Source organism: Gracilibacillus sp. D59 (genome assembly GCF_052246695.1).
Lineage (GTDB): Bacteria > Bacillota > Bacilli > Bacillales > Amphibacillaceae > Gracilibacillus.
Map to the genome: position 1 here is coordinate 1 of NZ_JBQQCK010000004.1, position 57,671 is coordinate 57,671.

56 protein-coding genes, 11 tRNA genes, 1 rRNA gene and 2 riboswitches (1 of these 70 running past the window's edge) are annotated in these 57,671 nt (G+C 37.4%); of the genes, 14 read left to right on the forward strand and 54 right to left on the reverse strand.

What is annotated here, in order from left to right; all coding sequences use genetic code 11:
* The 13 genes from ACTWP4_RS08295 to ACTWP4_RS08355 all read right to left on the reverse strand — a co-directional run.
* Positions 1 to 225: ribosomal RNA gene (locus tag ACTWP4_RS08295) — 16S ribosomal RNA — on the reverse strand; the annotation flags it as partial.
* A gap of 94 nt (positions 226 to 319) precedes the next feature.
* Positions 320 to 396: transfer RNA gene (locus ACTWP4_RS08300), tRNA-Ile, on the reverse strand.
* An 8-nt stretch (positions 397 to 404) separates the two neighbouring features.
* A tRNA-Gly gene (locus ACTWP4_RS08305) sits at positions 405 to 478 on the reverse strand.
* Between the two features lie 34 nt (positions 479 to 512).
* Positions 513 to 589 (reverse strand) — tRNA-Pro (locus ACTWP4_RS08310).
* A 4-nt stretch (positions 590 to 593) separates the two neighbouring features.
* Positions 594 to 670, reverse strand: a tRNA-Arg gene (locus tag ACTWP4_RS08315).
* 72 nt (positions 671 to 742) lie between these two features.
* Positions 743 to 826: transfer RNA gene (locus ACTWP4_RS08320), tRNA-Leu, on the reverse strand.
* 29 nt (positions 827 to 855) lie between these two features.
* Positions 856 to 931, reverse strand: a tRNA-Lys gene (locus ACTWP4_RS08325).
* Between the two features lie 203 nt (positions 932 to 1,134).
* A tRNA-Gln gene (locus tag ACTWP4_RS08330) sits at positions 1,135 to 1,209 on the reverse strand.
* A gap of 4 nt (positions 1,210 to 1,213) precedes the next feature.
* Positions 1,214 to 1,290 (reverse strand) — tRNA-Asp (locus tag ACTWP4_RS08335).
* A gap of 25 nt (positions 1,291 to 1,315) precedes the next feature.
* Positions 1,316 to 1,387: transfer RNA gene (locus tag ACTWP4_RS08340), tRNA-Glu, on the reverse strand.
* A gap of 17 nt (positions 1,388 to 1,404) precedes the next feature.
* A tRNA-Ser gene (locus ACTWP4_RS08345) sits at positions 1,405 to 1,495 on the reverse strand.
* Position 1,496: 1 nt separating this feature from the next.
* Positions 1,497 to 1,571, reverse strand: a tRNA-Asn gene (locus ACTWP4_RS08350).
* Between the two features lie 178 nt (positions 1,572 to 1,749).
* Positions 1,750 to 2,211, reverse strand: a complete 462-nt coding sequence (locus ACTWP4_RS08355; protein WP_443128305.1) for a SprT family protein — start codon at positions 2,209 to 2,211, stop codon at positions 1,750 to 1,752.
* Between the two features lie 64 nt (positions 2,212 to 2,275).
* On the opposite strand from ACTWP4_RS08355, the gene cmpA reads away from it, so the two are divergent.
* Positions 2,276 to 2,398 carry a cortex morphogenetic protein CmpA gene (gene cmpA, locus ACTWP4_RS08360; protein ID WP_443128306.1) on the forward strand — a complete coding sequence of 41 codons (123 nt, stop codon included), beginning with the start codon at positions 2,276 to 2,278 and terminating at the stop codon, positions 2,396 to 2,398.
* 34 nt (positions 2,399 to 2,432) lie between these two features.
* Here cmpA and ACTWP4_RS08365 read toward each other — a convergent pair whose 3' ends face one another.
* From ACTWP4_RS08365 to acpS, 15 genes are all read right to left on the reverse strand, one after another.
* The gene (locus tag ACTWP4_RS08365; protein ID WP_443128307.1) at positions 2,433 to 4,601 is read right to left on the reverse strand and encodes a Tex family protein; all 2,169 of its coding nucleotides are present in this window, start codon (positions 4,599 to 4,601) and stop codon (positions 2,433 to 2,435) included.
* Between the two features lie 653 nt (positions 4,602 to 5,254).
* Entirely contained in the window at positions 5,255 to 5,860 is a 606-nt protein-coding gene (locus tag ACTWP4_RS08370) for a SpoIIE family protein phosphatase (protein ID WP_443128308.1), read from the reverse strand.
* Positions 5,860 to 6,651 (reverse strand): RNA polymerase sigma factor SigB, encoded by a 792-nt coding sequence (sigB, locus tag ACTWP4_RS08375; protein ID WP_443128309.1) that lies wholly within the window; start codon positions 6,649 to 6,651, stop codon positions 5,860 to 5,862. Before sigB ends, ACTWP4_RS08370 begins: the two co-directional genes overlap by 1 nt.
* Entirely contained in the window at positions 6,623 to 7,099 is a 477-nt protein-coding gene (gene rsbW / locus ACTWP4_RS08380; RefSeq protein WP_443128310.1) for an anti-sigma B factor RsbW, read from the reverse strand. Before rsbW ends, sigB begins: the two co-directional genes overlap by 29 nt.
* A 1-nt stretch (position 7,100) precedes the next feature.
* The gene (locus tag ACTWP4_RS08385; protein WP_443128311.1) at positions 7,101 to 7,430 is read right to left on the reverse strand and encodes an STAS domain-containing protein; all 330 of its coding nucleotides are present in this window, start codon (positions 7,428 to 7,430) and stop codon (positions 7,101 to 7,103) included.
* 126 nt (positions 7,431 to 7,556) lie between these two features.
* Positions 7,557 to 8,567, reverse strand: a complete 1,011-nt coding sequence (locus ACTWP4_RS08390) for a PP2C family protein-serine/threonine phosphatase (RefSeq protein WP_443128312.1) — start codon at positions 8,565 to 8,567, stop codon at positions 7,557 to 7,559.
* Between the two features lie 99 nt (positions 8,568 to 8,666).
* Complete coding sequence (locus tag ACTWP4_RS08395) at positions 8,667 to 9,068, reverse strand: anti-sigma regulatory factor (RefSeq protein WP_443128313.1); 402 nt, start codon at positions 9,066 to 9,068, stop codon at positions 8,667 to 8,669.
* 2 nt (positions 9,069 to 9,070) lie between these two features.
* Positions 9,071 to 9,427 (reverse strand): STAS domain-containing protein, encoded by a 357-nt coding sequence (locus ACTWP4_RS08400; protein WP_443128314.1) that lies wholly within the window; start codon positions 9,425 to 9,427, stop codon positions 9,071 to 9,073.
* A gap of 12 nt (positions 9,428 to 9,439) precedes the next feature.
* Positions 9,440 to 10,306, reverse strand: coding sequence for an RsbT co-antagonist protein RsbRA (locus ACTWP4_RS08405; protein WP_443128315.1), 867 nt, complete (start codon positions 10,304 to 10,306; stop codon positions 9,440 to 9,442).
* A gap of 161 nt (positions 10,307 to 10,467) precedes the next feature.
* Positions 10,468 to 10,818: a type II toxin-antitoxin system PemK/MazF family toxin gene (locus tag ACTWP4_RS08410; RefSeq protein ID WP_443128316.1), complete on the reverse strand. Its 351-nt coding sequence runs from the start codon at positions 10,816 to 10,818 to the stop codon at positions 10,468 to 10,470.
* 3 nt (positions 10,819 to 10,821) lie between these two features.
* Positions 10,822 to 11,103, reverse strand: coding sequence for a CopG family ribbon-helix-helix protein (locus ACTWP4_RS08415; RefSeq protein WP_018932004.1), 282 nt, complete (start codon positions 11,101 to 11,103; stop codon positions 10,822 to 10,824).
* Between the two features lie 174 nt (positions 11,104 to 11,277).
* Positions 11,278 to 12,396: an alanine racemase gene (gene alr, locus ACTWP4_RS08420; protein WP_443128317.1), complete on the reverse strand. Its 1,119-nt coding sequence runs from the start codon at positions 12,394 to 12,396 to the stop codon at positions 11,278 to 11,280.
* A gap of 366 nt (positions 12,397 to 12,762) precedes the next feature.
* Positions 12,763 to 13,782 (reverse strand): LolA family protein, encoded by a 1,020-nt coding sequence (locus ACTWP4_RS08425; RefSeq protein ID WP_443128318.1) that lies wholly within the window; start codon positions 13,780 to 13,782, stop codon positions 12,763 to 12,765.
* A gap of 55 nt (positions 13,783 to 13,837) precedes the next feature.
* On the reverse strand, positions 13,838 to 15,349 hold the full coding sequence (locus ACTWP4_RS08430; protein ID WP_443128319.1) for an NAD(P)H-hydrate dehydratase: 1,512 nt from the start codon (positions 15,347 to 15,349) through the stop codon (positions 13,838 to 13,840).
* 45 nt (positions 15,350 to 15,394) lie between these two features.
* On the reverse strand, positions 15,395 to 15,763 hold the full coding sequence (gene acpS, locus ACTWP4_RS08435) for a holo-ACP synthase (RefSeq protein ID WP_443128320.1): 369 nt from the start codon (positions 15,761 to 15,763) through the stop codon (positions 15,395 to 15,397).
* 130 nt (positions 15,764 to 15,893) lie between these two features.
* Here acpS and ACTWP4_RS08440 point away from each other — a divergent pair, with 130 nt between their 5' ends.
* Both ACTWP4_RS08440 and ACTWP4_RS08445 read left to right on the forward strand, forming a co-directional pair.
* Positions 15,894 to 16,652 (forward strand): rhomboid family intramembrane serine protease, encoded by a 759-nt coding sequence (locus ACTWP4_RS08440; protein ID WP_443128321.1) that lies wholly within the window; start codon positions 15,894 to 15,896, stop codon positions 16,650 to 16,652.
* An 18-nt stretch (positions 16,653 to 16,670) separates the two neighbouring features.
* Positions 16,671 to 17,114 carry a hypothetical protein gene (locus tag ACTWP4_RS08445; protein WP_443128322.1) on the forward strand — a complete coding sequence of 148 codons (444 nt, stop codon included), beginning with the start codon at positions 16,671 to 16,673 and terminating at the stop codon, positions 17,112 to 17,114.
* Positions 17,115 to 17,452: 338 nt separating this feature from the next.
* On the opposite strand, the gene ACTWP4_RS08450 is transcribed toward ACTWP4_RS08445, so the two are convergent.
* Positions 17,453 to 18,904: a DEAD/DEAH box helicase gene (locus ACTWP4_RS08450; RefSeq protein WP_443128323.1), complete on the reverse strand. Its 1,452-nt coding sequence runs from the start codon at positions 18,902 to 18,904 to the stop codon at positions 17,453 to 17,455.
* A 401-nt stretch (positions 18,905 to 19,305) separates the two neighbouring features.
* On the opposite strand from ACTWP4_RS08450, the gene ACTWP4_RS08455 reads away from it, so the two are divergent.
* A complete protein-coding gene (locus ACTWP4_RS08455; protein ID WP_443128324.1) occupies positions 19,306 to 20,211 on the forward strand; it encodes a DMT family transporter in 906 nt (301 codons plus the stop codon).
* Positions 20,212 to 20,714: 503 nt separating this feature from the next.
* On the opposite strand, the gene ACTWP4_RS08460 is transcribed toward ACTWP4_RS08455, so the two are convergent.
* The 9 genes from ACTWP4_RS08460 to ACTWP4_RS08500 form a co-directional block, all read right to left on the reverse strand.
* Positions 20,715 to 21,437: an alpha/beta hydrolase gene (locus ACTWP4_RS08460; protein WP_443128325.1), complete on the reverse strand. Its 723-nt coding sequence runs from the start codon at positions 21,435 to 21,437 to the stop codon at positions 20,715 to 20,717.
* A 71-nt stretch (positions 21,438 to 21,508) separates the two neighbouring features.
* Positions 21,509 to 21,847: a YppG family protein gene (locus tag ACTWP4_RS08465; protein ID WP_443128326.1), complete on the reverse strand. Its 339-nt coding sequence runs from the start codon at positions 21,845 to 21,847 to the stop codon at positions 21,509 to 21,511.
* 194 nt (positions 21,848 to 22,041) lie between these two features.
* Positions 22,042 to 22,281 carry a thioredoxin family protein gene (locus ACTWP4_RS08470; RefSeq protein ID WP_443128327.1) on the reverse strand — a complete coding sequence of 80 codons (240 nt, stop codon included), beginning with the start codon at positions 22,279 to 22,281 and terminating at the stop codon, positions 22,042 to 22,044.
* Between the two features lie 78 nt (positions 22,282 to 22,359).
* Positions 22,360 to 22,830 (reverse strand): MarR family winged helix-turn-helix transcriptional regulator, encoded by a 471-nt coding sequence (locus tag ACTWP4_RS08475; protein WP_443128328.1) that lies wholly within the window; start codon positions 22,828 to 22,830, stop codon positions 22,360 to 22,362.
* 58 nt (positions 22,831 to 22,888) lie between these two features.
* Positions 22,889 to 24,310, reverse strand: a complete 1,422-nt coding sequence (locus ACTWP4_RS08480) for a hypothetical protein (RefSeq protein ID WP_443128329.1) — start codon at positions 24,308 to 24,310, stop codon at positions 22,889 to 22,891.
* Positions 24,307 to 24,993, reverse strand: a complete 687-nt coding sequence (locus tag ACTWP4_RS08485; RefSeq protein ID WP_443128330.1) for an ABC transporter ATP-binding protein — start codon at positions 24,991 to 24,993, stop codon at positions 24,307 to 24,309. The genes ACTWP4_RS08480 and ACTWP4_RS08485 overlap by 4 nt, the downstream gene beginning before the upstream one ends.
* Before the next feature lie 548 nt (positions 24,994 to 25,541).
* On the reverse strand, positions 25,542 to 25,862 hold the full coding sequence (locus ACTWP4_RS08490) for a thioredoxin family protein (RefSeq protein WP_443128331.1): 321 nt from the start codon (positions 25,860 to 25,862) through the stop codon (positions 25,542 to 25,544).
* Positions 25,863 to 25,943: 81 nt separating this feature from the next.
* The gene (locus ACTWP4_RS08495) at positions 25,944 to 26,756 is read right to left on the reverse strand and encodes a DUF368 domain-containing protein (protein WP_443128332.1); all 813 of its coding nucleotides are present in this window, start codon (positions 26,754 to 26,756) and stop codon (positions 25,944 to 25,946) included.
* 12 nt (positions 26,757 to 26,768) lie between these two features.
* Positions 26,769 to 27,917: a CapA family protein gene (locus ACTWP4_RS08500; RefSeq protein ID WP_443128333.1), complete on the reverse strand. Its 1,149-nt coding sequence runs from the start codon at positions 27,915 to 27,917 to the stop codon at positions 26,769 to 26,771.
* Between the two features lie 128 nt (positions 27,918 to 28,045).
* Between ACTWP4_RS08500 and ACTWP4_RS08505 the strand changes: the two genes are divergently transcribed.
* Together ACTWP4_RS08505 and ACTWP4_RS08510 are read left to right on the forward strand one after the other, a co-directional pair.
* Positions 28,046 to 28,738 (forward strand): ABC transporter ATP-binding protein, encoded by a 693-nt coding sequence (locus ACTWP4_RS08505; protein ID WP_443128334.1) that lies wholly within the window; start codon positions 28,046 to 28,048, stop codon positions 28,736 to 28,738.
* Positions 28,735 to 30,075, forward strand: a complete 1,341-nt coding sequence (locus ACTWP4_RS08510) for an ABC transporter permease (protein ID WP_443128335.1) — start codon at positions 28,735 to 28,737, stop codon at positions 30,073 to 30,075. The genes ACTWP4_RS08505 and ACTWP4_RS08510 overlap by 4 nt, the downstream gene beginning before the upstream one ends.
* A 7-nt stretch (positions 30,076 to 30,082) precedes the next feature.
* On the opposite strand, the gene ACTWP4_RS08515 is transcribed toward ACTWP4_RS08510, so the two are convergent.
* The 4 genes from ACTWP4_RS08515 to ACTWP4_RS08530 all read right to left on the reverse strand — a co-directional run bounded on the left by ACTWP4_RS08515 (position 30,083) and on the right by ACTWP4_RS08530 (position 34,514).
* Positions 30,083 to 30,361, reverse strand: a complete 279-nt coding sequence (locus ACTWP4_RS08515; RefSeq protein WP_443128336.1) for a YkvA family protein — start codon at positions 30,359 to 30,361, stop codon at positions 30,083 to 30,085.
* Positions 30,362 to 30,567: 206 nt separating this feature from the next.
* Positions 30,568 to 32,391: a translational GTPase TypA gene (typA, locus tag ACTWP4_RS08520; RefSeq protein ID WP_443128337.1), complete on the reverse strand. Its 1,824-nt coding sequence runs from the start codon at positions 32,389 to 32,391 to the stop codon at positions 30,568 to 30,570.
* A gap of 78 nt (positions 32,392 to 32,469) precedes the next feature.
* Entirely contained in the window at positions 32,470 to 33,825 is a 1,356-nt protein-coding gene (locus ACTWP4_RS08525) for a sensor histidine kinase (protein ID WP_443128338.1), read from the reverse strand.
* On the reverse strand, positions 33,822 to 34,514 hold the full coding sequence (locus ACTWP4_RS08530; protein ID WP_443128339.1) for a response regulator transcription factor: 693 nt from the start codon (positions 34,512 to 34,514) through the stop codon (positions 33,822 to 33,824). Before ACTWP4_RS08530 ends, ACTWP4_RS08525 begins: the two co-directional genes overlap by 4 nt.
* A gap of 196 nt (positions 34,515 to 34,710) precedes the next feature.
* On the opposite strand from ACTWP4_RS08530, the gene ACTWP4_RS08535 reads away from it, so the two are divergent.
* The 6 genes from ACTWP4_RS08535 to ACTWP4_RS08560 all read left to right on the forward strand — a co-directional run bounded on the left by ACTWP4_RS08535 (position 34,711) and on the right by ACTWP4_RS08560 (position 40,619).
* Positions 34,711 to 35,952 (forward strand): S1C family serine protease, encoded by a 1,242-nt coding sequence (locus ACTWP4_RS08535; RefSeq protein WP_443128340.1) that lies wholly within the window; start codon positions 34,711 to 34,713, stop codon positions 35,950 to 35,952.
* Between the two features lie 176 nt (positions 35,953 to 36,128).
* Positions 36,129 to 37,004, forward strand: a complete 876-nt coding sequence (locus ACTWP4_RS08540) for an NAD(P)-dependent oxidoreductase (RefSeq protein WP_443128341.1) — start codon at positions 36,129 to 36,131, stop codon at positions 37,002 to 37,004.
* Positions 37,005 to 37,208: 204 nt separating this feature from the next.
* Positions 37,209 to 37,362, forward strand: a riboswitch (cyclic di-AMP (ydaO/yuaA leader).
* A 74-nt stretch (positions 37,363 to 37,436) separates the two neighbouring features.
* On the forward strand, positions 37,437 to 38,093 hold the full coding sequence (locus ACTWP4_RS08545) for a potassium channel family protein (RefSeq protein WP_443128342.1): 657 nt from the start codon (positions 37,437 to 37,439) through the stop codon (positions 38,091 to 38,093).
* Between the two features lie 186 nt (positions 38,094 to 38,279).
* A complete protein-coding gene (gene trhO / locus ACTWP4_RS08550) occupies positions 38,280 to 39,260 on the forward strand; it encodes an oxygen-dependent tRNA uridine(34) hydroxylase TrhO (protein WP_443128343.1) in 981 nt (326 codons plus the stop codon).
* 321 nt (positions 39,261 to 39,581) lie between these two features.
* A complete protein-coding gene (locus tag ACTWP4_RS08555) occupies positions 39,582 to 40,061 on the forward strand; it encodes a glutathione peroxidase (protein WP_443128344.1) in 480 nt (159 codons plus the stop codon).
* A 120-nt stretch (positions 40,062 to 40,181) separates the two neighbouring features.
* On the forward strand, positions 40,182 to 40,619 hold the full coding sequence (locus ACTWP4_RS08560; protein ID WP_443128345.1) for a methyl-accepting chemotaxis protein: 438 nt from the start codon (positions 40,182 to 40,184) through the stop codon (positions 40,617 to 40,619).
* Positions 40,620 to 40,725: 106 nt separating this feature from the next.
* Here the strand turns inward: ACTWP4_RS08560 and ribH are convergent, their stop codons facing one another.
* The 4 genes from ribH to ribD are packed head-to-tail and all read right to left on the reverse strand — an operon-like array spanning position 40,726 to position 44,148.
* A complete protein-coding gene (gene ribH / locus ACTWP4_RS08565) occupies positions 40,726 to 41,193 on the reverse strand; it encodes a 6,7-dimethyl-8-ribityllumazine synthase (protein WP_443128346.1) in 468 nt (155 codons plus the stop codon).
* Between the two features lies 1 nt (position 41,194).
* Complete coding sequence (locus ACTWP4_RS08570) at positions 41,195 to 42,415, reverse strand: bifunctional 3,4-dihydroxy-2-butanone-4-phosphate synthase/GTP cyclohydrolase II (RefSeq protein WP_443128347.1); 1,221 nt, start codon at positions 42,413 to 42,415, stop codon at positions 41,195 to 41,197.
* Positions 42,416 to 42,427: 12 nt separating this feature from the next.
* On the reverse strand, positions 42,428 to 43,060 hold the full coding sequence (gene ribE, locus ACTWP4_RS08575) for a riboflavin synthase (protein WP_443128348.1): 633 nt from the start codon (positions 43,058 to 43,060) through the stop codon (positions 42,428 to 42,430).
* The gene (gene ribD / locus ACTWP4_RS08580) at positions 43,060 to 44,148 is read right to left on the reverse strand and encodes a bifunctional diaminohydroxyphosphoribosylaminopyrimidine deaminase/5-amino-6-(5-phosphoribosylamino)uracil reductase RibD (RefSeq protein WP_443128349.1); all 1,089 of its coding nucleotides are present in this window, start codon (positions 44,146 to 44,148) and stop codon (positions 43,060 to 43,062) included. Before ribD ends, ribE begins: the two co-directional genes overlap by 1 nt.
* A 159-nt stretch (positions 44,149 to 44,307) precedes the next feature.
* Positions 44,308 to 44,460, reverse strand: a riboswitch (FMN riboswitch).
* Between the two features lie 321 nt (positions 44,461 to 44,781).
* Here ribD and ACTWP4_RS08585 point away from each other — a divergent pair.
* A complete protein-coding gene (locus ACTWP4_RS08585; protein ID WP_443128350.1) occupies positions 44,782 to 45,687 on the forward strand; it encodes a nuclease-related domain-containing protein in 906 nt (301 codons plus the stop codon).
* Positions 45,688 to 45,975: 288 nt separating this feature from the next.
* Here the strand turns inward: ACTWP4_RS08585 and murB are convergent, their stop codons facing one another.
* From murB to ACTWP4_RS08615, 6 genes are all read right to left on the reverse strand, one after another.
* A complete protein-coding gene (murB, locus tag ACTWP4_RS08590) occupies positions 45,976 to 46,878 on the reverse strand; it encodes a UDP-N-acetylmuramate dehydrogenase (protein ID WP_443128351.1) in 903 nt (300 codons plus the stop codon).
* Between the two features lie 115 nt (positions 46,879 to 46,993).
* Positions 46,994 to 47,923 (reverse strand): ornithine carbamoyltransferase, encoded by a 930-nt coding sequence (argF, locus tag ACTWP4_RS08595; RefSeq protein WP_443128608.1) that lies wholly within the window; start codon positions 47,921 to 47,923, stop codon positions 46,994 to 46,996.
* Positions 47,924 to 47,925: 2 nt separating this feature from the next.
* Complete coding sequence (gene carB / locus ACTWP4_RS08600) at positions 47,926 to 51,162, reverse strand: carbamoyl-phosphate synthase (glutamine-hydrolyzing) large subunit (protein WP_443128352.1); 3,237 nt, start codon at positions 51,160 to 51,162, stop codon at positions 47,926 to 47,928.
* On the reverse strand, positions 51,155 to 52,249 hold the full coding sequence (locus ACTWP4_RS08605; RefSeq protein ID WP_443128353.1) for a carbamoyl phosphate synthase small subunit: 1,095 nt from the start codon (positions 52,247 to 52,249) through the stop codon (positions 51,155 to 51,157). Before ACTWP4_RS08605 ends, carB begins: the two co-directional genes overlap by 8 nt.
* Before the next feature lie 300 nt (positions 52,250 to 52,549).
* A complete protein-coding gene (gene argH, locus ACTWP4_RS08610; RefSeq protein WP_443128354.1) occupies positions 52,550 to 53,974 on the reverse strand; it encodes an argininosuccinate lyase in 1,425 nt (474 codons plus the stop codon).
* Positions 53,971 to 55,230 carry an argininosuccinate synthase gene (locus ACTWP4_RS08615; RefSeq protein WP_443128355.1) on the reverse strand — a complete coding sequence of 420 codons (1,260 nt, stop codon included), beginning with the start codon at positions 55,228 to 55,230 and terminating at the stop codon, positions 53,971 to 53,973. The genes argH and ACTWP4_RS08615 overlap by 4 nt, the downstream gene beginning before the upstream one ends.
* Positions 55,231 to 55,511: 281 nt before the next feature.
* On the opposite strand from ACTWP4_RS08615, the gene ACTWP4_RS08620 reads away from it, so the two are divergent.
* Positions 55,512 to 56,438, forward strand: a complete 927-nt coding sequence (locus ACTWP4_RS08620; protein WP_443128356.1) for a DUF4349 domain-containing protein — start codon at positions 55,512 to 55,514, stop codon at positions 56,436 to 56,438.
* Positions 56,439 to 56,732: 294 nt separating this feature from the next.
* Here the strand turns inward: ACTWP4_RS08620 and ACTWP4_RS08625 are convergent, their stop codons facing one another.
* Both ACTWP4_RS08625 and ACTWP4_RS08630 read right to left on the reverse strand, forming a co-directional pair.
* Positions 56,733 to 57,164, reverse strand: coding sequence for a DUF4064 domain-containing protein (locus ACTWP4_RS08625; protein ID WP_443128357.1), 432 nt, complete (start codon positions 57,162 to 57,164; stop codon positions 56,733 to 56,735).
* 21 nt (positions 57,165 to 57,185) lie between these two features.
* On the reverse strand, positions 57,186 to 57,671 hold the 3' portion of the coding sequence (locus ACTWP4_RS08630) for an ABC transporter permease (protein WP_443128358.1). The gene runs 462 nt beyond the window's last position; 486 of the gene's 948 nt are visible here — the last part of the coding sequence; the start codon falls outside the window, past its right edge — the gene reads right to left on this strand; the stop codon is at positions 57,186 to 57,188.

Here is a 57,671-nt window from a genome sequence, read left to right on the forward strand (position 1 = left end):
TCTTTCAACTTTCCTTCATGCGAAGCAAAGTATTATCCGGTATTAGCCCCGGTTTCCCGGAGTTATCCCAGTCTTACAGGCAGGTTGCCCACGTGTTACTCACCCGTCCGCCGCTCGTTCCACAAACATCACTCCGAAGAGATCTGTTCGCTTCCCGCGCTCGACTTGCATGTATTAGGCACGCCGCCAGCGTTCGTCCTGAGCCAAGATCAAACTCTCAATAAAGTTGACTTGCGCTCGCTTCTAAAAGCTAGCTTTTGTTTCATGTTTAAAATCATACTGGTTGTTTTGTTCAGTTTTCAAAGATCAATGGTATAAATGGTGGGCCTGAGTGGACTCGAACCACCGACCTCACGCTTATCAGGCGTGCGCTCTAACCAGCTGAGCTACAGGCCCATTTACTATGGAGCGGGTGAAGGGAATCGAACCCTCGACATCAGCTTGGAAGGCTGGGGTTTTACCACTAAACTACACCCGCATAATATAAATAAGAAAATTTCAATGTGATCGACTGGTCGGGAAGACAGGATTTGAACCTGCGACCCCTTGGTCCCAAACCAAGTGCTCTACCAAGCTGAGCTACTTCCCGGTTATGGCGCGCCCGAGAGGAGTCGAACCCCTAACCTCTTGATCCGTAGTCAAACGCTCTATCCAATTGAGCTACGGGCGCTTATCAAAGCGACATCTATTAATATAACACAATGCGTTCGACTAAGTCAATAGTTTTTTTATTCATTTTTGATGCGGTCGAGAGGACTTGAACCTCCACGGGATTACCTCCCACTAGGCCCTCAACCTAGCGCGTCTGCCATTCCGCCACGACCGCTCGCAATCCATGTAAACTTAGAGTATAGATGGTGAGCCATGGAGGATTCGAACCTCCGACCCTCTGATTAAAAGTCAGATGCTCTACCAACTGAGCTAATGGCTCTTGATGCAATGTTAATCACGACGGCAGCTCGCATTCTGTTTTAGAAACTACATTATAGTAGAAACAGAGAAACAGTAGAAGCATCCTCAACTACATCTGCTTAATTTGACCTTATCTGTCACTTTGTGAAGAATCGATCAAATAGAGAGAATAGTATATCCGTCTTCAAGACGAATAGTTAAGGTTATTTTTAGTCAAAAAAATGGCTGGGCTAGCTGGATTCGAACCAGCGCATGACGGTACCAAAAACCGTTGCCTTACCGCTTGGCTATAGCCCAACAATGGCGGTCCGGACGGGACTCGAACCCGCGACCTCCTGCGTGACAGGCAGGCATTCTAACCAACTGAACTACCGGACCTATTAAATTTCTATTATAAATGGGATGACCCGTACGGGATTCGAACCCGTGTTACCGCCGTGAAAGGGCGGTGTCTTAACCACTTGACCAACGGGCCATTAATTGAAGTGTTAATGGCGGAGAAGGAGGGATTTGAACCCTCGCGCCGCTTACGCGACCTACACCCTTAGCAGGGGCGCCTCTTCAGCCACTTGAGTACTTCTCCATGGCTCCACAGGTAGGATTCGAACCTACGACCGATCGGTTAACAGCCGATTGCTCTACCACTGAGCTACTGTGGAATAATGAGTCAACTCATGTTGACGACGTTAAATATAATATAATACTCAGAACAAAATGTCAACTGTTTTTCAAAATTTCTTCAGTTGCTGTCACTAACCAAGACAAGTGCCTTTCAAAGTGACACCAATATAATTTATCATATTGTTTGTACCTTAGTCAATAGGATTATCAATTTTTCTATTTATTTTGAATAAGTGTTAATTTACCTCTGCACTTCCCACAACGATACCTTTTAACATTGATTCTTTTTCTTCTTTTATATACATGATAACAAGAAGAACATTGATATTCATATTTAAAATCATTGTTCATTGATGGTAAAGGATTGCAATGTCTAGGTGAGTTCGTTGCTTTTAAAAGTTGTTTGAACTCAGGATCGCGATGTTGATATCCTTTTCCTTCTATATGAAGATGGTAATGACATAGTTCATGTTTAATAATACCAACGAACTCTTCATATCCCAACTCTCTATAATATTTAGGGTTTAACTCAATCACTCGTTTAGTAGGTATATACCGACCACCCGTTGTTCTTAATCGATTATTAAAGCGTACTTCATCAGTAAATGGTTTCTTAAACACCTCATTGGAAATATCCTTTGTAAGCTTTTCTAATTCAATCTGCGTCATCACTTCCATACTTTCACACCTATCTCTCGAATTACATAACATAAAATAACATATTAATTAAAGGATGATAAAAATGCCTAATTGGTTAAAAAGACAATTAACAGGCGCATTCCTTCATAAAAATAAGTATCAAATTCGTTTGTTGAATCAATGCTGGTTTTTCTATTGTGATAAAGAACAAAATAAAGCGGAGTAAAAGGCACCTATAAAGTACCCTTTACTCTCTTTTTTTAAGATGAAATCATGGTTAAAGCAATTCGTTGTTTCTGATGATCTACTTGATCTACCCATACTGTAATTACATCACCTACAGAAACAATGTCCATCGGGTGCTTCACAAATTGGTTAGACATTTTCGAAATATGGACTAATCCATCCTGCTTTACTCCAATATCTACGAACACACCAAAATCTACTACATTCCGAACTGTCCCTTGAAGTTCCATACCACTTTGAAGATCTTCCATAGACAATACGTTTTTCTTCAATAGTGGTTGTGGTAAATCGTCACGAGGATCACGATTTGGACTTACTAAAGCCCCCAGAATATCGTCTAAAGTTGGTAAACCAATCTCTAACTGTTCAGCTAGCGTTTTTTTGTCCAACCGATTAACCAATTCTTTCAATTGCTCCGTTCCTAAATCTTCTACCGAGCAATTCATTTCTGTTAAAACCTGCTTTGCTGCTGTATAAGATTCCGGGTGAATCGGTGTACGGTCTAATGGTTCTTCACCATCCATCACTCTTAAGAAACCAATACTTTGCTCATATGTTTTGTTCCCTAGCCTTGGTATAACTTTCAACTGTTTTCGTTTTGTGAATTTTCCATGTTCATCACGATACTTTACGATATTATTGGCTACAGTCTTATTTAAACCAGATACATATTGCAATAAAGACGAGGAAGCTGTGTTCACGTTAACTCCGACCTGATTTACGGCTGTTTCTACGACAAAGGTCAAGGATTCGGTAAGTCTTTTTTGACTGACATCATGTTGATACTGACCAACACCTATTGCTTTTGGTTCGATTTTTACTAACTCTGCCAATGGGTCTTGGATACGTCTGGCAATCGATACAGCGCTTCGTTCTTCTACTTGTAAATCAGGAAATTCTTCACGAGCTAATTTTGATGCGGAGTATACACTTGCTCCTGCTTCATTAACAATAATATAGGCAATGTCTAGCTGATGTTTTTCAATCACGCCTGCGATGAACTGCTCTGTTTCCCTTGATGCAGTACCATTGCCAATCGCAATTAACTCAACTGGGAATTCTTTCAGAAATTTGATGACCTTCTTCTCTGCACCAGCTGTATCATTTTTTGGTGCTGTTGGATAGATAACATCAATTGCTTTTACTTTTCCTGTATCATCAACAACCGCTAGTTTGCAACCCGTTCTAAATGCTGGATCAACACCTAATACATATTTACCTTTTAATGGTGGTTGTAACAATAAGCTTTTTAGGTTTTTAGAGAAAATATCAATTGCTTGTTCTTCAGCCTTCTCTGACAAAGCTGATCGAATTTCTCTTTCAACAGATGGTTGTGTCAGTCGTTTATAACTATCTTCTATAACTTGAATTAAAAATTCTTTTATTTGTGGTGTTGCATCTTTTCTAATTACTTGTGTTTGAAGGTATTCAAGCACATTGTCTACCGGTGGCTCGATCGAAACTTTTAGTACATCTTCTTTTTCCCCACGGTTAAGTGCTAAAATGCGGTGTGAGACAATTTTACTTACAGCTTCACTGTACTCGTAATACATTTCATAGATTTTCTTTTCATCTAACTCAGGTTTCTTCGCTTTGGATGTGGTGAGCCCTTTTTGATAAGTTTGTTTACGGATATGTTCACGATACTTTGGTTCATCCGCTATCCACTCTGCGATGATGTCTTGTACACCTTCAAGGACATCTTCTACTGTATGTAATTCATGTTCTTCTGATAAAAATTCTGTAGCTTTATCTGCCAGATCGATATTTTGCTTTTGGTATACTGTTTCAGCTAATGGTTCTAGCCCTTTTTCTTTAGCAATCGTTGCTCTTGTCCGACGTTTTTGTTTATATGGCCGATACAAATCTTCTACTTTCTGTAATTGGGTTGCTTGCACAATTTCCTGTTGCAACTCATCTGTTAGCTTCCCTTGTTCATCTATAAGCCTGATCACTTCTTGTTTACGATCAGCTAGTGCATTAACGTAGTTCCATGCATCTTGGATATCTTTAATTTGCACCTCGTCAAGTGAGCCTGTCATCTCTTTTCGATAACGTGCAATAAAAGGGACTGTGTTTCCTTCCTCTAATAGACTAATAACACTTTTCACTGCTTTTTGATTAATTTTTGTCCTATCGGTAACAGCATTAATTAATTGAATATGTTCCTCACTATTTGCCAATGCGTTTCCTCCTTCATACTAATCCTTCTTTATTTTAACAAAAAGAAAAGGGTAGTTCACATAATACCCTAAGTTACTTCATGAACATCCTAAAAAAACCCCCGTTATCCCACAGCTTATCTATCCCAGCACAACTCTAGTCAATCCTCACCCAGTCCTATTTATATTATTTGTTTCAAAATAAATACAAATTGCGAATCAATGAAAAATTCGATTTAATGTAGCTTTCTTCCATTCTTCTGAAGTTAAGTGCGAATTTCGTCGCTGCGGAAAATACTCACTTTCCGGGGCACGGCCTCAGGAGTGTCGCATTTTTCCGGAGCTTAGCATAGTGTTCTGTTAAAGTGACAGGAAATACGAAGAACATAATTCAATAGTTCTGTTCTTTCAATAATCAGAACACTGAAATTAGCGTAGGCAGAATACGGAGACTCCTGTGGGACAGCGAGAGCTGAAGATCCACTTTGTGAAGTGCTTTTCTTCACAAAGTTAGCTGAAGCCGAGCCCACGGAAAGCGGAGTATTCTGCCGGAGCGTGTCATAGCACTTACCAGAACTAGAATGAAAAAGAGCAAGTCTTCAAGAAGTTATTTCGCAGTTTAAGTCGATTGCTTCGTTTTGAGTTCGCCATAAGAAAAAAGGAATCCCCATCATTTAACGGGATTCCTCATTGTATTTCATAGCTATCAGAGTAGTGTCGTCATCTAGTTTATGTTGATATAAATAAGCAAAAGTATCTGTTATATGATTCACTTCCTGATGAAGATAATAAGAGTTGGAAATTTCTTTAGATGTTACACCATCGGAGAACATGACAAAAACCATACCTTCTTCAAGCTGATCAGACATAACTTTAAACGGGCGGTCATAGCCACTTAAATAGCCAGCCTGTGGAATATTTCTCTTTTTAATAGAGTTAGTAGTAATGGTCATTAAACCAATATTTCCAATCGAAGAATAGGCATAGCGCTTTGCCTTTAAATCCAGTTGTAAGATTCCTAAGACGACACCTCGTTTTCCTACCAACCTTGCATTACTTTTCCTCATCATTGATGCTACTGAATCATCTTTATTATCACGAATCACGTCCATCACAATCTGGGATGATTCTTTTGCGAATTCACCACTTCCAAGTCCATCAGCTAATGCACAAATAAATTTCCCATCAGACTCTTGGTAGAAATAACTGTCTCCACAATAATAATTACCTTTTTTAGCTTTTTGAAAAACAGAAACTTCCACTTGATGACTAGTTTGCATTAACGAATGGCCTCCATATTTTCAGCTTGTAATGCTTCACGAAGTTTTTTCAATGCATGTCGTTGAATTCTGGATACATGCATTTGTGATATCCCCAGCAATTCACCAGTTTCTTTCTGGCTTCTATTCTCAAAATACGTGTATCGAAGAATTTCCTGCTCTCGTTCATTTAAAATAGGCATAATTTTCTCTAGAAGTAATTGACGATCCACATCTTCATATCCCGAATCTTGGTTGCCGATTAAATCCAATATCGAAACTTCACTACCATCTGAATCTGCCTCAATTTTACGATCAACCGATAAAGCATTATAACTTTGGCTCATTTCCATGGTTTCAAGTACTTCTTCTTCTGATACTTCTATATAATCAGCGATCTCTTTAATTGTAGGCGATTTTTGATTATCTGTTGTTAAAGCCTCTGTCGCTTTTTTGATCTTTGGACCTAATTCTTTAATTCTTCTAGGAACATGTACACTCCATGTTTTATCACGAATAAAACGCTTGATTTCTCCGATAATCGTAGGGATAGCAAAAGATTCAAAAGATCTACCTACATCTGGATCATATCTTCTAATAGCTGCTAGAAGTCCTAACATTCCTACTTGCTCTAGGTCCTCGTATATCATTTCATTTTTGGCATATTTTCGCGCCAGAGATTTCACAAGTCTTTGATAGGTTAAAACAATTTTCTCTTGTATGATTTGATCATCAGGGTTCTCTTGAAAGGTTCGAATCCACTGATAAATCTCATCCTCACGATTATTGTGTGGTCGAGATCTGGTCGTCATTGATATCCACCTCATTTTCATGGAGGTATTTGGTCATTAACACAATCACACCATAATCATTTTTGATCTCTACCTTGTCCATCAAAGCTTCAATTAAAAATAGGCCAAAGCCTCCTTCGCGCAAATCTTCAATAGACTGATTGTTTTGATAAGGTCCTATATCATTTTTTATTTTTTGTAGATCAAAACTACCTCCACGGTCAGCAACCATTACTTCTAAACGATCTTGATAAAGACCGAAACCAATTGTAACCTCTCCACCATCCTCTTTTTTATAAGCATGTTCAGTGGCATTGGACAACGCTTCAGAAATGGCTACTTTTAGATCTTCAATTTCTTCGTAACTAAATCCCATCCGGTTAGCAATTCCTGATGTACTTAACCTAACTACCCCTACATATTCTGCCCTTGCTGGTACTTTCATCTCGATGAAGTCAAAGGATTCCATATTATTTCTCACCTCGTACCGTTGAATCAATATTAATAATGCTATCTAATCCAGTAATGTCAAATAAACGTCTAACACGATCTTGCAATGCAACTAATCGTAAATCACTATTGTACTCTTTAGTTGACTTCAGTGCACTTATGAATACTCCTAATCCCGTACTATCCATATAGTTAACACGCTCTAAATCTACAACAATTGTTGTTCCTTCATACTTTGTTAACGGCAAAAGAGCTTCTTTCAGTTTAGGCGCGGTATAGGCATCAATTTCTCCTGCTAATTTTAACCCTTGTGTTTTACCATTATCATTTCGTTCAACATTTAAGTTCAAAATGGTTACCTCCTCGTCACCCTTGTTATGCTTTGCGGTTTACATGTATTTAACCTATTTACAGTTAAGACGTATCATAATTTTGGTATAAGACTTACGTTTCACCATTCCCTGTTTGTTTTCGCACTAAACCATTTTTTTTAAAAAGATTAGCGTAAAATCATCTCTTAACTGAAAATCTTGTAAACGTTCAAAATGACGATATACTTGCTCTACCGCTTCCTGTGCAGGTAAATGCATATACTTACGTATCACTTCCAGTACTTCTTCCGTTTCAATAAACCGTTCACCAATCCGACATTCCGACACGCCATCCGTTAACAATACAACCATATCACCATATTCCATGGTAATGTCAAACTGTTCATATATTGCCTGAGCGGATACACCTAACACTAACCCTTTTGTTTTAATTTCAAAAAATTTATCATTTGTTGCACAGTAATAAAAACCAGGTTCATGACCAGCCGAAGAAAATTGCAAGGATCCTGTTTCACGATTAAATAATCCATAAAACATCGTAATAAACATGCTAGTGTCTACATTCCGCTCTACCACACGATTTAAATTTTCCAATATCACACTAGGACTTCTCATTGTATCTGGAAAACTATCCAGAGAATATTTGATCATTGACATCGCTAATGCAGCTGGTATACCTTTACCTATGACATCCGCAATTGCAATTCCTAAATTGTTAGATTCATCAGTCACAAAATGATAGTAATCACCATTCATTTGATGAGAAGGTACACTAATCGCACCTATATCCAAACCTTCTATTTCCGGTTTTGTTGTAGAAAGAAGAGTCTGTTGCATATTTGCAGCTATAGAGATTTCAGACTCTAACTCTCCTTGTTTTTCTCTTAATGATTGAAATTCCTGATATGCTAGTCCATACGAAATCATCGTTTCTAAAAGGAAATTCATGGATGAATCTATCTCTGCAGGTAAATCAGGATACAATTCTTTTAACGCTTGGATATGCACATTAATAATTTCCTCAGGAGATATATTATGTTGCATCGATAACTTACTAAATTGTTCTGCTTGATATAAGGACTTTTCGTCTTGTGACGCAATATATTTCTTTAATAAATTTCGATAGCTGTTGACATCGAACTTATAGGGCTCCATCTCATTACCTCCTAACTACGATTGGCGCAAATTGGAAAACTTTATTATCCTTTTGGAATAGGGGTAAAGTGAACCTTCTATAACATATGTGTATTTCTCTTAACGAACCCATTTGATCGTAGTTATGGTCGTACCCTTCCCTGGATCAGACACTATATCAAAATAATCCATTAATCTTTTTACACCTGGTAGTCCAGCACCGAGTCCGCCAGAAGTAGAAAAACCATCTTCCATTACCTTACTTAAATCATTAATCCCAGGGCCCTGGTCAGATGCAATGATTTTCAGCCCTTTTTTATTCATATCTTCTACTGTTTCATATGCCACTTTACCTTTATCAGCATATAAATATATGTTACGGGCTAATTCTGAAATTGCAGTAGCAATTCTGGCTTGGTCTACTGTACCGAATCCTAGTTCCTTTGCTAATTCTCTCCCCATCTGCCTTGCCCCTACAATATCCCACTCTTTTTTTATTTGCACACTTGATTTTGTAATCATAACTACTCCTCCAGTTCCTGGCGAAGTTTAACTAGCCCCTGCTCTAGATCAAGTGCTGTAGGAACGTTTTGCATATGTATACCTAAATCAATCAAAGTCATCGCCACTGCAGGCTGAATACCAGTTAGTACTACTTTTGCCCCCATTAAATCTGACATTGATACGACGTCACCTAACACTTTTGCAATAAAAGAATCAATAATATCTACAGAGGTTAAATCGATGACCACTCCAGTTGCTCCACTTTTATGTATTTTACTAAGTAAGTCTTCTTGAAAATCAATTGCAGTTTGATCATCGAGATCGATTTGAATGGATACCAATAAATAGTTGTGTAGTTTTAATATTGGTATTCTCATAAGAGCACCTCCTTATTTAAGTGAGTCCATGATTTTGATGATATCTTCTTCTTTGGAATTATCTAAATCAACTATCTCACGATTGGTTAATTTTAATGCTGTTTTAAATCCTTTTCTTAGAGAACTTTTTGTCGGAAATTTACTAAGATCAATACCTAGATTAACAATTGTCTGTGCAATTTCCGGGCGAATACCTACTAATATACAAGTTGCTCCAATTAAGCGTACTGCTTCTGCAGCTTGAATAATATGGTGGGCAACCATTGTATCCACAACCGGAACACCAGTAATATCAATCAATACTACTTCCGAATTGTGTTTCATAACACCTTCTAAAAGATTTTCCATAATTAATTTGGCACGTTCTGTGTCGATTGTTCCAATTAAAGGCATTACAGTAATATTGTCCATAACTGGGATAAGCGGAGCGGATAACTCCTGCAATGCCATTCTTTGCAAGGAAACCGTATGTTCCCAGCTCCCTGAATATTGATTCACAAGCTGGTTAATAATTGGCTCTACCCAATCTTCGACAATATTTAAAATACGAGAAAACTCCTCTGTATCTACCTGATCGGACTGACTTAAAATATAATCAATTGTTACTCTTCTAAATGTTTGCAGTCCATCTGTAATGTAACTCAACGGCCAGCCAAGATTTATTAGGCGTTCTGCAAAATCATCCATTTCCGCAGTATCCCCTCTGCGGTTAATACTGGAAAAAATAACATTGATGAACTCTTGGTTGGTAGTGTGATATAAACTATCGGATATACTTGAAGTGTAGTCAGACTTGCGTTTTTCTGTAATATCATCTAACCAATTTTTAGAAATCACATCACTGTTCTCAATTACGATTCTACGTAATGTCTCTGGCATCGTTCCAACCTCCACAATTTTCATTTCTATCTAATAGTTTACAATAAAAAAGTATATTTTTCGATTACAATCATATTAAATATACAAAATCGGCCATTTTTTGCTACCACTTGTCAAAAACACCCTTGCTATTTTTAGCAAGGGTGTTTGAAGATAGAGGATTAGAAATCAGTTAAACCTAAACTAATTTCTAATCCTCTATCTATACGTTCCATCATGTTACTGTCTAATTGTGTTATTTTATCTGTCAATCGTTGTTTATCAATTGTACGAATCTGTTCCAATAAAATAACGGAATTCCGTTCAAAGCCATACCTCTCCGCATCAATTTCGACATGTGTTGGCAATTTCGCTTTTTGAATCTGGGCAGTAATGGCCGCAACAATAACAGTGGGACTGAAACGGTTTCCAATATCGTTTTGCAAAACTAATACAGGACGTACACCGCCCTGTTCAGATCCCACAACAGGGGAAAGATCGGCGAAGTATACGTCGCCTCTTTTTACAATCAAGACCTACACCCCGCTCACTAAGCGTTCTAGGGTGTTTTCTGCCTCCTCTTCCGCTTGAAAAGCTTCTGAAGCAATGTTCAAATTGATTTTGGCCATTTCCATATAACCTCTTTGCATAGATTCTTGGATATGGCGTTTTTTCGTTTCGCGTAAATACGTCTTTGTTGCTTGGCAAATAAAATCACTTAAATTGCTATCTTCGCTTTTCATCAAGCCATCCACCTCATTCAGCAGGTTTTTAGGTAATCTCACAGCAACTTCTTGTAAGTCTTCAGACAAAACCATACACCTCCACCAACATTGACAAGCCTAAAATGATAATCCAATACAATCATACCATTCCGAAACAGGCATTGCAAAGGGGTTTTTGATAATTTTTCGTTTTTTTCTACAATATATCTTCAGTATTACCAGAAGATTGAAGAATTATCTTGTCTTACCGACTAATTTTTTTACGTTTTATGAATAAATTCTGGGAACTCGATAACTAATCATACAAGCAATTTCGTAATTAATCGTGTCCAAATGTGCTGCCCATTCATCCATCTCGATCTGATCTGTACCTTGCGAACCAATTAAGGTAACTTTATCTCCTACTTTAGCAGGTTTTGTTAACCGAACCATCAGTTGATCCATACAAATACGACCAACAATTGTACAGCGTTCACCATTAACTAAGATTTCCGCACCTTGTAAGGCACGACGAATACCATCCGCATAACCAAGCGGAATAGTACCGATCCACTCCTCTTCTTTCGAATGATATGTCGCCCCATAACTAATTGGAGTTCCTTTTTCTACTTTTTTCACATGAATTAATCTGCTGTGTAACGCCAGCGCGGGCTTCAGATCAATCGGCTTTTCCGCTTTGACAACAGGAGAGGGATACAGCCCATACATACTGATACCAAAGCGGACAAAGTCAAACATTTTTTCCGGAAAACGCATGCTCGCGGCACTATTCCCTGTATGAATCATTACCTTATGCTGTGTCCAGTTCTCTTGAAAAATAGACCAAAGTCTGTCGAAATGAGCTGTTTGTGCTTCGAAATGTTCGACATTTTCTTCATCAGCAGTAGCAAAATGAGTAAAAATTGCTTCTAAATAAACATTCTCTTGCTGTAATAACGGGATTATTTCTAGCAATTCCTTTTCTTTGCGAATACCAATCCGTCCCATCCCTGTATCCCATTTAAGATGGACCTTAAGCGGTTGAGGAAGGGAAAGCTTTTGTACTTCCTCTAACCATTCTTTTTGATAACAGGTAACCGTAATATCATGTTGCACTGCAATTTCTGCATCTTCCGGGCGAATCCATCCCATCACCAAAATAGGTGCTTTAATACCTCCCTTACGTAGACGCAATGCTTCGTCTAAAACAGCTACAGCTAGCCTTGTTGCGCCTCCTCTGAGCGCAGCTTCGGCCACTTCAATATCACCATGCCCATATGCGTTTGCTTTTACCACTGCATAAATTTGCGTTTTATCTGATAATTTATTTTTTAATTGCTGTATATTATATATAATATGATCTAAATTCACTTCTACCCAAGAATCACGGTAAAAATTTTTATCCATGTTGATACTCCTTCATCCTGATTGAGTTAACGCAATCCATTATAAACCATTTTGCTAAAAAAGGATATTAATTAAGAAAAGAGCAGTGCCTTATAACTATTTGCTAAGTAAATTGCTATTAGTATCCATTATGAAATACATCGACCGTTTGACCACCGCTCCGGCTGCCCACTCCCCTCCGTGGGGGTTCCCCTTCAGCTAACTTTTTCGAGCAAAAAACGCTCAAAAAAGTGGATCTTCAGGGCAAACGGGTCCCACAGGAGTTGAAGTGGGCGCCTTCGCTTCGTGCATAGGCTATGGTACCAACGGTTATATACTTTTCTCCTTCATAAAAAAAGCAGACTTCCTTGAAAGTCTGCTTTGATCTTATTTCATTGCTTTTTCTGTTGACATGGATCTAGCTACTTCTTTCATTTCTTCTTTCGTTAATTGTTCACTTGCTACATAGTAATTAACCCCTTGGTAATGCCATTCTAATGAATTATTTGTGAGGGCTCCAACGGTAAAGCCTAAATCAACTGGTTCGCCGCTCACCATTTCTGGGGATGCAGTGCTTGTCGGATACACGTCTATCGTCTCTTGAATAATCGTGAAGTTTTTATCTCCTTCATACGATAACATCACACGTTTACCATTTTCGATATCCATTTGACTCTCTTCCACCAGTTCCGAACCTAAATTTTCAGAAGGGTAAAGAACTGTTAATTGTTTAGGCAGATCCTCTTGAGCCATTACAGGTACTCCAAAGATACTGCTCGTCATGTTTGTCTCCATATCAAAAGTATTTTCCGGCAAATCCGGATCAATCTCGAAATTCGTAAACTCCACCTCAACTAGCGTATTCTTATCATGATCTAATACCTTTACTAACACAGGTGCATATGTCTTTTTATCAAAATAAATGGTTTGATACGGCAGGTTACTATTACTTTCGTAGCTTGTTTTTGTTTCAAAAACAAAATAATTATCTGTCACAGTAAATGTAGCATCACTGTCGTCTACTAAGTCTTGTATTAATGATTGATAGAGATATGGCTGGCTATTGTTTTCCGGCCATTCACTTTGGAATTTAAAGCTTTTATTTAAAGCTGGTGTTAACACAAAAACCCCTTCATCATTACGCAAAATAATCTGACTGCTCTCCTCATCATTCTCGTTCTTTAATAATACACGGTAGTAATCTTTTTTCTTATGGGCGACTTCAACTTTATATGCCTGTTTTTCTTTCCCTGTATTTAATGTCATCATTGCCTGTGATTGATAGGCACTCATATTCTCTACCGTCTCTTCCAGTTTTTCCACAACATCTTCCTTAGACTTTTCCCCACAAGCAGTTAACACAATAAGCAATAAAATACCGATTACAATACTTGTATATTTTTTCATCGCGACATCTCTCCTTTGTCTCATCTCAAGTGGACAAAGGGAACACGATCACACGTTAAGACAATGTACGAAATACTTGCGATAGTCCTTCGATCACATCGGTAGCTAATAAATCTATTTCAGTATGGTTATCATCCACCAGATAATCCGCTGATTTACCATGCAGATAACAACCATTTGCAAGTGCTGACAACAACTCTTCATGCTGCATGATCATCGTCAATAATATCCCTGACAATACGTCACCAGTTCCACCTTTTGCTAAGCCAGCATTCCCCTGATTACTGACAATCTGCTTCCCATTTGGTGCTGTAATGACAGTATGCTTACCTTTTAACACCACATAGACTTGATGTTTTACGGCAAACTGCCTAGAAATAGAAAAAGGTGACCGCTTCACTTCTGGAATAGTTGTATCTGTCAGCATGGCCATTTCTCCATAATGAGGTGTAATCACAATCGGCGCCTCGTGCTGCTTAAGTGTTTCCAATAATGGTTTTAACTGATACAGACTATCTGCATCAATAAGTAATGGCTTGTCTAGATTTTCAATCAAATCGGATAGAAGCTGCGACTCTTCTCGTCCGATACCCATGCCAACCGCAATAGCATTTATCTTTTCAAAGGCTTCAAGGTCACCGTCTGTTAATCGATCCGTTAAGTTTGGTAAAAGGTGATACGTAGCTTCTATGCAACTAGTCGACACTATCGGGAGATTTTCCTTTATTGTTGCAACGGTTATGAGCCCAGCACCTGAACGGAGTGCTGCTCTTGCTGCTAACACAATTGCTCCCGGCATCGTTAGCTGACCACCAATGACCAATCCTTTACCATTAGATCCTTTATGGGCGTACTTGCTGCGCTTCGGGAAAGTTGCTTGCACATTTGCTTTGGACCAATTTCTTTTCGATGCATTTTTAGCATAAGCAGCTGTAGGTATTCCGATTTTCACCGTTTCCCATTCACCATAATAAATACTGGTCTCTTCACAAAAAGCAGTTTCTTTCGGAGCTTCAATGATATATGTTTGATCTGCTTGAATGGCAAGATCAACCTCAATACCATCATTTGCCGGCAATCCACTTGGAATATCAACTGAAATTATTTTAATGTGTAAATGATTAATTACATCGATCATATTTCGGATCGGCTCACGAATATTTCCGGAAACACCTATCCCAAGGATCGCATCTATGACGACATCAAAATCTACTAATCTTCGCTTCAGTTGATTGGAATCTACCACATGGGTTAGCTTGTCTGACATGTTTAACCACAGCTTTTTATGAAATGCCGCATCTCCTTTAATTTTATGATCTGGAACTAATTGAAAAACTGAAACGTCATACCCGTATTCCGCTAAATAACGCGCAATAACGAAACCATCACCACCATTATTTCCACTACCAACAACTATCGCCATCTTCCGATTGGTATCATAGGCCTGAATTATCCGCTGGGCTACCTGTGATCCGGCGTTTTCCATTAGAATCTTGCCCTCGATTCCCCCTTTTTCTATCGCATAACGATCTATTTCGTACATTTCTTCCGCGGTTACGATGTACATCTTGTTCCCTCCTACCCGCACTAAAATAGTATGAGACAACCTCTCCTAATATGCAGATTCACTTTCAATTATTACTTGAGCAACCGCATAATTTTCACTGTGAGAGATAGATACAAAGCATGTTTCACTAGTTAAAACTTTTGATTTTAAAACAGGTGCTCCATTTTCATGGTTGATAATTTCAATATCTAAAAAACTTAATTTTCCAATTCCAGTTCCCCATGCTTTTGAAAAAGCTTCTTTTGCTGCAAATCTCCCTGCAACAAATTCTATTTTTCTTTTATCCGATTGAAATTGATTTAACACTTCTTTTTCTTTTCTTGTTAATATCCGATTTAACATTTTGTGCTGGCGTTCTAAAATCTCTTTAATTCGATGTAGCTCTATGATATCAATTCCGATTCCTTTTATCATTTAGATCAACTCCATTTATATCGTAAGTATAGCCTAATTACCAAGATTTTTAAAACGGAGAATTCTACTATTAATATCGTTCACAGTTATGCTAAAATATAAGCAATTAACTATAAAAAGGGAGAATACTATGTTTCTACGTACGGAAAGTTTCAGGGATTTTCTAAAATTTTATCCAGTTGTTTCCACCATCGTCGCATTTCAAATCATTATTTGGCTGATCGTTGGCTTAGTTCCTGGTTTAGGTGACTGGATTTATACAATGGGGGTTGGTTGGAATGGTTTGATTAGCCAAGGTGAATATTGGCGATTAGTCACTCCGATTTTTCTGCATTCTGGTTTCGGCCATATCATTTTTAATTCCTTTTCACTGATTTTATTTGCGCCCGCATTAGAGCAAATGTTGGGGAAAATAAAGTTTTTAGTCGTTTATTTTATTACTGGCATTGCCGCCAATATACTTACTTATATCGTAGAACCTGATCCATATTATCTGCATGTAGGAGCTTCAGGTGCGATTTTCGGTTTGTTCGGGTTATATTTATTCATGGTCTTTTTTGAAAAGAAGCTAATCGATCCACAAAATGCACGACTGATCCTGATTATATCCGTTATCGGACTAGTGATGACATTCTTCCGATCGAATATTAATGTCGCAGGTCATTTATTCGGTTTTATTGCCGGGTTTGCACTTGGTCCTGTAATCTTGAGGAATGCACAGCCTTTCTCTCCATGGAAAAATAGACGAAAAACAAAAAACGATGAGTTCGGATTTGATCCTAATCGTTGGAACAAAAAACGATATCGTTACAAGCCTTATTTAAAACCCATTTTCTTCGGTATATTGATCATATTAGTTTTACTCGGATTCATTTCCAGTCTATTTTAATCGAAAGGAGAATGTATCTTGATAGCAGTTTGGTTGTTTACAGCATCAGCAGTGATCGCTGGATTAGGTATTTTATTTGCATTTAAGCGATTAATGAGAGGATTAACTTATCGTATTAAACGGAATGAATTTCATTTTAAAGGTCTGCAAAAAGATCAAATTCGCTTCTTTATTCAAGTTGGTTTAATTGAAGCAATTCCGATATTTCTAATCATTTTAGGATTTATGTTTATGGGAGAAGACAGCTTATCCATTGTTAGTTTAATTGTACCTTTGCTTATTATTTTGGCTGTTATTATCTTCAGCTTCCTACAAATTCGAAATGCTAAAGCAGAAGTGATGGAAGTATCATCAAACTTAAGTCAACAAGAACTGAGCTATGTAAAGTCGCTATCCTTTATCGGCTACATGACCGTACTAGGTATTCCTATTTTGGCGATAGTAGCGATATTGATAGTATGAAAAATTGATTCAATAGCTTTGTATTATGTTACAGACAAAATTAAGAGAAATGCTAAAAAAGTGTCCATAAGAATTGATCTTATGGACAAAATATTGCAATATCCAATTAATATGTCCATGAGAATCGTTCTTACAGACAAAAATGATTAAATCCTAATAATCTGTCTATAAGAATCCATCTTACGGACAAAATTAAGTACTATCCAGTTCATTTGTCCATAAGATAAAGTGATTCTTCCATCAGTCAGGGTTTTAGGGACGATGAGGACCGTAACAAAAGCAAAAGTCCGTTGCAAATATGCAACGGACTTTTTGAATGACATTTAAGGTTTTCTTTTTTATCTTTTATTACGTTTGTTTTTGTTTTGGAAGTTTCGGTTACGACCACCCTGTTTTCCTTTGCGACCATATCCACGTTTATCATTTCTGAATTTTTTGTTATTCCCTTTATTATTGGAAGCTTTTTTAACACTAACCGGTTGAACAGAAGTTAACGTAACTGGTGCCTGTCTTCTTTCTTTCGTTAGCATTTTTAATGCTGCTGCGACAACTGTTGCGGAATCATATTCGTCAAGAATTTCGCTAGCTGTCTCTCGGTAATCCTGCAATTCTTTTTTCTCAATTGTTTTGATTAGTTTCTGTACAGTTAGTTGTTGTTGGCCTCTTTTTGCTTCGTCATAACTAGGCGCTGTCATACGCTTCATTTTACTTTTCGTAACTTTTTCAATTAAATGTAAGTGAGGAACTTCTCTTGGTGTGATAAAGGAAATAGCCTCGCCCATCTTACCAGCACGACCTGTACGTCCGATACGGTGTACATAGCTTTCCGGATCCTGTGGAATATCAAAGTTATACACGTGTGTTACACCTGAAATATCTAGTCCACGCGCAGCTACGTCTGTTGCTACCAAAATTTCAATGCGACTTAATTTGAATTTTTTCAACACAGAGGTACGTTTACCTTGCGTCAAATCACCATGGATTCCTTCAGCACGAAAACCTCGAGCTTGCAGACCTTCTGTTAATTCATCAACACGTTTTTTGGTACGACCGAAAATAATCGCTAATTCTGGTACGTGAATGTCTAATAAGTTTGTAAGAGTATCGAATTTTTGTTTTTCATGTACTTCCACGAAGTATTGATCGATATTCGAAACCGTCATTTCTTTTGATTTTACTTTTACCTCTTCAGGTTGTTTCATCAATGTAGCCGCAATATCACGAATTTCTTTTGGCATTGTTGCTGAGAATAGTAAAGTTTGTCTGTCTTCCGGAATCGCCTTTAAGATATCACGAATATCATCGATAAAGCCCATATTCAACATTTCATCTGCTTCATCCAGCACAGAAGTGTGGACCTGATCAACACGAATTGTACGACGACGTAAATGATCTAGCAATCGACCTGGTGTTGCCACAACAATATGTGGACGATCCTTTAATGCTTTAATTTGGCGTTCCATATGCTGACCACCATAAACAGGCAGTGTACGAACACCTTTAAATTTCGCTAATTTGTGCAATTCTTCTGAAACCTGAATTGCTAATTCTCTTGTAGGTGCAACAACTAACCCTTGAATTTTTCGCTCGTTAGGGTCAATTTTTTCGATCATCGGAATACCAAAAGCTGCTGTTTTACCAGTACCTGTTTGCGCTTGACCGATGACATCTTTACCTTCCAACCCTAATGGAATTGTTTGAGCTTGAATTGGTGTTGCCTCTTCGAATCCCATTTTCTCTAGTGCTTTCATAATTGACGCTGAAATACCTAATTGATTAAAATTTGTCACTATTAATTTCTACTCCTTTTTTCACTATATAAATCTCATCTTAATTATCATTTTTTCGTCGTTATTAACAGTGTATCCAAGTTATACTATCTACATTAAAAAATATGCAAAAAATAGGATAAGCTATCCTTTGTAAATGTCGTTATCGTAAGAAATCTTGACTCTGACGAAGATACATACGAATAACAATGAAAAAAAGCCTTCCTCCACATTTGGAAGAGGCTTATAAATGACCACTCAATGGATTACTACATCATAACACACTCTTCCTGTTTATTCTATATAATATTTCGTATCGTTTCAAACAATTGAATTTTTTTGGGATAGTTATTATTAGGATTTCCTAAAATAATTGTTATACTTAAGAAAAAGAACGATTTTTAAATATTGTAGGTGATGTTGTGAATAAGCATTTCATTCCATATATAGCAATTATCTTTGGTGTAATCTCTGTTTCTACAGCTGCGGTACTCGTTAAATTAGCTACGGAAGTGCCTTCAGCTGTAACAGCAAATTACCGATTATTATTTGCTGCAATTTTGCTGTTACCATATATTCTTTTTAAAAAAAGAGACGAATTAAGAAAATTAGCCAAAAGAGAATGGACTTTAACGATAGTAGCAGGAATCAGTTTGGCAATCCATTATATTGTATGGTTCGAATCATTCCAGTATACGTCTGTAGCAAGCTCAACTGTGATCGTAACATTACAACCTATTTTTGCCTTTATTGGCACCTATCTGTTCTTTCATGAACGTTTTTCTGCAGGTACAGTGATCAGCATGCTAATTGCCATTTTTGGCAGTGTTATTATTGCATGGGGAGATTTCCAAATGGCTGGCGAAGCTCTTTATGGAGATTTTTTGGCATTGTTAGGTGCCATGTTTATTACGATTTACTTTTTACTTGGGCAAGGGGTTCGGACAAAGCTTTCGGTTATGAGTTATACATTCATTGCATACAGTATCGGTGCACTAACGATTATTATATATAACATCTCTGTTTCGAATCCTTTAATAGGTTACGAGCAAGATGAATGGTTGATCTTTCTCGGTCTTGCTATCGTCCCAACTATTCTGGGGCTGAATTTACTGAACTGGGCGTTAAAATGGGTGAGTACCTCCGTTATTTCTATGGGTATCCTTTTTGAACCCATCGGCGCATCAATACTTGCCTATTTAATCCTGGACGAACTTATTACCTGGTCACAATGGCTAGGGGGAACGATCGTCCTCTTCGGCCTCCTCCTATTCATTGCCAGCACCAGAAGAAAAAGAAAAATGAAAATAACCATCGACCACAGCTAAAATAGAAGCGGAAATTGCACTAATTAGCCAGATACGGAGTAGATACAAACTGTGAACTAATGAAAGTTCTTTTGGTGTTGCTTTCTTCCATCTGATTGATAAAGAGTGCTTGATCGTCGCTGCGGAAAAATACTCCCTTTCCAGGGGCACGGCCTCAGCTAGGAGTATCGCATTTTTCCGCAGATTAGCATAGTGTTCTGTTACAAAGACAAGAATTCCAAAGATTATAGTTTCATGAGTTCTCAATTATCAATAATCAGGAAACTAAGATTAGCGGAGGCAGAATACGGAGACTCCTATGGGAACAGCACGAGTCTGAAGACCCCACAGGAAAGCGATCTTTGCTTTCCGAGGAGGCTGAAGCCGTGCCCATGGAAAGCGCAGTATTCTGCCGCAGCGGTAGTATTACACTCATTTGCTCCAGAAAGGAAGGAAGTAAATCCACGAGAAGGTTACTTCGCAGTTTATGTATTCTATACATGTACATGAAAAAACACGATTTACTAATCAACAGTAGATCGCGTTCTTTCTTCTTTTATTAAAAATTGATAGACTGCATCGATGACGACATCTTTATCGTCGCCAAGGCAGATTAGATGCTTCGAGTCATGATAATAAATAATCTCCGCATCGACTGGTATTTCCTTGTCTAAATAATGCACTGCTTTATATGGCACCATCCCATCCTGCATTCCTTGAGCTATAAAAACAGGACAATGAATTTTCTTCAAGTAGGGTTTGGTAAATTTCATACATTTTAAAAACTCCCGGATTGCCTTCACAGGAACAGAACCGTATTTTTTCCGGTAGTGATTAAACAAATGATCATCTTTTAACTTTCGTCTTACTGCTTTTTGTGCAAAGTTCATTAAATCAACACTTATACGTGGAATACTAATATACTTTCTCGAAGTAGACAAAAGAACCAACTTCTTACAAGTGTACTTTGCTGCCAGATAAGCAGCAATCATTCCCCCCATGGAGAAGCCAACTAAATAGATATCATCATGGTCCTTTTTCAATGACAAAAAGACTTGTTCTGCTTCCTTAATCCAATCTTTATAGGATACATCTAAAAGGTCTAAATCCCTTCCCTCACCTAATCCGTGCCCTGGTAAACTAGGTGTTACTACATGCCAGTTTGTATATTTTTCTATATGTAAAGCAAGTGGTTCCACTTCATACGGTCCACCTGTAAACCCATGAATAACAAGACATGCAGTCATTAGTTGTCTACCTCCTGAAAAATTTATATCATACAGAAATCCTTGTCACATTCGACAAGGATCATTTTACATTATTTCTGAAAAGATTTTAATATATTCCCTACGTTCTTAACCAAAGGTGATACCTGCTGATAAGTGTTCGCAAATTGATTAACAGTATGAAATACTTTATCCAAATCCATTTCACCATTTTTATCCTGAAAATATTGCAGCATCGAATTGTTCTGTTTCCCGAAAAAGGAAGGCGAAGGTGTTTCGAACCCATCATATGGATTTGGTACCATTGGCTTTTGATAATATTGAAATGGTGTCATCGGCATCGGTGATGTATATGTTGGTGGCTGATAGGGATACATCCCCTGCTGATAAGGATTTTGATAATTTGAAAAGCCATTATATCTGTAATCCATTTTCTCCCCTCCATCTGCTATTCTTGTATTAGCCTATGCAGATAAAGAGTTATTGGTTCATTTATAAAGTGAGCCTTCCATCAGTTTGGGTTTTTGATCCCACTTGATCCGACGAAACTTATCAGGGTATTAGCGTCCGTAACCCTCAGATTTACATGAATCTTAACATGGGGTTTAACGGACTATTAGCACCATTACAAGTGAAGTATCTTTTGTATCTCACCTTCTTGAAAACCCATGATACAGTAATAATTATCGATAATAATGGTAGGTGTTATATAAATGTTCTCTTTTTGTAGTTGACGTAAATTCTTTTTATTGACGGTTGTATTTTTTGTATTAAATGAAATATTAAGTTGTTTTAAATAACTTACAAGTTGATCACATTCTGCACAATTATCACTGATGTATACGTCTATTTGTTGTTTTTCCACGTGGATAATCCCCCTCTCAACAGTCAGTCGTAGTTATATTTACCCACTACCAACAACATATAAACGTAATATCATTTATTATTTTGCAGAAAAATCATCAGCATACATTCCTAGTTTTTTCAATAACGAAATAGCCTCTAGCTTCTCTCTTTCATTTAATCCAGCAGTTATCGCTTCGATTTGTTTCCAATGTTCTGGGAATATATCATTTAGTAATTGTTGCCCACTTTCTGTAATAGATGCATAAGTAATTCTCCGGTCACTTGGACACGGTGTTCGTTTCACTAACTCTTTTTTCTCTAATTTATCTACCACATATGTAATACTTCCACTTGCTAATAAAATTTTATCCCCTATTTTTTGCAAAGGTTGTTCTCCCTGATGATAGAGTAATTCCAACACACCAAAATCAGTTGTATTTAAGCCGTGGCTTCTAATATCTTTCGCCACTTGATCGGCAACCGATCGATAAGCTTTCGACAGTACAACAAACAATTTCAGGGAAGGGTCTTGCTTTTTCTTTAAATATTCGTTTCTCTTTTGATCCATCCCTTTCATCCTCTCTCAATATCTATATATGAATGGTATTATATGCAAACAAGAAGAACTAGTCAATCATTAATGGAAAATAATGTTTCTTTATTATCCAGTATAATAATATGATTATTAAATAGCTAATAGTAACAGGATATAGTAAACTAAAAGCCATTCCGACATAAGTTAATATACCTATAATTTGATTGATATAAGATGGTTGAAACCATTTCTTATTTAATGCTTTTATTTTCCTCTCTATCTCGCAATCTAATAAAAAGAAAAATGCTACAAAAACAAATAAAAGCTGAGCTATTAACCACCAACTCCATGTATTAGTAAGCAAGACAGCTACTGAAATAACCACAATTACTACTATACTCAGTATGGATAATATTTGCCAAAAAGCAGTTGTTATTATTTCTATATTCCAAGGAATACTGTGAAGTAATTTATCTTTGAAAATCGCACTATAAAAACTTACCGTAAGCTTAACAAAGATAAAAACAGACAACATAATACCAATTCCTTGTAATAATGGACCTCCTTTTAATGATAACACAATCATAATGATTAAAATCGAAAACATCATCTGATAGATAATACTAATTTCCTGATTAATACTCCTTCTCCACAATTTACGCATCAATTTAGTCGGATCCTGATAAGGAAAAGGTAATTTTGCCTTTTTCGATGTAAATAGTGTTTTTAAAAAGTAGTTTCTTCGTTTCTGTTTTACTTGATCCATTCTGCTCATGCGATTAATGAAAAACATATTCCACTCTTTTTCGTCACTTTTCTCAATCACTTTCATCCAATTGACTTTTATCAATCTTCGAGGCCATATCCATATATTTAAACCAAATAAAAGGACAACTAACATCCATACAGATTCAGCATTTAATTCAAATAATACGAAAACAAACCGAATTATACCAATGGTCAAAACACCTAATAAATAAAGTCCCAATTTCTTAAAGCCTTCCACTTGATAAAAGTACCATTGAGGTATAACTGTCAATATTAATACAGATAGGATTATGACATACCATTTAACTAAAAATAACGTAGAAAAAGGTGTAATCACAACTAATAACAAACTGAGAAAAGTTAAAACGACAAATCGTTTTCTAATTATGATCCATAACGAATAAAACCATATATTTTTTATCGAAAAAGGAAGTGATGTTAACTTCCACTCTGCACTTGTAATGTTTATCGATGGATGCTGAAAGGAAAGAGCAATCATCCCGAACATCAAACCAATTACTATGAGCGGAAAAAATGATTCGATATTTGCTTGATATGCTAGAAAAACAGTTTCCATCTTTTTTAAGTTATCATATGTAATAAATAAAAACATGACCGCAAATAAACCGGTATAGATGGTTGTAATCCAATCAAATGCCAGACCGAAGGCTAATTTGTATAGTTTTTGTTTTTTACGCCAGCGACTCCTTCTTAAAAATCGCATCATTTGAACGGTTGCTCTCATTCAGTTCCTCTCCTTGATAATGAGTGGAAATCTTCTATCAATCCATGTTCTGCAACATGCCCCTGATGAAGCATAATATATGTATCTGCCAACTCTTCCATCCTCTCTAATTGATGAGAGGTAAGGAGTATACTTGTCCCCATTTTAGCCTTTTCAATCAGCATTTCCTGAAGATCTTGAGCAGCATGAACATCTAAGCCCATAAAAGGTTCGTCAATTAATAACAAAGGGACATCAGGTAATAAGGCGCAAATGGTTTGAACTTTTTGACGCATACCTTTGGACAATGACTCTGGGTATTCATTCAATTTATCCGCTATTTCAAATCGCTCCGAAAGTTCTTCCGCACGTTTCGTAAATATTTGTTCATCGAGTTGATAGCTTTGACCATATAATTGAAAATGTTGCATCGTTGTTAGTTCCGGTAATAAAAATGGTTCTTCCGGTATATAGGCAAGTTGTTTTTTAAAGGTAATAAATGATTGGTCTTGATCTACTTGGTTCAAAATAAAAGTGCCTTCTTTTTTGTCTTGCCAGCCCATAATTGTTTTCATAACGGTCGATTTTCCGGCACCATTATGACCTATTAAACCTACGATGCTACCTTTCTTTACGGAAAATGATACATCCTCAAGGATCGTTTCTTTTCCGATTTCAACCTTTAGCTGCTTAACTTCTAACATGATAATCCCCCCTTTCCTTATATACGACGAGTGTGATCAAAAGGTTTCTAAACTACAGATCATTTTAAACATTAATAACGAAGATTCTCTGCCTTTTTAGTAGATGCAAACTGCGAAGTAATGCATATTTTTATAGTGATACTTTCTTCCATTCTTTCCATAGAGAGTGTTGGAATACCGCTACGGCAGAATACTGCGCTTTCCGTGGGCACGGCTTCAGCTTCCTCGGAAAGTAAAGATCACTTTCCTGCGGGATCTTCTGCTCGTGCTGCTCCCACAGGAGTCTCCGTATTCTGCCTTCGCTAATAACATTATTCTATCTTTTAAAGTGGAAATACTAGGAAGCTGATTCTTGTGTATTACTTCTTTCAACAATCAGCACACTACAAAGCGGAGGCAAGATACGCAAACTCCTTCAGAAACAGTGACCAAAGCGTGGAGGCTCACGGGTAACCGAAGTATCTTGCCGCAGCGTTTCCTAGCACTCACCATTAATCAGAGCAGTATATTTTTTCAGATATAAAAAGAGACAGTGCTCGCACTGTCTCTTAGCCTAGTTCTTCTTGCAGGAACTCTAATACATCTTCTGGTGTTTTGGTATAAGCACTATGACGGTGGGCAAGCTTTTCCCCGTTTTGGAAAATAAGTAAGCTAGGTATACCCATTACATCATATTTCTCAGCCAATCCTTGGACTTCGTCACTGTTCAGCTCATACCAATCAAACGTGTTATATTGCTCTAAAATATCCCCAATAAACATATCCATACGTTTACAGTCAGGACACCAGTCTGCATAAAATTTAATAATAACCGGATCTTCTGAAGCGATAATCTTATTAAATTGATCTTCTGTTTTAATAGCTTCCATCAGCACATTCTCCTTTTTTCGAGTGGTTCTTTACTTTAATAAAAGCTAGCATGAAAAAGACCATGAAAGCAACTATTCTGTTTAACGATACTCCACTCTTCCTAATAAGTAAGCAAAGAGAAGACCGCCAGCAAAGGTAATAATACACATCATCGTCCCCAGCATATTAGCGGGCAATCCTGGAAAAATTACGAATACAGAACCAATCACCATACCAATCACTAGAGCATACGTAGCTATCGGAAATGAATCCAGAAAATAATGAATCACTTTACTCATCAGCACTATTCCTAATAAAATACCTACACCCACTACGAAAATAACAGTTATATCTAAATTTTTTATCGCACTTATAATCGTAGTGTAGGAGCCAATTACATATAAAAGAAAGGAACCACTAATCCCCGGCAATATCATTGCAGCACTCGCAATAAATCCAGAAACAAACAACCAAAGATATGTAGATGGTTCAAAATGAGTAACCACCTCTGGTTCTCCTGTTTGAAAGAATACCATTGAACCAACAATACAGGCACCTATCAATACTAGCAGTATATGATTTCCTTTAAACGTTTTTCTGGCGTTAGACTTTTGAAGCAGAAATGGTAGCACTCCTATGATCAGACCTAAAAAGGCGAATTGTGTCTGTTTTGGATAATGTTCAAACAACCACTCAATTAACCCAGCTAATAAAAAAACAGCTGTCAAAACACCTACACCGAGAGGGATTAAAAACATGAGATGCTTCTTAAAATCCTTGCTAAAGAATCCATTCACAGCCGCTATTAACTGGTCATAAATTCCCAATACGACGGCAATTGTACCACCACTTACTCCAGGTACGACATCACTTGCTCCCATTAACATACCACGATAAATATTTCTCCATTCCATTTTCGATTCTCCTTATTCTATAAACTGCAGTTCATCTATATTTTGTGATAAATGTTCTTTTATTTCAGCCAGATGATCAGATGCAGCAGGAAGCTGTTGGTCTGAAACATCTTTTAACGGTAATACTTGCACATCTGTCATTGTATCATTGATCATGTCAAACTGAACAAATGTTGGTAAAAAAGAAGGGGAATGTACTTTGACATTTGCTCCATCCTTTTTAATAGAAAATTGTAGAATTCCACCAATTCTCTTGTATAGCTCATATTGACCCGATAGGAAGTTTCCCAAAGAATAAGCAACCAATGTTTGATTACCGTCTTTACCTTCTAGCCAATCGATCGGCTGCAGTACGTGTGGATGATGCCCAATCACTACCTCGGCACCAAGATCTGCCGCAAATTGCGCTAAATCTTTTTGTTCCTGATTTGGCAATCGTTGATATTCCTTACCAAAATGATAACTAACGATTGTAACATCCGCTTGCTCCTCTGCTTTTGTTACTTCTCGTTCAATTTGATCTCGATCGATTAAGTTTACTAAATAATCCTTCCCAGCTGGAACCGGAATTCCATTTGTACCATATGTATAGCTTAGAAAGGCTACTGAAATGCCTTCTTCCGTTTCTATAACTCTTAATGTATGCTGGTCTTTCTCACTTTTAAAACTTCCTGTATAGTGCATACCAATCTCTTCATAACGACCAATCGCATTCTGAATCGCTTTTTCTCCTCGGTCCAAGGTGTGATTATTCGCCATTGTTACGATATCAACACCGACTTTTTGCAAATCATCTCCTAAGTCGAACGGACTGTTGAATTGTGGATAGGTAGATAAACCAATCTCTTCTCCACCCATAATTGTTTCTTGGTTCGCCAACGTAATATCTGGCTGTTTTAAATATTTCTGTACAGGTTCTAACATCGATAAAAAGTCATATCTTTCACCATTCCATCCATCATCATATACCCGAGCATGAATCAAAATATCCCCGATTGCTGCAATAGAGATTTCATTTGTAAACCCATTGACATCAGTACTTTTTTTCGCTCTCTCTTTTTCATCCTTATGATGGAAGTGACCTTGATTTTCCTGTTGTCCCGTGCAACCTACTACTATCAAAAGTAATATCATGAAAGATATCGTACAAGCATTTTTCATATGAAAACTCCTCAAAGAAGACTCTATTTATTTTAACATAAAAAAATTATATTTATTGTCAAAAAAATGAAGTAATCAGAGATTTTCATTCGTCAGTTACTAGTGAAAGGAAAAAAGGAGGATAAAAAATGATTGAAGTAAAAAACATTAACCATACATTTTTATTAGGAAAAAAGCAAAATGAAACATCACTTCAAGTATTAAAAGATATTTCTTTTTCTATCGCCAAAGGGGATATCCTGGCGATCACAGGAAAAAGCGGTTCTGGTAAGTCAACGTTATTAAACGTCATTGGTGGATTTATGAAGCCCACAAGCGGATCCGTCTGGATTAGAGAAAAGAATGTTACGAATTTAAATGAAGGTGAATATGCAGATTTTCGTTTAGATAATATCGGATTTATCTTTCAAAACTTTCAGCTGATTCCGAGCATGACAGCCTATGAAAATGTAGAATTGCCACTAGTATTAAAAGGACTGTCAGAAAAAGAAAGAAAAGAAAGAACGGAACAAACCTTGGAAAAAGTCGGCCTTTCCGATTACCATCAGCATTATCCAAGTGAATTGTCTGGCGGCCAACAACAACGAGTAAGTATCGCAAGAACGCTCGTAATAGAACCGCCTATTATCCTGGCAGATGAACCAACAGGTAGTTTAGACAGTGAAACGGAACAAGAAATTTTAGATTTGATTACAGGATTAAATAGAGACTTAGGCATTACATTCCTGATGATCACACATGATGAAGAGGTTGCCCGCATTGCTTCAAAGAAGATCCATATTCATGACGGGAAAATTATAAAGGAGGAAATTAGCGCATGACTTTTAAAGATCAATGGCGGTTTGTTCGTAGTAATATGAAGCGAAGCAAATCAAGAATATTTATGACGGTGTTGGCCACTGCAATGGGGGTAGCTTTCTTAATTGTGTTAGCCTCTGTTGGGTTTGGTTTACATAGTACCTTTATCGCCGATATTCTTCAAGATCGTTCGGTCACAAAAATGCAGATAGCTGGCATCGAAAATGAAGATGGTTTTATACCAATTACGGATGAAGAAATAGCGGAACTAGAAAAGATAGATGGCATGAAAGCTGTAACTAGACAACAAAGATTAAGACAAACACCTCTTTTTAGCATCAATGATTACAATGGAAGGACAGAAACAGTAGTAACCCACTTTCCATCAGAGTTAAAGGCTGGTATGGAGTTGGCAGAAGGTAAGTTACCAGAAGAACCTTACGAAGTAGTAGTTGGTCCACATTTTATTGAGAATATTCTTCCGGAAGATCTCCCAGCAGATGCCGAGGTTTACGATGAAGAAGGTAAGTTGAAAGAAGAATATAAATATGAAGAATCCCTCGTCGGTAAAGAGATTGAAATGGAAGTCGAGCAAAATGTGGATAACGATACCAAAAAACATACGATCACATTAACGATCACTGGTATTGTCGAACCACCTTCAAGAGATTGGTTACAGGATCAACAAGTATATATATCCGAAGAAGTTTTAGCTGAGGTGGAGGATTTCACCAAAACCTCAAGAGGAGCGATTATATCTGAGGATCAGCCAAGAGCTGTTGAAGAGGCAGAAGGTTATGATAGCGTGTATGGGTATGCTAATTCATTGGAAGAAGTACAGGAAATAATGGATATTTTAAAAGAACAAGACTACTTGGTATATTCAGCAGCGAGTGAACTAGAATATTTAAATACATTTTTCACTATTGCAAAAGCTGGGCTTATTTTTATTGGAACTATCGCTATTATTATAGCCTCCATCGGTATATTCAACACAATGACGATGGCTGTAACTGAAAGAACATCAGATATTGGAATTATGAAAGCAATCGGTGCACACCCGAAAAAAATCAAGCAGATCTTTTTATTGGAAAGTAGTTATATCGGTTTACTTGGTGCAGTTATAGGTACCATAGTAGCTTTTATCATTAGTGCGCTCCTCAACATTGGTTTGCCTAAGATAATTGAATCTGCCTTTGAACAAGAGTTACCTGAAGGATTTCAATTTTCAAGTATTCCTCCTTCGTTGATTCTTATTTCAGTTGTGATTTGTTTAATCGTAACGATTATATCTGGATTAAAGCCTGCTAAAAGAGCAACGCAAATTGACGTCTTAAAAGCGATGAGAAGAGAGATTTAAGTATCACTTATCTCTCTTCTATATCATATTTTTTTCGCAAAGTTTCCGGCGCCATCTTAACCATTTGCTGGAGAATTAAAGTTGCAATCATGACATCATCGAAAATCCCGAGTACTAACAGATAATCGGGGATTAAATCAAAAGGGAAAAGGATGTAGCCGATTATAAGAATAATCGACGCCAATTTTGCAGTAATTTTTACTTGATTGGATAAGAAAAATTCTTTAAAGAATGGAAAAGATTTTCGGAATTTAAATAGAAATTTGAACCTTCTAAAAAAACGCATTGCTATCCTCTCTTTTCTCTTTATTTATTATTTATACTATTCCCTGAAATTATAAAGAAAAACCTTCATGCATAAGGCTATTCGTGGGATGATAGACATAAAATAAGATATTCGCTAATTATTGTCCTTCATAAACAAAAAACCCGTTTTGATAATCTTTCACTATCAAAACGGGTTTTTGCTTTACCAAGTTAACTAACTATACATTACTTTCTCTTTGCTGCTTTTTCACGTTCGTTTTTATTGAGGATTTTCTTACGTAAACGCACTGATTCAGGAGTAACTTCGCAATATTCGTCGTCATTCAAGTATTGGATTGCTTCTTCTAATGACATTTTACGTGTTTTACGAATAGTTGCTGTCTGATCTTTTGTTGCGGAACGTACGTTGGTTAAGTGTTTTTCTTTGGTAATATTAACCGTGAGGTCATTCTCGCGGTTATGTTGACCAACAATCATTCCTGCATATACTTCGGTACCTGGTTCTATAAAAATGACACCACGATCTTCCAAGTTCATGATTCCATAAGTAGATGCTTTTCCGTTTTCTAATGCAACAAGTACGCCTTCACGACGGCCACCTACTTGTCCTTTGACAACTGGTGCATACTCTTCAAACGTGTGGTTGATGATACCATAACCACGTGTTTGTGTCATAAATTCTGTTGCATAACCAATTAATCCACGAGATGGCACTTTAAATTCCATACGAACTTGTCCAGTTCCGTGATTCACCATATCCAGCATTTCACCTTTACGTGCACCAAGAGACTCCATAACCGGACCTGTATAATCTTCCGGTACATCAATTTGAACACGTTCGATTGGTTCACATTGCACACCATCTATTTCTTTAATAATAACTTGTGGTTTGGAAAGCTGTAGTTCATAGCCTTCTCGACGCATGTTCTCTACTAAAATAGATAAGTGTAATTCCCCACGCCCGGATACTGTCCAAGCATCTGGTGAATCTGTCGGGTCTACACGTAAACTTACATCTGTCTCTAGTTGTGACATTAAACGTTCATCAATTTGGCGGGAAGTAATGTACTTTCCTTCTCTTCCGGCAAAAGGACTGTTATTGACTACAAACGTCATTTGTAATGTTGGCTCATCAATACGCAAAATCGGTAATGCTTCCTGATGCTCAGTTGGACAAACCGTTTCACCTACGTTAATATCTTCCATACCAGCAACTGCAATAATATCTCCTGCTGTTGCTTGTTCGATTTCAATTCGTTTCAAACCGATAAAACCAAATAATTTGGTAACACGGAAATTTTTCACAGAACCATCTGTCTTCATTAGTGATACTTGTTGTCCTACTTTAATCGATCCACGGAAGACACGACCGACACCGATACGTCCTAAGTAGTCATTATAATCAAGCATCGTGATCTGGAATTGTAATGGTTCATCAGCATTATTAACAGGGGCTGGAATTTTCTCTAAGATCGTTTCAAAAACTGGCTCCATCGTTTCCTGTTGTTCTTCATCTGGAAAGCTGGATGTCCCGTTTAATGCCGAAGCATAGACAACAGGGAATTCTAATTGATCATCGTCTGCACCAAGTTCAATGAATAAATCTAAAACTTCATCGACTACCTCATCAGGGCGTGCGTTGGGTCTGTCGATTTTATTCAGTACAACTACAGGTTGCAATTTTTGCTCCAGTGCTTTTTTCAATACAAAACGGGTCTGTGGCATACATCCTTCATAAGCGTCAACCACAAGTAATACCCCGTCCACCATTTTCATAATACGCTCTACTTCTCCACCGAAGTCAGCATGTCCTGGTGTATCCAATATATTAATACGTGTATCATTATAATTAATTGCTGTATTTTTCGCTAAAATCGTGATCCCACGTTCTTTTTCGATATCGTTGGAATCCATTGCACGTTCTTCTACTTGCTCATTTTCGCGAAAAGTTCCTGAATAACGGAGTAACTGGTCAACTAACGTCGTTTTGCCATGGTCAACATGGGCAATAATCGCAATATTGCGAAGTTCTTCTCTCAATTGCGTCATTTTATTCTCTCCTCTTAAAGATGCGTTCATTATATTACAACTTACCTAGTATATCATAATAGTCAGTAATTGTTATCATTAATCGTTATTTTTTTCAAATTCCGAAAATGTAATCGTAAATTTTGCTCCACCTTTTGCAGCATTTTCTGCTTTAACTGATCCACCTGAACGCTCGACAATTGCCCTTGCGATCGCTAAGCCTAGACCTGTCTCGCCACTTTCACCTTTAACAAATCGGTGGAACAACTTTTTAATTAATTCATCGTCAATTCCTTCGCCATCATCCGTAATTTGTATATGAAATTGTTTATTCTTTACAAATGCGGCCACTTCTACTTTAGAATCCGCATGTCTAATCGCGTTGGTTACAATATTCATAACAGCTTGCAACATTTTTTCTGCATCAAACAATACTAGAACTTCTTCCTCTTGATCTTGTACTACTCGAATATCTTTTTCATTCGCGATAGGAATTGCTCTTTCCATTATTTGTTCCATAAATATTTTGCTGTTCACCTTTTCGGGATGATATATATCTGCTTCACTATCTAATTTAGCAAGTAAAATAATTTCATTAATAATTTTCTTCAATCGTTTAATTTCGGCCACCATTACTTGCAGACCTCGGCTTGCTTCTTCCCCTTCAAATATTCCGTCACGGATACCCTCTGCATAACCTTGAATCGTCATTAGAGGTGTTTTAAGTTCATGGCTGGCATTTTGAAAGAAGTGGTGCTGTGACTGAATAAAACTGTTTAACTCATTAGCCATTTCGACAACACTTTGCTCAACTTCTTTTATTTCACCCGTTGCTTTGACTTCCTCCATCTCCTCAAATTTACGTTTTTCAATTTTCTTTAATTGATGCCTTAGTTTCGTTAATGGTGTGACTAGTTTAGTTGTCAAATAATGACTAAGCAGAACTGCCACAGAAATCCCAATCAAGAAAATAAGTAGCAATTGATTAACCAAGCTTTTCTGTACTTCCTGCAAGTCGTCTAACGGTGTAAGCAATACCAGCTGTTGCGTAGATACCGGTGATAAAAACGGAATAATCGATACTACATAATTATCATCTTCTCCCTGCCATAAGGGTTGGGTCCTACTGTTAAGGTCATGTTCTTGAATCCATCCTTCTATCGTCTCCATGTTAGGTATTGAGGAAAAAACAACCCTTTCACTGCCTTCATCATAGGCAAAGACTTGTAAATTATATTTCTCTAATAATTGCAAAAATCGTTGTACACTTGTCGTATTGTTGAGATCTTCAGACAGTATAAAATTTACGATCAATTCCCCTTTGTCTTCTAATTGACGCTGCTCATCCTTAATTAACATCTGTAGCATTTGAGAGTAAATCATAATACCTGTAACTGTCATAATGACTACAAGTAATGTTGTAAAAGCAATCGTCAATTGATATTGTAGTTTCATTGTTGTCCCTCATCATATTCTAAGCGGTACCCATGTCCCCAAACGGTTTCAATAGGTAAACTGTCCAATTTTTTTCGTAGCCTTTTAACTAAATCATCCACTGCCCGGTCACTACCGAAATAATCATCGCCCCATACAAGTGTGAGCAATTCCTCTCTTGAAAAAGCTCTGTTTGGTTTTTGAGCGAAGATTTCTAGCATCGCAAATTCTTTAGATGTTACGTCAATCTCTTGTTGTTTCCAATAAACAATACGGGCTGCCTTATCGATCTCCAATTCTCCCAATTCAATAACAGACGAGGAATTGGTTTGATTGGTTGGCTGAGCTTCTGCTCTTTTAAACAAGCGTTTAACTCTTGCTACTAATTCGCGTGGACTAAACGGCTTCGTTAAATAATCATCACTACCGAGTTCTAAACCGAGAATTTTATCGACTTCTTCATCCTTTGCCGATATGATAATAATCGGTACTTCACTTACTTGCCTAATTTTTTTACATAATTCATAACCATCCATTCCTGGCAACATAATATCCAATATCCACATATCTGGTTGTCCACTCTGAGCTCGTTGCCATGCATCCTCTGCATTTTCCAATACTGTTACTTGAAATCCTTCCTTCTTTAAATATGCTTTCACTATATCTCTAATATTTGCATCGTCTTCTACAATATAAATTTGTTGATTCATATCGCTCACCTCTCCCATTATACCCCAATTTGCTTGCTCTTATTTTCGCACACTTACGTAAAAAAATTAAGCAACGAGGCATGAAAACTTACTTTTACACATTTTTTATACAATTATCACATTAATATGCCGTATATAGTGGGTATGATTATAATAGAAGATAAATTAATTTTCCTTTGAAAGGGTGAGTAGATAAATGAGTGAAGAATTTAAGCAAGAACAAACAACAGAACAACCTAAAAAAGTCAAAAAGGAAAAAAGCACGTTAGGCATGTTAATGAGTGGTGTTGCAGGTGGTGTAATCGCTGCACTGTTTACTGGTGGAATTTTTCTTAATATGATGAATGATGATCAAGCTGCTACCACTGCTGCTGATAATAACAGTAATCAGAATGAGGCAACAGAACAAACAGCAACAACAGAGGAAGCTGTTCCGACAACAAATCTTGCCAATCAATCATCTAACTCGATTGGCAGTGCAGTCGAAAAAGTATCTGATGCAGTAGTCGGCGTCTCCAACATTCAACAAATAAGTCTTTGGGAAGAATCAAATGCAACCGGTACAGGGTCAGGTGTAATCTATAAGAAGGATGACAAATATGCTTACGTCGTTACGAATAATCACGTTGTAGAAGGTGCTCAAGAAATAGAAGTTATTTTAACAAATGGCGAGCATGTTAAAGCTGATATACTAGGTACAGATGCATTAACCGATTTAGCTGTACTTCGTATCCCAAATGATCAAGTTAAAACAGTTGCTGAATTGGGCTCCTCAGATAAACTTTCAGTAGGTGATACAGCAATTGCAATTGGTAACCCACTCGGGCAAGATTTTGCTGGGTCTGTAACACAAGGAATCATAAGTGGTTTGAATCGTGCGGTTGATATCGACTTAAATAATGACAATCAGCCAGATTGGACAACAAATGTAATTCAAACCGATGCAGCGATAAATCCTGGTAACAGTGGTGGTGCTTTAATCAATACCAGTGGACAAGTGATTGGGATTAATTCGATGAAAATTGCACAAAATCAGGTAGAAGGTATTGGTTTCGCGATTCCAATCGATGATGCAAAACCAGTCATTGAACAACTGGAAACAGGTAATGATGTCGTTCGTCCATTTATCGGTATTAGTGCTATCGACTTATCTACTGTTCCTGCACGCCATGTACAAGAAACCTTACAATTAGATGAAAGTGTTGAAAATGGTGTTGTAATAGCACAAGTTGAACCAAATTCACCAGCAGAAGAAGCCGGATTACAACAATATGATGTGGTTACTAAAATTAACGATAAACAAATCGAGTCTATGTTAGACCTTAAGAAATATCTGTACAGTGAAACAGAAGTTGGCGAAGAAATAACAATATCGTTCTATCGCGAAGGAAATCTGCAAACTGCAACATTAGTTTTAAATAAACAAAAAGATATGTAACTCAATAATACCCCCCGAGTACCAAACTTAGGGGGTATTTTTATATTTCTTCTAAGCGGGCTTTTCCTTTTTAAATGTTAACAACAACTATTAGGATAGTCTACCGATTTTTGGTAAAGTAGACTTAAGAAAAACGAGCAAAACACTCTAAAGTATGAAAAAGGAGGAGAAGAAAAGTGACAAAAACAATTGGTTTTATCGGTACAGGCGTAATGGGGAAAAGCATGGCTAAAAATTTGATGGATGCTGGACATCAGATTCATCTTTTTACGAGAACGAAATCAAAGGCACAAGATCTACTCGAGGACGGAGCAGTTTGGGAAGATTCTGTTGCTTCTCTAGCAAAAAAAGTAGACGTAATTATTTCGATAGTCGGGTATCCATATGATGTTGAAGCAATTTACCTTGGTGATAACGGCATTATTACAAATGCACAACCTGGAACCTATTTAATTGATATGACTACTTCTGACCCTGTTCTAGCTGAAACAATTTTTAATACAGCAGAGAACAAGGGATTACATAGTCTCGATGCACCAGTATCAGGTGGTGATATTGGTGCAAAAAACGGGAAACTTACTATCATGGTCGGCGGCAAACAAGAGGACTTTGAATCCATGCAGCCAATTTTTGAAAAAATGGGCGAAAATATTGTCTTACAAGGACCTGCAGGGGCAGGACAACACACGAAAATGGCAAACCAAATAACGATTGCCTCGAATATGATTGGTGTGTCTGAAGCAATTATGTATGCCAAGAAAGCTGGCCTAGATCCAGTGCGTGTTTTAAAAAGTATCTCAACTGGTGCAGCAGGTAGTTGGTCTCTTTCCAATTTGGCTCCACGAATGATCAAAGGGGACAGTGATCCTGGTTTCTATATCAAACATTTTATTAAAGATATGAAAATTGCGTTAGCAAATGCACAAAAAATAGGACTAAAAACACCTGGGCTGGCTTTGTCTTTAGAATTATATGAAGAGCTGGCGGAAAACGGCTTAGAAGATCGAGGAACACAAGCCTTGATCGAATGGTTTGAAGGAAATGATTCATAATAAAGTGAGACTTACTATTGACTATCCAAAACTGCAGGCGTATTGTATTGTTATCAATTTAATAAAGTGAAACTATGATCAATGGGGTTTTGAACCCACTGATCATTAGTGAAACTTATCAGGGTGTTAGCGTCTGTTATTCCTAAACTTATCCTAGTGGTACTTGAAGTGAGGGTCTTATAGACAGTTAGCACCGTGATAAAAACTGCCTTTAAGCTTAATCAGTTACAGGAGCGGGGGAACCTTTTTTGATAAACCACGTTTATCTTGGGGTGAATCTTAGCAAACTATGTTAAGAAGGGATGCTCTCAATCCCTAATCCGACAGCTAACCTCCTAAGCATTTTGTGAGAGAAGGGTTAATGAAATGATTGATTGTTGACCATTCTTATTAAGGGTGGTCTTTTGGCGTTTAGAAAGGAAGATATAATTAATGAAAAAACAGTACGCAGTATTTGGATTAGGTCAATTTGGCGGGAGTTTAGTTAAATCGTTTGTTGAATTAGGTGAAGATGTATTGGCAATTGATACAAATCCAAGCAAAGTAAAAGAATATTCAAAAATTGCAACACACGCTGTTCAAGCAAACGGAGTTGATGAAACTTCTTTGAAAGAAATAGGCATTAGGAATTTTGACCATGCATTTGTTTCTTTTGGAGAAAATATCGAAGCCAGTATCTTAACATCCTTATTGTTAAAAGATCTTGGAGTTCCTCGGGTATGGTCGAAAGCACAAAATGACTACCATCATAAAGTATTAAGCAAAATTGGAGTCGACAGGGTTATCCAGCCAGAACGAGAAATGGCAAGACGTGTTGCTCATCATACCGTATCTGATAATGTAATTGACTATATAGAGCTATCTGAAGATTACAGCATGGTAGAAATCTTTTCCACAAATAAATTACATGGTAAGTCATTAGCTGAATTAAGTGTAAGAGAGAAGTATGGATGTTCGATTGTTGGCATCCAAAGGGAAAATAAGATTATCGTAAGTCCTGGATATGATGAAAAGGTATTACAAGATGATATTTTAATTGTGATGGGACGTAATTCTGGTATTCACCGCTTTGAAAAAGAAGGGGTATAGGTTAGGAGCAAAAAATGCGTAAGTCTGCAATGAATGGTGTTAAAATGTGTGTATATACTAATTTTAAAATGGATTGTTAAGATAAGAAAAACGTGATAGAATATTGTCTTGCAAGATTATAAAAGTACAAACCAACCTAAAAACATTTATATCTTGCAAATATGAATTGATAGGTGGTAGAAAAAAATGGAGAACAAAGAAAAGTATCAAGTATTGTTGTATTATAAGTTTGTCACAATTGAAGACCCAGAAACATTTGCACAGGAACACTTAGAATTCTGTAAAGAGTTAGGATTAAAAGGACGAATTCTTGTAGCAGAAGAAGGTATTAACGGTACTGTTTCTGGAACTGTGAAACAAACAAACAAGTATATGGAAGTAATGCACAATGATCCAAAATTCAGTGACATGATGTTCAAAGTCGATGAAGCAGATGGACATGCATTTAAGAAAATGCATTGTCGCCATCGTCCAGAGCTAGTATCACTTCGTTTAGGTGAGGAAGATGTAGACCCTCGCGAAAAGAATGCTGATTTTTTAGACCCTAAAGAATTTTATGAAGCAATGCAAGATGAAAATACTGTAATTCTAGACACTAGAAATGATTATGAATATGAGCTAGGGCATTTCCGTGGCGCGATCAATCCTGATATTGATAATTTCCGTGACCTTCCTGAATGGATTGAAAATAATCGTGATAAATTAGAAGGTAAGAAGGTACTAATGTATTGTACTGGTGGAATTCGTTGCGAAAAATTCGGTGGTTGGATGAAAGAAAAAGGCTTCGATGATGTCGGGCAACTCCACGGTGGTATTGTCACTTATGGGAATGATCCTGAAGTACAAGGTGAACTATGGGATGGCCAACTTTACGTATTTGATGAACGTATCTCTGTTCCAGTAAACCGTAAAGATCATGTCGTAGTTGGGCGTGATTACTTTGACGGCGAGCCTTGTGAACGTTATGCAAATTGTGCAAACCCTGAGTGTAATAAACAAATTCTCTGTTCAAAAGAAAATGAACATAAATATATGCGCGGATGTACGCACGAATGCCGTGTTCACCCTCGCAATCTATATGTAGCAGAACACAACCTTTCTGAAGAAGAAATCCAAGCAAGATTGGATCGCATCGCTGAAGAAGATGGTGTAACGCAAGAATCTTAATCATATCACGATAGTTTAAATAGAGCATTAAATGGTAAAGCCATTTGATGCTTTTTTTTCATCGAAACAGCTTGGATTGATTATTCATTGTTCTTTTTTTAGTTTCTATGTGAAATGCTAAATATACAACACCTAATAATGCAATTCCCCCAAAAGTTAAAGCAACCATATCTTGTGTGGAATTATCATAACTAATTTTTCAATAATTAGTGGTGTTACAAAGCACTCTTTCTCAGTACATCCTTGGTTCACATTTTTAAAAGCTGATCCTCGTAGTTATCAGATGATTATGCTATCCTTTTTACTAAGGAGGCGATTAGATTGTCATTGTACGATCTTACAATTGAAACAATTAAAGGTGAAGAAAAAACGGTTAACGATTATAAAGTAAAAGCGATGATTGTTGTAAATACCGCTAGTAAATGTGGGTTTACTCCCCAGTTTGATGGGTTACAAGAATTGTATAATAAATATAAGGATGACGGATTGGAAATTTTAGGATTTCCTTGTAATCAGTTTATGAATCAGGAACCAGGATCAAGTGAAGAAGCGGAGGAATATTGTCGTCTCAATTATGGTGTCAGCTTCCCGATGTTTGCCAAAATAGATGTGCGAGGCAAACATGCACACCCTCTTTTTCAGCATCTCACCAAAGAAGCGCCAGGAATAATATCAGAAAAAATCAAATGGAATTTTACAAAATTTTTGATTGATGAGAATGGTAATGTCGTAAAACGCTATGCGCCCAAGACGGAACCGAAAGAAATCGAAAATGATATCAAAGAACTACTTCAATCATAGTGAAAAGTGGGGGTTTCACGGACATTAGCACCTTGATAAAACTCCCTTTTTCCGCAATAAATCCTCACATACTTCATTTTTTATATCAGATAGAAATAATGTTTGTAAGATTACCTAACCATGAACATGACATTGTGTCTAGCAGCTGATGCAGGAGAATATGGAAAAGGATTTGCTGTTGTTGCCAATGAAATAAGAAAGCTGAGAGAACAATCCAAACAATCCACCGTTGAAATTCAATCGATCATAACGGGAACTGTTGATACAATACAACAAGGTCAAAGTGAATTTTCCACTTTTTCTTCTAAGTTACACGATTTATTGGAAGAATTAGCCTACATACCTGAGAAATTCAATCGTATAAATAGTGAAGTTAATGAAATTTATCATGTGATGGATCATTTTACAAATAATCTAGAAGTAATGAGCAAAGATACTTCAAAAATGCTGGCAAGCAAACAAGAACAAAAGCACAGCTTTCAAATGATGCGTAATAAATTGGCGGTTATCAATCAACAGATGAAAGAAAGTGATGCATCTACCGGGGATATTGCTTAACATATTACAACGATGAAGGATCAAAGCCTGTCACTATCGGAAGTTTAAAACAAGTTAAAGCATCTAAAAAAGTGGCGGTTTTCAATCAAAACCGCCACTCTCTATGTTATCCGATATCTTTTAATAAATTTGCCATTTCGATCGCAGAAATTGCCGCTTCTGCTCCTTTATTTCCAGCTTTAGTACCAGCACGTTCGATTGCTTGCTCGATCGTGTCTGTTGTTAACACACCAAAGATCACTGGAATACCAGCATCCATAGAAACACTCGAAACTCCTTTTGATACTTCATTGCTGACATAATCAAAGTGTGGCGTAGAACCACGAATAACGGTACCTAATGTTACAACCGCATCATATTTTCCTGATTCGGCCATTTTTTTCGCTACTAATGGGATTTCAAATGCTCCTGGCACCCATGCTACATCGACATCGTCTTCTGCAACACCGTGACGACGGAAAGCATCTTCTGCACCACTTAACAGTTTACCTGTAATAAATTCATTAAATCTTCCTACAACAATCCCTACTTTTAAACCTGTACCCACTAGATTACCTTCAAATGTTTTTGCCATCTTAAATTCCTCCTCCATCTTGATTACCTTTTACATGCAGTAAATGATCTAATTTTTCTACTTTTGTTTGTAAATATCTCTCATTATTTTTATTGGCCGGAATCTCTATTGCTTTTCTTCCTACTAATTCGAGTCCATACTCTTGAATACTTGAAAGCTTACGAGGATTGTTTGTGAGTAAATGCAGCTTTCCAACTCCTAAATCTCTTAATATTTGAACACTTATAGCATAGTCTCTTAAATCATCTGGAAAGCCCAACTGGTGATTTGCTTCCACCGTATCATAGCCTTCCTCCTGCAATTTATATGCTTTCATTTTGTTAATTAAACCAATGCCACGGCCCTCTTGGCGCATATAGACGAGCACACCTCGCCCTGTATTTTGAATTTCCTCTAATGCTTTTTCTAATTGTGGTCCACAATCACAACGCTCCGAGCCGAAGACATCGCCGGTTAAGCATTCAGAATGTACACGAACCAATGTCGGTTCTTCAGGATTTAATTCACCTTTATATAGTGCGACATGCTCCTGACCAGTGTATTTTTCTGTATAAGCAACAAGTTTAAAGTCACCATATGCAGTCGGTAAATTAATTTCTGTTTCTTTCACAATTAATTGGTCATAACGTTTGCGGTATTGGATTAATTCCTGAATCGAGATCATAGGCATGTTATGTTTGTCTGCCATTTTTTCTAAATCACGTTGGCGCGCCATTGTTCCATCTTCATTCATAATTTCGCAAATAACAGCCACAGGCTTTGAACCTGCTAAACGTGCTAAATCAATTGCTGCTTCGGTGTGACCTGTTCGCTCAAGTACTCCTGCTGTTCTTCCTATTAATGGAAAAACATGACCAGGTCGTTTAAAATCCTGTGCTGTTGTCGAATCCTCGACTAGTTTCTGAATCGTTAATGCGCGTTCCTGTGCACTAATTCCAGTATGTGTCGTATGATAATCGATACTGACAGTAAAGTTAGTACCGTGATCATCGGTATTTCGTGTCACCATTTCTCCTAACTGAAAACGATCAGCGTAACTTTTGGTCATCGGTGCACAGATCAATCCACGGCCTTCCTTAGCCATAAAATTAATCACTTCTGAAGTTGTATGTTCTGCTAAGGCAATAAAATCTCCTTCATTTTCACGATCTTCATCATCCACAACGATGACGATTTCTCCTTTTTTTAATGCATCTATAGCTGCTTCTACTGAGTGCTTCATGCCCACACCTCCTTAAAATCCGTATTGTTGTAATTTCTCTTCCGTAATACCTGTTGTTTGATTGGATGTTTGCAGGAGACGCTCCATATATTTTGCTAACATATCAAATTCAACATTTACAATGTCCCCTTGATTTTTTGCTCCAAGGACAGTTGCTGTTTGTGTTTCTGGGATGAGTGAAATGGTAAATCCTTTCTCATCCACTCCAAAAACAGTAAGTGAAGTACCATCTACTGCGACCGAACCTTTCAGCGTAATATAACGCGTTTCAGGTACGGAAATGTAATAATACTTAGCGTTATCTTCCTGCCATGTGCGTTCAATCGTTCCAACTGCATCAACATGACCAGAGACAAAATGGCCGCCAAACCTACCGTTCGCATGCATCGCACGTTCTAAGTTAACTACAGACTGTGCGGATAGTTTGGATAGTGATGAACCACGGAACGTTTCTGGTATTACATCGACGGTAAACCAATCGGAAGCAAAATTAGTTACGGTCAGACAAACACCATTAACAGAAATACTATCACCTAGCGATACATCTTCTGTTACCTTTTTTCCATGTATCTTTAACTGTAATGCTTGATTATGCTGGGTAATCGACGCTACTTTTCCCTTTTCCTCTACAATACCAGTAAACATCAAGACTCCTCCTTCGGTTTTGCGATAAGCTTAATATCCGGGCCAATTTGTTCAATATCTGTGAATTGCAATTGCTGTGCTTCTTTCATCAAAAGAGGTGATGCACCACCGATTACGGACCTGGCATCTTGACCTCCTAATAGTTTTGGTGCTATATACCAATGGCATTCATCAAACAGCCAGTCTTTTAAAAAAGCTTGATGTATGGTTGCGCCACCTTCTACATATAGGGACTGGATTTTTTCCTCCGCTAAGACTTCCATTAAATCGGTTAATGCAATTTTTTCAGTAGGCAATTGAATCACCTTAATATGCGGATACATTGTTGTAAAATGTGCTTTATCTGCCTGATGGCCACATATCATCCAGGTTGGTGAATCAGCTTCAAATATTTGAAGATCTCCTGTCAGTGTTAAATTAGTATCTAAAATAATGCGAATCGGATTTTTTCCGCCTTGGGGCAGTCGCGTTGTTAAACTTGGATTATCTTTTTCTACCGTATGTCTCCCCACTAGGATTGCATCATGTTTATGCCGTTCTTTATGAACATCTTCTCTTGCTTTTTCAGATGTGATCCACTTGCTATCACCCGTGACTGTTGCTGTTTTACCATCTAATGTCATTGCTGCCTTTAAAGTGATAAAAGGACGCTTTTTCTCCAAGTAATGAAAAAAGTGTTGATTAATACGTAAGGCACGCTGTTCTTGAATACCTATTTTTACTTCAATACCAGCATTTTGTAAAATTTCTATGCCTTTTCCTGCTACTTTAGGATTTGGATCAAGGCATGCAATATAGACCTTATTTACTTCGCTTTTCACAAGTAACTCTGCACATGGCGGTGTTTTGCCGTAATGGGCACAAGGCTCGAGCGTAACATAGACATCTGCACCTTTTGCCTTCTCTCCCGCCTGAGCGATTGCATGTACCTCGGCATGTGGACCGCCTGCTTTTAAATGTGTACCAACACCGAGTAGTTCACCGTTTTTTACAACCACCGCTCCAACAGAAGGGTTCGGACTTGTTTGCCCTAACGTTGCTTCTGCCAGATTGAGCGCAAGATCCATCCATTCTTCATTTGTTCTCACTTGATCAACACCTTTTGTCCATAAAATCTAAAAAAGCCCTAGGCGATATACCTAGGGCTTGTGTATTTTAATTCATAGTAAAGAACTTGGTTTTGTGGTTACAAGGCTATGAGGACACCAAAAGAACTACTTTTCCCCATAGAAAAGTCACTACGTCACCAATTCCTTTTCCCATCCAGACTATCACTGTCGGCTTTGGATTTTCACCAAATCCACCATCTCATGTTTTACATGATCCGGGTCACGGACTAAAAAAGCGTCTATGCTTTTATCACCGTCGGTCGGGAATTACACCCTGCCCCAAAGGAATCTTAATCGCTTATTTTATTATGTAAATAGTATATAGAATTTTTCTCTTGATTGCAAAGTATCTGTTTTGTTGGTTTATGGAAAATTGTGTTAATATAAAGAGGATAGGAGGTGATGACATGAGACGAAGACTGAGAAAATCAGGTAATGATCGATCCATTCATGGTGTATGTGTTGGTATTGCTGAATAGTTTGGTATTTCATCCTTCTTGGTTCGTCTTCCTTTTGTACTTTTTATTCCTGCAGGGCTTATTGTTTATATCATTTTATCAAATATTCTCCCAGATTCACCAAGAACTTTGTAATATCTGAAAGGAGTAGAATATGATTGTACGAGCATTGAAAAAACCATATGAACTAAAAGTTTTTGAAGCTTTAGAATCCAGGATTACGTTTTCGAGCAAAGAGCTTAAATACTATCATAACCTGAAACAAGGTTATAAGGGAGAACAGCAATTCGAACAATTATTGAAAGAAGATTTAGGTGACCATTTGCTAGTGCTGAGTGATTTAAGATTTGAAATAGGCACAACCACCTTTCAAATTGATTCCATCATAATATCAGGTGCCACCCTTTACTTCTTCGACGTTAAAAACTTTCCTGGCGACTATCAATATTTAGATAAACGGTTGTATAAGCTACCGGGTAAGGAAGTCAGTAACCCTTTGCTACAACTGAAACGTAATGAAACATTGATGCGACAAGTCTTGCTAGAGCTTCATATTGATTTACCAATCGAATGTTTTGATGTTTTTATCAACCCCGAGTTCACCCTCTATCAAGCTCCATTGAATCAGCACTTTATTTTTCCTACACAAGTTCGCAAATTCATCCACAACATGAATCACAAGCCTCCTGTAACATCACAACAACACAAGTTAGCACAACATCTGATCACTAGAGATATTGGAGATTATCCTCATCCCAGAATACCAACATTCGCATATAAAGAGTTAAAAAAGGGCTTGCGCTGCGTTAATTGTAATGATATCTCCATTAATATCAAAGGGAGAAATTGCTTCTGTTCCAAGTGTGAGCATGATGAGCCAGTTGCTGATTCTCTCTTACGAAACATTAAAGAACTATGCTTACTGTTTCCAGATCAGAAAATAACTACTAATCTTGTATACGAGTGGTGTGATGAGGGTTATTCTAAAAAAAGTATCAAACGTTTTTTGGAAAGATATTTTAAAAGTGTTGGGACTCATAAATGGGTTTATTATGTATGATTTCGGGTGAAAACAAATTATTGTAGACAACTTTGTAGAAAATTTAATTATTGTGTCCATAAGATTAATTCTTATGGACACTTTTTTGGCATTTTTAATTTTTTTGTCCGTAAGATTGATTCTTATGGACACTTCCTAAAAGATTTTGTATTTTTTGTCTTTAAGAATGCTTCTTACGGACACTTTTGTTGATTTTATAAAAGTTTTGTCTGTAAGATTAATTCTTATGGACATTTCTTATGGAACTTTTTATTTTTTGTCCATAAGATCAATGGTTAAAACACTAATTCAGTCTTCTCCCAATATCCTTACTTCCCTCTCTAACTCCACACCGAATTTAGTTTTTACTTCTCGTTGTACCATCTCAATCACAGAAATATAGTCACTAGCTGTGGCGTTGTTTTTGTTTACGATAAAGCCGGCGTGTTTGGTGGATACTTCTGCTCCTCCGATACCTTTGCCCTGTAATTCACTATCTTGAATCAGTTTTCCGGCAAAGTATCCTGGTGGCCGCTTGAATACACTTCCGCAAGATGGGTATTCTAATGGCTGCTTCGATTCTCGTTTATAGGTTAAATCGTCCATGACTGCTTTGATTTCGTTATAGTCGCTTACTTCGAGACTGAAGCTTGCTTCTAATACAATATAGCCTTTTTCTGCGATATTACTAGTTCGGTATTCTAAATCAAAGGAGTCAGCAGGCAAGCGATGTACTTCTCCAAAAGAATCGACGACAAGTGCGCTTTCTAGGCAGTCTTTCACCTCTCCACCATAGGCACCTGCGTTCATGTACAGTGCACCACCTACTGTTCCAGGGATACCACAAGCAAACTCTAATCCGGTTAAATGTTCGTTCAATGCAAAGCGAGATGCATCGATTATACGAGCACCACTTTCTGCAATGACTTTGTTTCCTTCTCTTCTAATCCCTAAAAACTTTTTTAAACTTAGAACAATCCCACGAATGCCGCCATCTCTCACAATTACATTGGAACCATTCCCTAATAAGGTAAAAGGGACATCCGTTTTATTCGCATAACGAATGATTTCTTGGACTTCTTCAACGGTAGAAGGAGTGACAAAAAAGTCTGCTTTTCCACCTAATTTTGTATACGTATGATTTTTTAATGCTTCATCTATCAAAATATGTTCTGGATTTATAATTTGTTGTAATTCTTTTAAGATACTCATGTTAGACCAATCCTTTAATTTACTATTGTGTAAAGCCACACAATTAATCTTTATTATAGCAATAACAAAATATGAACTGCAAACATGAAAAAAACTAGATCTCTCCAAAAGAGATCTAGCCCATTAACGCAACCATTAACGCTTTTTGTGCATGTAATCTATTTTCCGCTTCCTGGAAAACCACCGATTGTGGTCCATCAATAATTTCTGCTGTTACTTCTTCCTCTCTGTGGGCTGGTAAGCAATGCATGAAAATGGCATCTTGCTTGGCATGTGAGAATAATTCCTTATTCACTTGATAATGAGCAAAAGCTTTTTCACGTTCTTTTTGTTCTTCTTCTTGCCCCATACTTGCCCAAACATCTGAATAAATGACATCTGCATCTTTCACAGCCTCGACAGCATCTTCCGTTATTAACACTTCACTACCATCTGCAAAAGACTGCGCTTGCTCCACTATCTCATCTTTAGGCTGATAGTCTTGCGGAGCTGCAATAGCAACATCTAACCCCATTTTAGCACAACCAATCATTAGTGAATGGGCCATATTGTTGCCATCACCAATATACGCAAGCTTTAAGCCTTCTAGTTTTCCCTTTTCTTCTTTAATGGTTTGCAGGTCTGCTAACACTTGACAAGGGTGATAATCATCAGTTAAGCCATTGATTACCGGAACCGATGCATTAATTGCTAATTCCTCGACATCTAGTTGGGAAAAAGTACGGATCATCATCCCATCTAAATATCCAGACAATACTTTTGCTGTATCAGAAATAGGCTCACCTCTGCCTAATTGAATATCACTAGAGCTTAAAAATAGCCCCATTCCACCTAGTTGGTAAATCCCCGTTTCAAAAGAGACACGGGTACGGGTGGATGATTTCTCAAAAATCATCCCCAATGTTTTCCCTTTTAGCGGCTGATATAACTCACCATTTTTTTGTTTTTGTTTAATTTGCATAGCCAATTCTAATATATATGCTATTTCAGCTTTCGAGTAATCGGCAAGTGTTAGGAGACTTCTCCCTTTTAGTTGTTCTTTCATATTCAAGGCATCGCACGCTCCTTTTTGTTTAAATTAGGTTTATTGCTACGATAATTCTGAATCGATAAAGGTGATTCTAACTCTGCTATTGTTGCTTCCATATAAGCACTTAACGTGTCATTTGCTGTAAAATGTAATGTATCGGAGCGTAATGCTGCCTCACGTAGTGAAACATGCTGATCTTTTTCACCTGTGCGATGTGTATCTGCAATGAATGTATACTTTTCGTCTACGCATTTTTGTTCTGCTTCCTGCAGGTTTGTAATGGTGTCAACTTGGATTCCTTGATCCGTTAATAATACTGCTGTTTCTGGATCTGCTTCAATCGATGCGTTCACAGACTTCAATTGTTCGTTTAGCTTTGCATCAATCTTAGTTAATGATAAGAAAATGGTATCTTGTTCACTTAATGCTTTAAGACTATCTTCTTTCCAGCCAAACGCTTTTGCCATTGCCTGTTCTACCGTTGAGCCAAGTCCAATTGCTTCGCCTGTTGATTTCATTTCAGGTCCGAGAATCGGATCCACTCCTGGCAACTTATTAGTAGAGAATACCGGCATTTTCACTGCATAATATGGTACTTCTTCATGGAGTCCGAGCTTCCATTCCTGATCGCTCAGTGCTACTCCCATTTGTACACGTGTTGCCAGATCGACCATTGGAACGCCAGTAACCTTACTTGCAATTGGCACGGTACGAGATGCACGCGGGTTCACTTCCAGTACATAAATGGTTTTTCGGTCTTCACTTAGAACAAACTGGATATTCATAATCCCTTTAACATTCAATTCCTTAGAGATTTTCTGTGCATATAATTCAATCAACCGCTTATGCTCTTGGGTCAGATTCGGAGCTGGAAAAATAGCAACACTGTCACCAGAGTGTACACCAGCTTTTTCAACATGTTCAAAAATGCCAGGAATTAATACATCTGATCCATCACATATCGCATCAATTTCCACTTCATATCCTTCGATATAGCGATCAATTAACAACGGAAAAATCCGATTATCATGTGCATTTGCCTGTAAATCTGCTAAATAGTCTACCAGTTGGTTTTCATTATGCAAAATCACCATTCCCTGACCGCCGATCACATAGGATGGACGCATTAAAATCGGATAACCTATTTGTTTTGCAACAGCTTTGGCATCATCTACCGCCATTACCGTGTCACCAGGAATATGTGGAATATTTAATCGTTGTAAAAGTTGATAAAATAAATCGCGATCTTCTACCGCTTCAATTGCTTCCAACGCAGTACCGGTAATCTTAACGCCGGCTTTTTGCAGTCCGTCAGCTAAATTAATCGCGGTTTGACCCCCAAATTGGACCAAGACACCTTGTGCATTTTCTTTCTCAATGACATGTAACACATCTTCCACTGTTAACGGTTCAAAATACAAATGATCTGCCGTGTTAAAATCGGTACTTACCGTTTCAGGATTATTGTTAATGACAACCGCATCAATGCCTTGACCCTGTAGAGACTTGGCTGCATGAACCGAGCAGTAGTCGAATTCCACTCCTTGGCCAATGCGAATTGGACCAGAGCCTAACACAACCATCCGTTTATCTCCGTTTAGCGACTCTACTTCATCCCATTCATTCCATGAGCTGTAAAAGTATGGTGTCTCTGCTGAAAATTCGGCAGCACATGTATCAACCATTTTATAAGAAGGTGCCAGTTTTTTCTCTCTTATTTTCTTTTGGATTACCGCTATATCTACATTTAATAACTTAGCTAAAGTAAGATCGGAAATACCAAAGGCTTTTGCTTCTTTTAAGTCTTTTGCTTCGATCGCTTGCCATTCTTTTGCCGCAATTTCTTTTTCTTTTGTAATCATTGCTTCTAACTCATACAAAAAGTAATTATTGATCGCTGTAATCTCATGGATTTCCTCCACGGTCATTCCTCTTCGTAAGCATTCTGCAACTATAAACAACCGCTCATCTGTCGCTTGATCAAGTGCGGTATGTATCTCTTGATCAGATAACTTTTCCACACCAGGTAAATATAATGAATCTAGACCAATCTCCAGTGAACGGATTGCCTTGTTAATTGCCATCGGGAAGTTACGTGCTAGTGCCATCACTTCACCCGTTGCTTTCATTTGCGTACCTAACAAACGGTCGGCCCCAGTAAATTTATCGAACGGCCAGCGCGGAATTTTTGCTGCAATGTAATCAATTGCCGGCTCGAAGCTTGCATACGTATCTCCGGTAATTGGATTAATCACTTCATCTAAGTGATAGCCAAGCGCTACTTTTGCTGCAATTCGTGCAATTGGATACCCTGTTGCTTTAGAGGCCAACGCACTGGAACGGCTAACCCTAGGGTTTACTTCAATAATGATATAGTCATCATTTTCTGGATTAAGCGCAAATTGAATATTACATCCACCAATCACACCTAACTCACGAATTACCCTTACAGAGGAAGTACGAAGCATCTGATATTGACGATCCGTTAACGTTTGAGATGGTGCGACAACAATACTATCTCCCGTATGGACACCGACCGGATCGAAGTTTTCCATGTTGCATACGATGATGCATGTATCATTTGAATCGCGCATCACCTCATATTCGATTTCTTTCCATCCTTTTACACTTTGTTCAATTAAAACCTGACTGATTGGACTGTAGTGCAGACCGTTTTTTACAATTTTACGCAATTCTGCTTCATCATTTGCGATCCCACCACCAGCGCCACCTAGTGTATAAGCAGGTCGTACGATCATCGGATAACCGACTTCACCTGCAAAATGGACTGCTTCGTCAACAGAAGAAGTGGAAAGACTCTCTGCAACTGGTTCTCCAATCTCTTTCATCATCGATTTAAAGATTTCACGGTCTTCCCCTTTTTGAATCGTTTCTAGTGGTGTTCCTAATAACGTGACATCGTATTTTTCTAACACACCAGCTTCATCTAGTAAAACCGCCATATTTAATCCTGTTTGACCACCTAAAGTCGGCAAAACCCCATCAGGTCGCTCTTTTTCAATGATTTTCGTAATCGAATCACAAGTCAATGGTTCCAAATATACTTTATCTGCTATATTTTCGTCTGTCATAATTGTAGCAGGATTATTATTTACTAGAATAACTTCTACACCGTCTTCTTTTAATGCAAGACACGCTTGTGTTCCGGCGTAGTCAAATTCGGCTGCCTGCCCAATCACGATTGGACCGGAGCCGATAACAAGTACTTTCTTTATGTTGTCTTTCTTAGGCATGCTGTTTCTCTCCCTTAGTAATAAACTGCTGGATAAAATCTACGAATAAATGGTGTGTATCGATTGGACCAGGGTGTGCCTCAGGATGAAATTGTACCGTCATTAAAGGTTTGGTTTTATGCTTTAAACCTTCCACTGATTTATCATTAACATTAACGTGCGAAACGTACCAATTTTTCATATTAACCGAGTCATAGTCGACTACATAACCATGATTTTGCGATGTAATCATTACTTTACCAGTCTGTAAGTCTTTGACCGGATGATTACTACCTCTGTGGCCATATGGTAAACGTTTGGTTGTTGCACCATGTGCGAGTGCGATTAGCTGATGCCCTAGACAAATACCCATCGTCGGGAAGTTTTCGGAGATTTGTTTAATGTTTTCCGATAGATCTGCCAATGCTTTTGGGTCACCAGGACCATTAGATAATAAAACACCGTCTGGATCCAATGATTGAATTTCGATAAACGTAGTATTATATGGAACAACCGTCACATCACAACCTAATTCTAATAATGATTTGGCGATAGAATGCTTATAGCCAAAATCCATTACAACTACATGTGGTGCAGGATGATTTGCCGGAGTTTCTGTTCTGTAACGTGTTTTTTCTTCGACAGATACCGTTGAGACAATGTTGGTATTAACGGAAGTATTTACTGGCTTTTCATTTGGGTCCTGTGTAATTTTTCCATATACCTCTCCATGTTCACGAATAATACGTGTCAGTGCTCTTGTATCAATATGAGATAATGCTGGAATCTCGTGCTCATCTAACATATCCATTAGTGTATTTTTAGATTCATAGTGTTCCGGATTGTGACTAGGTGTTGATACAATAAAACCTTTAAGTGATGGTTTAATACTTTCATAATCAATCTCATTCCAGCCGTAGTTTCCAATTAATGGATAGGTCATGGTAACAATTTGCCCTGCATATGATGGGTCCGTCATCACTTCCTGATAGCCCGTCATCGCTGTATTAAATACGAGTTCCCCTTCTGATTGCTTAACTTTCCCTAGCCACTTACCTTCTAAAACATCTCCCGTATTTAAAACAAGATAACCTGTTGTTTCTGACATTGTGCTCCTCCTCCAATATCTAGCAATATTATCTCCATTCAAATTATTTTCTCATGTTTAATTGTTTATAATTATACTATAAAATTTATATTTATGCATTAATTTTTTGAAATTTTTGAGAATGGCTGATTATTCACTTTTCTAAGTGTGGATTACATCCGTTTCCTCTGATTCTGTTCATAGGATATATAGTTTTGTTCCTTTAATAACGGCTCTCTTCTGAGGATATAAATCTTTTCCTAGGAAGAGCCTCGTCCTATAACAAAAACGCAACTGAATTTGTTCAGCTGCGTTTTTATGTTATTTTTTAAGAACATTTACTTTTTCTTCATGGGTTTCGATCCATGCCTTACTTTCCACTAAGCGTTTGTCTGCCTGTGCGATTTGGTCTTCGACACGATTTTTTGCTGTCCCTCCGACAACATCACGAGCATTCACAACCGCTTTTGGAGATAATACATCGTATATATCTTCATCTATCAATTCAGAAAAGCTCTGAAAATCCGCTAAGCTCAAATCGAGTAAATATTTATTTTCTTGTATACAATGCAATACAACTTGCCCAACAACAGCATGTGCTTCACGGAATGGTAAATCTTTATTCACTAAGTAATCCGCCAAATCCGTGGCATTAGAGAAATCTTCTGCCACAGCTGCATACATATTGTCTTTTTTCACTTCCATCGTCTCTATCATTGGGGCAAAAAGGGCAAGTGCGCCTTTTAATGTTTCCATCGTGTCAAACATACCTTCTTTATCCTCTTGCATATCTTTATTATATGCAATTGGCAACCCCTTCAAGGTTGTAAGCATTCCCATTAAATTCCCGTAAACACGACCTGTTTTTCCTCTTACTAATTCAGCCACATCAGGGTTTTTCTTCTGTGGCATCATACTGCTACCCGTACAGAAAGCGTCATCTAATTCAACGAAATTGAATTCAGCGCTGGACCATTGCACTAATTCCTCACTCATACGTGATAAGTGCATAATCGTTAAGGATGCGTTGGATAAAAATTCAACGACAAAGTCACGATCACTAACGGCATCTAAGCTGTTTTCCACCACACCGTCGAAGTTCAGTTTATCTGCAACAAAGTGACGATCTATCGGGAAAGTTGTCCCCGCTAATGCTCCTGCACCAAGCGGTGAGCGATTTACCCTTTTAAAACTATCACATAATCTTTCCACATCACGTTCAAACATCGATACATATGCCATCATATGATGGGCGAACAACACTGGCTGTGCACGTTGCAAATGCGTATATCCCGGTAAAATGGTATCTAAATTCGCTTTTGCCTGCTTTACAAGCGCTTCTTGTAAATTCGTTAGTAATTCGACTAATGTCACAAGCGAATCGCGTAAATACAATCGCATATCCAGCGCTACTTGGTCATTTCTACTTCTTCCAGTGTGTAATTTACCACCAACAGCACCGACTTCATCAATAAGCAATTTTTCAACATTCATATGAATATCTTCATTTGCTTCTGTTAATTCTGCTTTTCCAGCTTCTATTTTTTCAGCTACAATCTGTAAGCCTTTTTTAATAGCTTCAGCGTCTGCAGCCGGGATAATCTCACATTTCGCAAGCATTTCCACATGTGCCAGACTGCCTTGAATATCATACTGTGCTAATTTTTTATCAAAGCTGATCGATGCTGTATATTCATCGACTAATTCATTTGTTGGTTTTGTAAATCGTCCGCCCCATAGTTTCATTGTTTCACTGATTCCTTTATATCAATTTTTGTTTTTTCCATTATTTTCGCTTTATCCGCATGGACATCGTTTACTGTAGAATGTACTTTTGTCGGTAATCCCCATAACTTAATAAAGCCAAGTGCTGCGTCATGATCGAATTGATCACCTTTACTGTATGTTGCAAGGTCAAGGTCATATAATGAATTCTCTGATTTACGTCCTACAACAAATGCTTGACCTTTATACAGTTGAACTTTTGCAACTCCATTTACATATTTTTGTGTTTCCGTAATAAAAGCTTTAAGTGCATCTGTTAATTGTGTAAACCAAAGCCCATCATAAATCGCTTGTTCTAATTGTTGTTCTACAACTGGCTTAAATTTGGTAACTTCTCTCGGAAGTGTAATGGATTCAATTTCATGATGTGCCTTGATAAGTGTAATTGCTGCTGGTGCTTCATAAATCTCACGTGATTTAATACCTACAAGACGGTTTTCTACGTGGTCAATTCTTCCGACACCATGCTTACCAGCAATATCATTCAGTTCTAGAATCAATTCATGTAATGGGTATTCTTGACCATTAAGAGCAACTGGCTTCCCTTGTTTGAATTCAATTTCGATTATTTCTGGCTCATCCGGTGCATCTACTGGATTAACCGTTAATTCGAATGCATCCTCAGGAGCCACTGCCCATGGGTCCTCTAACACACCACATTCATTTGCACGTCCCCAAAGGTTTTGATCAACACTGTATGGACTGTCTAAATCAATTGGAATCGGAATACCATTTTCTTGCGCATATTTAATCTCTTCATCTCTTGTCATTCTCCACTCACGAACAGGAGCAACAATTTCAAGATTTGGATTTAAAGCAGTAAAAGCAACATCAAAGCGCACTTGGTCATTACCTTTACCAGTACAACCGTGGGCCACTGCTACTGCTCCTTCTTTTTCCGCTATATCTACAAGCACTTTTGCAATTAACGGACGAGATAATGCTGACACTAACGGATATTTATCTTCATACATAACGTTCGCCTGTAATGCAGGTAACACAAAATCTTCCGCAAAAAGCTGTTTAGCGTCAACAGAGTAGGATTTTATCGCACCTACATCAATAGCTTTCTTTTTAACAAACTCTAAATCTTTTCCTTCACCGACATCCAAACCTACAGCAATAACGTCATAATTGTATTTATCTTGTAACCATTTAATTGCAACAGAGGTATCAAGTCCCCCAGAATAAGCTAGAACAATTTTTTCTTTACCCATGAAATAATCTCTCCTTAAGTATATTATCTATTTCTAGATGTTTTCGTTTGATTAATTATGTATTATTATGCACTATTTAGTATATTAATTCAACCATTATCCTAAAATTTTTTATTTTTTTATTCGATAAACAAAAAGCATAGATAGTTTTTAGTCTTCTTTTTCGTTGATCTCAGGATACTAGGTTAAAATATACAAATTCATGAATAAATATAAATTAAATGATTCATTGTAACCTCTTTGCTTCTGCCACGTCTAATCCAACAAAAGGAGTGGTCAATTTGAAAAAATTAGTATGTCTGTTAATGTTGATTGTTTTCCTGTCTGCATGTTCCAACAACTCAGATGATAAAAGCCTCGAATCTGCAAATAAAGATACAGCCAGCAGTGAAGAGTCCGTTAGTGAACCAGGCATGAGTACTAATGATAGCCAGTTAGAAAATAGTGATGAAATGGACCAAGCAGAGAGAGAAGTAGCAAAGGAAGATAATAAAGAAAGCTTGGCAAATGTTGAGAACAGAAAAATAATCTATAATGCGCATATACACTTAGAAACAGAAACTTTTGATGAAACGGTTGACTTTCTCGAAACAGAAACAGTCAATTATAGTGGTTATATTGTCCATTCTAACTACGCAAACCATGGTGAAGAAGCGGAGCGATTCGGCAGAATGACAATACGGATACCCTCTGAGAAGTTTCGTGACTTTATTGCGTTAGTTGAAAATGGAGATTTAAAAATCTTAGAGAAATCAGTTAGCGGGGAAGATGTCACCGAACAATATGTTGACTTAACATCTAGATTAAAATCGAAGCAAGTGGTCGAAGAACGATTGACTGCTTTTATGAAAGAAGCAAAGAAAACAGAAGATTTATTGAAGATCTCCAATGATTTAGCAGCTGTACAGGAAGAGATTGAACAATTGACAGGAAAAATTAATTATTTAGAAAATCAGTCTGACTATGCAACGATCGATATTGAACTGACAGAACGCAGAGTGGATATGCCTTCTGTTCAGGACGAATCATTAAACACCTGGGATAAAACAAAAGATCAATTCCTGCAAAGTATACAGGTACTTCTGTCGATCGCATCTGGGCTATTTGTATTTCTTGTCGGCAATGCTCCCATCCTTATTTTATTCTTGATTATCGGCCTCATTATATTTTGGGTTATAAAAAAGAATGTCAAAAAACAGAAAGAATAGCACTAACTCTTTTCCTAACAAAATTAGCGGAAGCCGAGTCCACGGTATATAAGATAAACTGTGAAAGCTTGCTTAAGCAGTGGTTAACTTATGCTCTTTGGGTAAAAGCGGAAACAAACTGCCGGAGCGAATGGCAGCACTCACCAACATTCAGAATGGAGGAAAGTAATTTTAACTTCGTAGTCTATATTTTGTGCGAATTCTAAAGATTTTTGAATTAAAAAAAGCTTAAATCCGTTTCAATTGTTACTGAAACGGATTTAAGCTTTTAGTCTATTTTATCAGACAGTATTTTTAATATTGCTCCATATTAATTTCTTGTTTCGGTTTACGGACAAGTCCCATAATACCGGCAATAATATAAAAGATTCCAGCAAATATCGCGGCACCAAAAGTTATCAGTGTTGTTACTCCACCAACTACAAGTAATATGATACTAGCAGCTTTTGGTTTACTGTTTCCTTTAAAGAAGATCATCGCAACAATACCAGCAACAATAGCAATAATTGAACCTACGATCAACACTGTTCCAATCGAACCGATCCCATCTAAAAACATCTGCGCATCTGCCATATCACTTTCGGAAAGTGACGGATCTTGTTGAAGGATATCTTGCATCATTTCATTATCTCCATCTAACATACGGAATAATCCACCAAATAAAGCTCCCAGTGAATACACAAAAGCTCCAATAATCGATAAAACTACCTCAACTGTTCTTTTCATTTCCTCTACTCCCCTTATCTATTAATTTCCTGCAATATCACGCTTTGTAAATGACAGCCATGAGCCTAGTAAAAACAATACAAAGTAAATGACTAGCATTGTAACGGAAAATCCTAGTGTCATACTATCAATAATCGGACTTCCATTTCCAATATATTGACCCAAATTTGTATTAGCAAATAAAATATATTTTGCCCAATCGTACTCTGAAACAAAGTTAATAATGGTATTTCCTGTAAACATTAAAAATATCGCTAACCCTATCGCCATCGCACTATTTCTAAACAATGTCGAAATCATAAATGCAAATGTCGCCATCATAACTAAATTTACCATATTTAAGCCATATTGTGTTAATATTTCTTTAAAAATAGAGACTTCTTCTATTCCATCTGCACCCATTTGAACCAAATCAGGGTTCCAACCATTGATACCGAAGAAAATAGCGCCAAAGATTAAACTTATAATAAATAGAAACATAAGCATAGATACAGAAAAGATGAGCAC

Excerpts from the sequence above, each read along its gene's own strand:
- ACTWP4_RS08405 (WP_443128315.1), bottom strand. The coding sequence starts at position 10,306 with ATGCCAGAGACATTACGTAGAATCGTAATTGAGAACAGTGATGTGATT.
- ACTWP4_RS08400 (WP_443128314.1), bottom strand. The coding sequence starts at position 9,427 with ATGAGAATACCAATATTAAAACTACACAACTATTTATTGGTATCCATT.
- alr (WP_443128317.1), bottom strand. The coding sequence starts at position 12,396 with ATGGATAAAAATTTTTACCGTGATTCTTGGGTAGAAGTGAATTTAGAT.
- ACTWP4_RS08525 (WP_443128338.1), bottom strand. The coding sequence starts at position 33,825 with ATGAAACTACAATATCAATTGACGATTGCTTTTACAACATTACTTGTA.
- argF (WP_443128608.1), bottom strand. The coding sequence starts at position 47,923 with ATGAAAGAACAACTAAAAGGGAGAAGTCTCCTAACACTTGCCGATTAC.
- acpS (WP_443128320.1), bottom strand. The coding sequence starts at position 15,763 with ATGATAAAAGGAATCGGAATTGATATCATAGAGCTACATCGAATTAAA.
- ACTWP4_RS08500 (WP_443128333.1), bottom strand. The coding sequence starts at position 27,917 with ATGAAAAATGCTTGTACGATATCTTTCATGATATTACTTTTGATAGTA.
- ACTWP4_RS08475 (WP_443128328.1), bottom strand. The coding sequence starts at position 22,830 with ATGGATCAAAAGAGAAACGAATATTTAAAGAAAAAGCAAGACCCTTCC.
- trhO (WP_443128343.1), top strand. The coding sequence starts at position 38,280 with ATGGAGAACAAAGAAAAGTATCAAGTATTGTTGTATTATAAGTTTGTC.
- ACTWP4_RS08530 (WP_443128339.1), bottom strand. The coding sequence starts at position 34,514 with ATGAATCAACAAATTTATATTGTAGAAGACGATGCAAATATTAGAGAT.
- ACTWP4_RS08615 (WP_443128355.1), bottom strand. The coding sequence starts at position 55,230 with ATGGGTAAAGAAAAAATTGTTCTAGCTTATTCTGGGGGACTTGATACC.
- ACTWP4_RS08515 (WP_443128336.1), bottom strand. The coding sequence starts at position 30,361 with ATGCGTTTTTTTAGAAGGTTCAAATTTCTATTTAAATTCCGAAAATCT.
- typA (WP_443128337.1), bottom strand. The coding sequence starts at position 32,391 with ATGACGCAATTGAGAGAAGAACTTCGCAATATTGCGATTATTGCCCAT.
- ACTWP4_RS08570 (WP_443128347.1), bottom strand. The coding sequence starts at position 42,415 with ATGAAGCACTCAGTAGAAGCAGCTATAGATGCATTAAAAAAAGGAGAA.
- murB (WP_443128351.1), bottom strand. The coding sequence starts at position 46,878 with ATGAGTATCTTAAAAGAATTACAACAAATTATAAATCCAGAACATATT.
- ACTWP4_RS08495 (WP_443128332.1), bottom strand. The coding sequence starts at position 26,756 with ATGGAATGGAGAAATATTTATCGTGGTATGTTAATGGGAGCAAGTGAT.
- ACTWP4_RS08535 (WP_443128340.1), top strand. The coding sequence starts at position 34,711 with ATGAGTGAAGAATTTAAGCAAGAACAAACAACAGAACAACCTAAAAAA.
- cmpA (WP_443128306.1), top strand. The coding sequence starts at position 2,276 with ATGCCTAATTGGTTAAAAAGACAATTAACAGGCGCATTCCTTCATAAA.
- ribE (WP_443128348.1), bottom strand. The coding sequence starts at position 43,060 with ATGTTTACTGGTATTGTAGAGGAAAAGGGAAAAGTAGCGTCGATTACC.
- ACTWP4_RS08415 (WP_018932004.1), bottom strand. The coding sequence starts at position 11,103 with ATGGTTTTGTCTGAAGACTTACAAGAAGTTGCTGTGAGATTACCTAAA.
- ACTWP4_RS08585 (WP_443128350.1), top strand. The coding sequence starts at position 44,782 with ATGATTGTACGAGCATTGAAAAAACCATATGAACTAAAAGTTTTTGAA.
- ACTWP4_RS08355 (WP_443128305.1), bottom strand. The coding sequence starts at position 2,211 with ATGGAAGTGATGACGCAGATTGAATTAGAAAAGCTTACAAAGGATATT.
- ACTWP4_RS08440 (WP_443128321.1), top strand. The coding sequence starts at position 15,894 with ATGTTTCTACGTACGGAAAGTTTCAGGGATTTTCTAAAATTTTATCCA.
- carB (WP_443128352.1), bottom strand. The coding sequence starts at position 51,162 with ATGCCTAAGAAAGACAACATAAAGAAAGTACTTGTTATCGGCTCCGGT.
- ACTWP4_RS08560 (WP_443128345.1), top strand. The coding sequence starts at position 40,182 with ATGAACATGACATTGTGTCTAGCAGCTGATGCAGGAGAATATGGAAAA.
- ACTWP4_RS08545 (WP_443128342.1), top strand. The coding sequence starts at position 37,437 with ATGAAAAAACAGTACGCAGTATTTGGATTAGGTCAATTTGGCGGGAGT.
- ACTWP4_RS08510 (WP_443128335.1), top strand. The coding sequence starts at position 28,735 with ATGACTTTTAAAGATCAATGGCGGTTTGTTCGTAGTAATATGAAGCGA.
- ACTWP4_RS08505 (WP_443128334.1), top strand. The coding sequence starts at position 28,046 with ATGATTGAAGTAAAAAACATTAACCATACATTTTTATTAGGAAAAAAG.
- ACTWP4_RS08370 (WP_443128308.1), bottom strand. The coding sequence starts at position 5,860 with ATGCAAACTAGTCATCAAGTGGAAGTTTCTGTTTTTCAAAAAGCTAAA.
- ribH (WP_443128346.1), bottom strand. The coding sequence starts at position 41,193 with ATGGCAAAAACATTTGAAGGTAATCTAGTGGGTACAGGTTTAAAAGTA.
- ACTWP4_RS08605 (WP_443128353.1), bottom strand. The coding sequence starts at position 52,249 with ATGTCAGAAACAACAGGTTATCTTGTTTTAAATACGGGAGATGTTTTA.
- ACTWP4_RS08465 (WP_443128326.1), bottom strand. The coding sequence starts at position 21,847 with ATGGATTACAGATATAATGGCTTTTCAAATTATCAAAATCCTTATCAG.
- ACTWP4_RS08460 (WP_443128325.1), bottom strand. The coding sequence starts at position 21,437 with ATGACTGCATGTCTTGTTATTCATGGGTTTACAGGTGGACCGTATGAA.
- sigB (WP_443128309.1), bottom strand. The coding sequence starts at position 6,651 with ATGACGACCAGATCTCGACCACACAATAATCGTGAGGATGAGATTTAT.
- ACTWP4_RS08480 (WP_443128329.1), bottom strand. The coding sequence starts at position 24,310 with ATGAGAGCAACCGTTCAAATGATGCGATTTTTAAGAAGGAGTCGCTGG.
- ACTWP4_RS08395 (WP_443128313.1), bottom strand. The coding sequence starts at position 9,068 with ATGATTACAAAATCAAGTGTGCAAATAAAAAAAGAGTGGGATATTGTA.
- ACTWP4_RS08430 (WP_443128319.1), bottom strand. The coding sequence starts at position 15,349 with ATGTACATCGTAACCGCGGAAGAAATGTACGAAATAGATCGTTATGCG.
- ACTWP4_RS08625 (WP_443128357.1), bottom strand. The coding sequence starts at position 57,164 with ATGAAAAGAACAGTTGAGGTAGTTTTATCGATTATTGGAGCTTTTGTG.
- rsbW (WP_443128310.1), bottom strand. The coding sequence starts at position 7,099 with ATGGAATCCTTTGACTTCATCGAGATGAAAGTACCAGCAAGGGCAGAA.
- ACTWP4_RS08485 (WP_443128330.1), bottom strand. The coding sequence starts at position 24,993 with ATGTTAGAAGTTAAGCAGCTAAAGGTTGAAATCGGAAAAGAAACGATC.
- argH (WP_443128354.1), bottom strand. The coding sequence starts at position 53,974 with ATGAAACTATGGGGCGGACGATTTACAAAACCAACAAATGAATTAGTC.
- ACTWP4_RS08490 (WP_443128331.1), bottom strand. The coding sequence starts at position 25,862 with ATGGAAGCTATTAAAACAGAAGATCAATTTAATAAGATTATCGCTTCA.
- ACTWP4_RS08425 (WP_443128318.1), bottom strand. The coding sequence starts at position 13,782 with ATGAAAAAATATACAAGTATTGTAATCGGTATTTTATTGCTTATTGTG.
- ACTWP4_RS08390 (WP_443128312.1), bottom strand. The coding sequence starts at position 8,567 with ATGGAGCCCTATAAGTTCGATGTCAACAGCTATCGAAATTTATTAAAG.